This is a genomic window from Nocardia sp. NPDC055050 (assembly GCF_053608345.1).
In genome coordinates, this window is the sequence record NZ_JBSGVG010000013.1 from 64504 (window position 1) to 120474 (window position 55971).

Genomic DNA, 55971 nt, shown 5'->3' on the forward strand with positions numbered 1-55971 from the left:
CCTCGGCGCTGTGGGCCTTCGCGCCGGGGGCCGAGGCGAAGCTCAACACCATCGCGCACCGCCCCGCCGACAATCAGGTCGACCAGCTGCTGGCCATGGGCTACCCGCCCGCGGTCGCCGAGATCACCATGCAGCAGACCATCGCCTGGCGTTCCATGCACAGTCAGGGCCGCGGCCTGTTCTCCCTGCTGTACAAGCACCTTCCCGACGTCGATCGCTGGACCGTGCGCGAAGCCGAGTTCGCCTGCAACTCGCTGATCGGCTTCAACTTCGGCGACGGCCACCTGCACAACCTCGACCTGATCGACGCGGTGCAGGCACGGGTCGGCTTCGCTCCGGGAGAATGGATCGTGGTGTGGGTGGAGTCGCAGCCGGTACACAAGAGCACGCAGCAATACATGGTGGTCGACGCGGCGCTGGGCGTCATCGAACGCGGAACATGGGAGGTGGCCGACGCGGTCGAGGCGTTGCCGTGGCTGCCGGACGGTCCCATCGCGCACACCGTGACCTGGCGGCGTGAAGACGTCACCGGCGCGGTCACCGCACCGCGGCAGGGCGTGGTGGCTCCGGCCGAATAGCCGAGCACCGGACGACATCTCGAACAACAGAAAGGCACGTCGATGACAACGGCGACAGTGGTCGGCAGCGGCCCCAACGGGCTGGCCGCGGCCATCACCCTGGCCCGCGCGGGCGTGGAGGTGACGGTTCTCGAAGCGGCCGACACGATCGGCGGCGGCACCCGCTCGAGCGAGGCGATCCTGCCCGGTCTGCTGCACGACCACTGCTCGGCCATCCACCCGATGGCCGTGGGCTCGCCGTTCCTGCGGCGCATCGACCTGGAACGGTACGGATTGCGGTGGGCGTGGTCGGAACTCGACTGCGTCCACCCCCTCGACGACGGCACCGCCGGTGTGCTGCACCGCTCGGTCACCGAGACCGCCACGGGCCTCGGCGCCGATGAACGGCTGTGGCGCACGCTGTTCGAACGCCCGGTCGACGGCTACGACGTGTTCGACGCAGACATCATGCGCCCGCTGCTGCGCGTTCCTCGACATCCGATCCGCCTGGCACGCTTCGGTATTCCCGCGACCGCGCCCGCCACGCTGCTCGCACGAGCCTTCCGCACCGAAGCGGGACGGGCACTGTTCGGCGGCGTCGCCGCACACGCCTTCCAGCCCCTCGAACGCCCGTTGAGCGCCAGCGTCGGGCTCGGCATCCTGACGGCGGGACACCGGTACGGCTGGGCGGTCGCTGTCGGCGGATCCCAGCAGATCGCCGACAGCATGGTCGCGGTACTGGCCGACCACGGCGGAAAGGTCGAGACCGGCGTCCGCGTGCGCTCGGTCGCCGACCTACCGCCGTCCGACATCACCATCTGGGACCTCGCCCCGACATCGGTCGCGGAGATCCTCGGTGACCGACTCCCCACTCGAATCGCGCGCGCCTACCACCGATTCCGCTACGGCCCCGGCGCTTTCAAGGTCGACTTCGCCGTCGACGGCGGTATCCCATGGACCGCCGAGGCCGCCCACCGCGCGGGCACAGTGCACCTGGGCGGCTCCTTCGCCGAGATCGCCGCGGGCGAACGTGACATCCACGCCGGCCGAATGCCTCAGCGCCCCTTCGTCCTGGTCGGCCAGCAATACCTCGCCGACCCTCAGCGATCGGCAGGATCGGTTCACCCCGTCTGGACCTACGCCCACGTCCCCAACGGCTACACCGGCGACGCCACCGCAGCGATCATCGCCCAGATCGAACGCTTCGCACCAGGTTTCCGAGACCGCGTAGTCGGCCTGACCACCCGCACCACCGCAGAATTCGCCGACTACAACCCCAACTACGTCGGCGGCAACATCATGACCGGCGCCAAGAACATCCCGCAGCTGGTCTTCGGCCCCCGAAAAACCCTGCAGCCCTACGACACCGGCCTCCCAGGCCACTACCTGTGCTCGGCGGCGACCCCGCCCGGCCCCGGCGCGCACGGCATGTGCGGTGCCAACGCCGCCGAACGAGCACTGCGACGGCTGAGGTAACCAATATTCGAGGACCGACAATGGTGGCTGACCCATCACATATGCCACCACCAGCGGTGCCCGAACGTCCGCTCATGGCGATGAGCGCGAGGTTTGCAGGGGTGCTCGGAGAGTATGCCTGAGCAGCAACCGGTTAGCCGCCCAGAAACTCGAGACGGTTGCCCACCGGGTCGGTTGTGTGGAATCGGCGGCGGCCGGGAATCTCGGCGGGATCAGCCCAGTGGACTTCGTGTCCAGCCGCCGTGACCGCGGACGCGAGCGCGTCCACGTCAACGATGAAGGCGGGATGAGCTTTGCGGGCAGGATGGAAGGGTTCCTCGACGCCCACGTGCAATTCCCCATCCGGGCCGCCCACTCCCGGAACCGTGAACCAGCAGCCGCCTCGGGCAGCGAGCAACGGAGGTTTGGGGAGTTCGGCCCAGCCGAGGACACCGGTGTAGAACGACCGCATGCGACCTTCGGCGCCTGGCGGACAAGCGACTTGTACGTGGTGAATCACGGATCCCCTCCTGACATCTCTTGCAGGACAAGCGTACTGCTTGCCGTCATCCAGCGCCTGGAGGAACATCCGAACCGCCACGTCAGAACGCACTCAATGCCGATCATGTTGGGGGACGACCGACTGTGTACCCGTCGTGCTCGGCTTCCGGACGGCGTGCTCCTTGGAGCGAAAATGCTCCAGTGAGTCTTCAGTCTGTACGAACAGCTCCACCGGCCACTCACCGAAATGTATCGATGAACGGTAGGACGCCGACGAACCATGCATCAATACGGTGATATCCAGATCAGAAGTCGCCGTGGCCATTCCGAGAGCCACGCTGCCGCCTAGCCACGCTGCCCGAGCCTGCGGAAAGTCTCGCCGGACCAGCAGCTGTGCCACTTCAACCCCGTCGATCGCCACCGGGCAAGTCTGTCATCGTGTCGGCTCTGCGACGATTCCCCCGCGATCTCGTGGTCCAGCGTTTCGTCATTTCGTCAGTCCGAGCAGTGCGGCGGTGAGCCCGTAGTCGGGGCCGAAGTCGTGCATGTTTCCGGAGCGGCAGCCATCGGACTTCATCTGGATCCGCTCACAGAACACGCTGACGATCTCGCCGGAGAGGGCGGTGCCGATCAGGGCGTGTATGCGCACGAAGCCCTCCTGCTTGTTCATGGCGCCGTCGATGTTCTGCATGAGCAGCGGCACCACGTCGACGATCTCGACCATCGCGCCGGAGTTGGCACGCAGCTGGTTGGTGACGGTGGTCAGGCCGGTCAGCGAGGCGGCCAGTTCTTCCTGATGCCCGGCGAAGGTCGTCGAGGTGTTGTTCAGGAACTGGTTGAGCTGATCGAGGGTGGCCTGCAGACCGGGTGCCTGGTCGGCGAGCAGCCCCGACATGGCGGTCATCCGGTCGCTGAAGTCGCGCACGGACTGGTCGTTGTCGGCCAGCATCGTCGTGAGCTCGTTGAGCTTGATGATGATGTTGGCGATGGCGTCCTTGTTGTCGACACCGACCTTCAGCGCACCCGAGAGCGCGTCGAGGGTCTCGCGGATCTTCTGACCGTTGCCGTTGAGTACCGGGTAGAGCACCCGGCCCGACAGCGGGCCCAGACCCTCCTGGCCGGGTTCGGGCTTGAGCGAGGCGGCGAACTGGTCGATGGTCTTGATCATCGTGTCCAGCTCGACCGGGGTCCTGGTGCGTGCCTTGGGCAGGTGATCGCCGGACTTCAGTGTCTCACCGCCGGTGAACGGCGGGCTCACCTCGATGTGGCGATCGGTGACGATCGAGGGCGAAATGATCGCCGCGATCGCGTCTTTCGGGACCTTGACGCCGGCGTCGATGGTCATGTGGACCTCGACGTAGGTGCCCTTGGGCACGATCTTGTCGACCTTGCCCACCGCGAGACCGAGGACCATGATCTCGTTGCCCTCGTACATGCCGGCGATGTTCTCGAAGTCGGCGGTGATCTTGGTCGAGCGGCCGAGCGGGTCGTTCACCTGGCCGGGTATGGAACAACTGACGATCGCGATGGACGCCGCTGCCAGGCCCAGAGGGCGGAAGGATCTGTACACGGTGCTGCGCAGGTACCTCATTGGTTCCATCTATTTGTTGTCAGTGTCGGTGAGTGGTGGTCGCGGCCCCAAAGCTGTGGCGATGGACGGTCCGTCGAAACTGCTGGGCAGTCCGTGTCCTGGAACCAGGGTGTGGGCGTGCACCGTTGCGAGAGTCGTAGCGGTGTCGTAGGTGAGTGCTTCGTCGTGATTGAACACCGCCGGTAGCAACTGGGGGCCGACGTGAGGTAGCAGCGGATGCCCGGTGACGAGTGCGTCTCCGGAGAACAGCACGCCTTCGGCGGGAAGGAGGTAGGCGGTGTGGCCGCTGGTGTGCCCGGGGGTGGGTATCGCGACGAGTCCGCCGGGCAGTGCCGCCAGGGTGGCGGGCTCGACCGCCTCAGCTTGTGGGATGGCCGTGCCGATGTGGCCGTGGACCGCGCGCAGGGTGTGTGCGACCCAGCGGCGGCCGCGGCGGGTGGCGAGTTGTTCGAGCATTCCGATCGGCGTGATCTGTTGCAGGTATTCGCGTTTGGCGTGGCGCACTTCCTCGGCGCCGGTGTAGACCGGCATGCCGAACTGCTCGATGAGCGCCGGGATCGCACCGATGTGGTCGAGATGGGCATGGGTGATCAGCACGGCCCGAACATCGGCAAGCCGACCGCCGATCTGCCGGACAGAACCGAGCACGTCGGCGGCGTCAGCGGGGTATCCGGCGTCTATCACGGTGATCCCGGAATCGTCGCTGATCAGCGCCCAGTTGACGTTGGTGCCGGCTACGACATGGACGGAGTCGGAAACCTGATCGATTTTCATCGCGGGCCTACTTCTGGATGTCGTGTTCGATGATCCCGATGCCGTCGATTTCCAGGCGCAGATGGTCGCCGGGGGCGAGCCAGCGGCCCAGTTCCATCCCACTTCCACCGGGCAAGGTGCCGGTCGACAGCAGTTCGCCGGGGTAGAGCTGTTCGCTGCAGGACACGTGCGCGATGGCTTGGGCCATCGAGTACCGGGCATTGTGTGTTCCGGTGCGCGCCACGGTCTCTCCGTTGATCGTGACCGTGGCGGTCAATCGGTCGAGCCGATCGATGAGCGCGGGCCCGGCGGCCGCGGTCGCCGACATCGAGGTGAGGAAGTGTTTGGATCGTTGCGGTCCGAACCCCGAACGCATTTCGGCCAGTTGGACGTCGCGGGCGGAGAAGTCGTTGATCACCACCACTGCGGCGATCGCGGCGGCCGCCTGTTCGACGGTGGCGTCGCGCAGCGGAACACCGAGCACGACGCCGAGTTCGAGTTCGAAATCCAGTGCCCGCGTGTAGTTCGGGGCAGCAACCGGCAACCCGGAGGGGACGATGGTCAAGGCGTTGGACATGTAGTAGATCGGCTGCCGGTACCAGAGCGCGTGCGGCCGGAACGGCGGGAAAGTGCGCCGGGTCAGTGTCTCGTACGCGGTGGCGACGCGGGAGCCCGCAGGCAAGAATCGGCGGGCCAGACCGCGCGCGGCGTCGACGGCGTGCCTTTCGAAGATCATGAAATCGCGGAACGAGGCCGGGCACACCGGCAGGACGAGGGCCCCGTCGTCCAGTCCGAGGGCGTCGTAGCGCGCTAGCTCGAAATCGAGGGTAAAGGCGGGCTCGATTCTCGGGAATCCCTGGCTACCATCGGATTCGGACTCGGTGCGCCATCCCGTGCCGTATTCGATCTGGGTATCGATTCGGTGTGTGTTGCGATCGAGGATGCGCCGCATCCGAGGGATCGCCGCAGTGGCCCGATCGTGTGGGTGGGTCATGCGGTGACCTCGACGCCCACACGTAGGTGATCGCGAAGGAATTTCGTCGACAGTGCTGTCCACTGCTCGGCGTGGCCCATGGCACAGTGGTCGTCCTCGGCATAGAGCACCAATTGCGCGTCCGGTGCGGCGATGGCGATGTCGATCGAGTCCTGGGTGGAGGCAAGGGTGTCGCGGGCGCCGTTGATCACCAACAGTGGGATGTCGATCCGGCGATAGTGCTGGGCGAGTGAGAATGTCGCCAATTTGCTCGACAAGTCGGCAGGGCCTCGAGCACCAAGGGTCGAGACCAGCGCGGAGACCATGATCTCGGGCATGCCGATCGAGTTGAGCAGCCCGAAACTGCGGTCAGCGAGCGGGCCGTTGGACACTGCTACCGTCAGCCTCGGGTCGACGGCGGCCATCCGCGTCGACCAGTAGGCTCCGAAACTGAAGCCCAGCATGCCGATCCGTTGCGCATCCAGGCGCGGGTCAGCGCAGAGGTGATCGATGACGGTCGAGTAGATGGTCTCGGCGTCGATGCTCAGCGGCTCGGTATACGAGTAGGTGCCGGGCATCTCCATCACGAATACGCCCATACCGGCGTCACGCCGCGACAACAGCGGCAGTAGCGCTTCGGCGATGGTGCCTTCCAGCCCGTTGGTGACAAGGATCGTCGGTACCGACTCCACACCGGCTGGAAGCATCAGCATTCCACGCACAGTCTGAGCGCCGACCGGAATTCGCACCACTTCGATACGCACTCCCATCGCGGTGTCGAGCGAACCCAGCAGCACTTCGCACAGCCGGTGCGAGCGCTCGTAGGCGACGAGCCTGGCCGGGCTGAACCCCGGCCAGGCGGCGATGAACTCGTACACCAATGCCTTGATCAGCCCGTCGATCGCGATCGCGGCATCGGCGGCGTCGGGATGAGCCGCACAGAATCGGTCGACTGCCTCGGGATCGGCCACCGGCCCTCGGTCGGCCAGGATCGTTACCGCTGGTGAGAGCAACTCGCCCAGAGCATGCAGGTCCAATGGCGCGGCGGGGTCGAGCAGTTGGTCGGTCGACGGCCCGCCCAGGCGCAGCAACGCCGTGTCGGCCCGCGCGAAGTGTTGGCGGGCGAAGTCTTGCCAGTACCCGGTCCAGCGGGTGTCGTCGAAGGACCGGCAACCGTGCAGCTGACGCTGGAATTCCTCGGTGTCGATCCCACCGAGGTGGGTGAACCTCTCGGCGAACAACCGGGGCAGGAATCCCGCCACGCCGACCCGCCGGGCCGCACGCTCGGTGGTGTGAGTCATCGCGCGAGCGCTGATGAGCACTCGTTTGCCGATCTCCCGCACTGACGTCATCGTTGTGCCTCTCGATCTCTAATAGCAGATGTTTCTGCTTTTGTGAGCGTAGGCACAGCGATGGCCAAAAGCAAGAAGCTCTGCTTTAGCATGGGGCTATGTCGGAAGCCGAGAACATCGAGCCGCCGCGTCGACCCGGAGGACGGGCGGCGAAGGTCCGCGAAGCCGTGCATCGCGCCGTGCTCGACGCTGTCGAAGAACACGGCGTGGACAAGGTCGGCATCCCCGATATCAGCCGCCGCGCCGGTGTCCGCGACAGCTCCATCTACCGGCGATGGGGAACGCGGGAGAACCTGGTGCTCGATGTGATGCTCAGCGCGAGCGAGCGCACCCTGCCGTTACCGGACACCGGGTCGTTGCGCGGAGATCTTTCCTTCTTCGCCACCGCACTCATCGCCTACCTCGACAGCCCTCTGGGTACCGGTCTTGCGCGCGCTCTGGCGTTCATCAGCGACTCCGAAGACATCGCCCGAGCACGGAACACCTTCTGGGAAACCCGCTACGAAGCCAACCGGGCCATGGTTGCCCGGGCGGTCGAACGCGGCGAGCTACCCGCCGGCACCGACACCCGGACCGTCGTCGAAACCCTCATCGCGCCGATACACTTCCGCCACTTCCTCACCCGCGAATCGATGGACGAACGGTTCGTCGACCAGCACGTCATCCGGGTGATCCGCGCGTTGCAGTCCGATCCGGCCGAACGAGCGACCGCCCATGACGCCTCCGATACCCCTCGACGAACAGGTAATAAATGACTGATCCCGAACCCCGGCAGCCTTCGGCCTATACCAACGGCCTGCGCACCCGCGAAGAAGTCATGGGCGAGGAGTACGTTGCCCAGGCGCTGGCCCGCACCTCCGGCAGCGAATCGGCAGATCTTCAGCGCTTCGTCACCGAGCATGTCTGGGACGCGGTATGGAATCGGCCTGGTCTGGATCGCCGCGACCGCAGCCTGCTCAACCTGGGAATCCTCACAGCGTTACGAGCACACGACGAGCTCGCCGGCCACGTGCGAGGCGCGCTCAACAACGGGCTCACGCGCGCGCAGATCACCGAGTCGATCATCCACACCGCCGGATATTGCGGCGCACCCGCGGCACTGGCCGCCATGCGGATCGCCCAGCAGGAATTCGATCAACTCTGACCAACCCCGCAGCAGGTCGAACCTTTTGCCGCGCAGCGAACTCGCGCTCGCCTCTCCGAGGCGTACATTGATCAGTTTCGGCCTTCTGACGCCTATGGAAAATTCCGTACTCGACGAGACTGTCAGACATCCTGTACTGCCGAAGAGGGAGCATCCTGCGTTTGACGTTGACAACCTCCTTGACGCCAACGATCGACAATGTCACAGCAGCGCGTCTGGGGCCGACCATGATCCAGGTGACCTATCGGACACGGAGCTCGGAAAGAACGGCCGTGCGCAGCTCGATCTGGCTCCTGCGCGACGGCAGCTGGAACCTTTACTTCCACCAAGGAACGTCGCAACGTGGGACAGCGACACCGCATGACGGCTAGCCGACGACATGCACGCCAGGCGCTGCCACCTCGACAGAAGCAACATCTCGTGCCGATCATGGTGCCTGCCTCAGTCGGCCGGAACGTGCTCTGAATTCGACGCACCCGGAAGCTAAGAGGGCCAGACCCGGTAGGGACCTGGGATAGTTCGGCGAGTGAACGTGCTGGTGGCGGGATTCGTGGCGGGGTTGGTCGTCGCGATGCTCACCGCACCGGTCGGGGTGTCGGGCGCGGTGTTCCTGCTGCCGGTGCAGATCAGCGTGTTGGGAGTACCCAGTCCTGCGGTGACTCCGACGAATCTGTTTGTTCAACGTGGTGTCGATACCGGGGGCGTTGCGGCGCTACAGCCGCCGGGGCCCGCTACGCAGCCCGCTGACTCGAATCCTGCTGGTAGGCACCTTGCCCGCTGTCGTGGTCGGCGCGATGATCCGTGTCTTTTTGGTCCCGAGTGCGGGCGTGTTCAAGCTCATCGCGGCGGCACTGCTGATGCCTCTCGGGGTGTGGCTATGTTTGCTTACGGCCACTCGGGCCGGGCCGACAAGCCGCGGCCATCTATCCGATTCATCACCGGAACCGCGCTGGCGGTCGGTGTGGTCGGCGGGATCTATGGAATCGGTGGTGGATCGTTGCTGAGCCCGATCCTGGTCGGCCGGGGCGTTCCCTTAGCCGAAGTAGCACCGGCCGCGTTGGCCTCGACGTTCCTGACTTCGATCGCGGGCGCGGCGACCTACCTCGGCCTCGCCGTGGTGACCGGTGGCACCGACATCGCCCCGACCTGGGCGATCGGGCTGAGCTGCGGAATCGGCGGCCTGGTCGGCGGATATCTCGGCGCGCACCTGCAGCCTCGACTACCCGAATGAGGACTCCGCTTCGCTCTGGGCGGGGTGGCTATCGCGACGGCGGGCATCTATGCCGCACAAGCACTCTGAGGCATTTTCGCACGCACTGCAATGCTGATCGGGTATCCGGCGAAGTCCGCTCTGACGAATTGTGTTCGATGACACGGAGCGGCCACGAACTGATAATCCGTTGCCGCCGTGTACTGCGCCGGCCGAGTATTTGGCATGACTTCTGATCTCGCACAGCACTACTCCGGCGCCTCGGAGGACGATCGCCTGTCCAGGTCCCCTCACGGCCGTCTGGAGTTCCTTCGCACACAAGAACTGATCCGCCGTGTCCTCACGGCTTCGATGAGAGTGCTCGATGTCGGTGGGGGGACCGGGGTCCACGCCGAATGGTTGGCGAACGACGGTCACATCGTGCACCTCGTCGATCCAGTACCTGGACACGTCGAGACGGCTGCGACACTACCTGGGGTGACCGCCGAGCTGGGCGATGCGCGGCGACTACCTGTCCCCGACAACAGCTTCGACACCGTTCTGCTGCTCGGACCGCTGTACCACCTCACCGAATCCGTCGACCGGACAACAGCTTTGTCCGAGGCCGTACGCGTGCTTCGTCCCGGAGGCATCCTGATCGCGGCCGCGATCAGTCGCTACCTGTCGGCCCTGGAGACTGGCACAAACGGCACCCTCGACGACACACTGACAGCTGCGGTGGGCGAGGTGATCGCCACAGGTGACTACGACGGCCACGTCGGGTTCGTTCGGACTCATTGGCATACGGCAGACGAGCTCCGTACCGAGCTGGAAGCAGCCGGTCTCATTGATGTCGTGACCTACGGCGTCGAAGGCCCGGCCTGGCCCACACTCGATCACGCCGGACAAAACAGCTTTCGATCCCTCGTAACAGCAGCACTGCACTGTGCACGGCTACTGGAACAGGACCCGCTGCTGATCAACGCAAGCGCACACCTATTGGCAATCGCCAGGACCGAGCACTGACCTGGTCCGTGATATCAAACCCACGCCGCATGCCGCATGCCGCGCTGACCGAAGCGGCCAGCGCGGTGCGTAGGAAAATCAACTGACCGTACCGATCCGACGTCGGCGGAACGTCCGCTCGCTACTGCTCACTTCCTGCAGCCTGCACGCCCCCGGACCTCCGCTCAGCTACCGGTTAGCCATCGGCGTTCGATCGTGGAACGAGCCTTTGCCCAGGCTTCTCGGAACTGTTCAGCAGTAATCTCTTCGAGGGAAGAGGCCTCGACGTGCCAGTCATCGGCGCTGGACTCCGAGAGGACTCCATATTTGCTCTCGTATGCCTGAACTGCGCCGATTCCCCCGTGATCTCGGGCACGGATTATCTCTTCGAGCGCTGCGGCGGTGTCGGGCTCACTGTCTGAACCTCGCAGATTGACTTGCCGGTTCGGCCAACCGTCGTCATCGAGTTCGAGGAGAAGCCAGATGCCTTCGTCCTCGTAGTAGTCGCGAATCCACCGCATCCGGCCACAGTATCGTGGCTCGGTAGTCGCCGAGGCAACGTACTGACATGCTGCGGCTGCGATCCAGATAACCGCGGAACCAGCCGACGAACGCACTCAACTGCCGAGTTGAGTGCACAACTGGCGAGTGTGGCTGAAGACCGACGGTAGCCCTTCCTGATTCCAGCTGTTCGAAGGTCAGAGCTGGCCGGTGGTTTGTCGGGAGAGGAACAGCTGACGTTTTTCTCGGTCGACATGGGTGACAACGACCGTGACTCTGTCCCCGATCTGGACGACTTCGTCTGTCGGCTGGGTGAGGTCTCGGCGACGAATCAGCCCCTCGATCCCGTCCGCCACTTGGACAAAGACGCCGAAGGGCACCAGTTGGGTGACATGCCCGCGTAGTTCTCTACCGACGGTGATGCGCTCGGCAAAGGCATGGAAGGGGTCGGGCTGCAGTGCTCGCAGAGACAACCTGGCCTCGGCATTCCAGGTATCGAACTGCAGGAATTCACCCGAAACGCGCTGCCCGACCTGGACAATGTCGGAAGCCGCTTCGAAACGCCTCCAGGACAATTCCGGGATCGTGATGAACCCGACGCCCGGGTAGAGCGGATGCGCGGGGCCATCGTCGAGCGCCACGAACACGCCGAACAATTCAATCGCTGTGACGGTGCCGGAAAGGACCTCGCCGCACCGTAAGGATCCCAGGAACGTCCAGAGTTCGGGGCTCTCGGCCCGCCAATCCATCTGTCCAGCCTTTCATGACGCGCTCAGCCCCTCCAACGACCCTGTGGAACGTCGCGCCATGGCTGGATCGCAGAGTCGTTCCCAGACTTGCCTTTTCGTTTCGCCGCTGGTCAGCGAGCATACGACGTGGACCGGGGCTGCGAAATCCTCAGTTTGCTCGTGGAGCCTTGCAAGTCTTCGAGGAAGCTCTGCGTCGCTCCCTTGTACACGTGGTAGCCGCCGATCGCGATGATGATCAACCCGGCGGCGACGAGAACGATCGTGCCCATGCTCGATCGCATCATCGCAGCAGTGATCCCCGTACTCTGCTCGCTACTGGATTTGCCTGCGCCCCGGGCGAATCCGGATGCGGAGATGGCGAAACCGAGGTAGACCACCGCGAGGGAGAAGGCCTTGACGCGATTGACGGCCTCGGATTTCTTGCTGTCGGAGTCGGGTCTGGAGGAGCTGCCGAGCGCTGCTTCGGCGAGCCGCCACAACGCCATCAGCGAGAACGCGACGACACCGACCCAGAGCGCGAGGACCCCCCGACTTGGCGGCCAGTTCCGCCATGGCCCCTGATTGGTCGGCGGTTCCGCCGCCGCCACCGAGGGCGAGCCGGATGGCGATGTAGCCGATGAACAGGTGCACGATGCCGCTCATGACGAAGCCCGCGCGGGGTCTACTGCGAGGCCTCTCGTTCGGCGAAGCTAGTTCTTGAAGGCGTCTTTGATCTTGGCAGCGGACTGTTTCAGGTTGCCCTTGATTTGTTCGGCCCGACCTTCGGCCTCCAGGCTTCGGTTGCCAGTGGCTCGACCGAACACCTTCTTCACCCGGCCCTTGGTGGCCTCGACGGAATTCGCGATTTTCTTGCTCATACTCATGGCGGTTTCCTCGCTGTGTGCGATCAAGTCAACGCCGGAATCCCACGGCTGTCAACGATGTCGATCTTCGACACAAGGAGCAGAGAGCGATCGTGGTGAGCCTTCTGGCCTGCTGCCGCGACCTTGCCTTCTCTGCCACGCTGATCTGCGATTATCGGATGGATGCCGAACGAGGCCGGGTGGCAGGAGGGCGTAGTCGGGTGATGGCCCGGGTTGCGAGTCCTGCGCCGCGCATCAGCAATGTGAAGGCTGTGGTCGAAGGCCCGGGTACGATTCCGGCCAGTTGTACGCCGTCGAGCAGGTCGTAGAGCGTTTCGCCTTCGTACATCAGGTGTTCGGCGTTGAAGTGATATCGGTCCACCGCGGTGCACTGGATGAACGCGCCGTTGCCCGGGATCGCGGGGGCGTCCGCTCCGTATGGGTGAAGCTTCAGCGGCCCGACGATGTGACCACTTCCGTAGTAGCGCACGACCATCCGAACCTCACCGGTCGGTGACAGGTCGACGTAGCACTGTCCGGGTATCGGATCATAGCGCCAGTCGGGGATGGCATCGAAGAACGCGAAGTTGTAGGCCACGAATTCGTCGAGGCCGACCATTGTCGCGCCGAGGGTCGTCACATCCTTGTACCTGAGATCGCCGGTGTAGAGCTCGTGGTTATGGCTCATATCCCGGGTCTGCCAGCTCCACCAGTACTTCTTCGCCCAGTCGAGAGTCCAGGCGATATCGAGGCCGTGGTCGGCATAGAACGAGATCTTCTTCTCGTATTCGTCGAACCACGTCTGCGTCATGGCGGTCAGCGCGGCTTCATCGAGAACATCGACCGGCTCGGCGCGGTTCGTCAGCACTGCCGGAATCGGTTGTGCCAGGCGCGGCTGTCTCAGTGACAGTTGGAACTGCTCGTCGGTGAACATGACCCTCTCCATCCGGAAGCACATGCTTCCTGATTAATGATGGTTGTTGTAAAGTGGTGCCGTGTCAAGGAGCTACGGCGGACAGACGGCGCAGAGCCGCGCCGCCGACCGGCGGGCGCGGCTGATCGATGTGGGTGTCGAAATAGTTGGCACGCAAGGTGTTTCCGCCCTGGGAATGCGGCCGGTCTGCCGTGCGGCGGGGCTGAGTCAGCGATTCTTCTACGAGAGCTTCGCCGACACAGACGTGCTGCTGCACGCGGTGTACCGGGCGACGCTGTCTCGCTTGGAACAAGCCGTCGCGCCTGCGGTGGCATCCGGCGATCTGCATGCGGTGTTCGAGGCCGCCGCCCGCCTGATGGAGGCCGATCCTCGTGTCTGCCGCATCTTGCTGGTCGAGCCGGTGGCGGATGTGCGACTGCGGGGCTATGTGCGAGAAACTGTTCCGGCTCTCGCAACAGCCGCACTGGGCGATCGCATCGCGGGTTCCCCGGGCGATCCTATTGTCCGCATGCATTTTTCGGCACTCTTCGGCGCCTTGATTTCACTGTTCGTCGAGTGGACGGAAGGTAATCTCGGCACCGACCGGAACGCCTTCGCCGGCCACGTGACTACCGTCGCGAAACAACTTATGAGCGAGATCAGCTCGGCCGAAACAAGGCGCCGATGATGAGGCGAGCGCTGCAGACATTGACGCCGTGATTCTTTCGACTGGGCAGGGCGTCGTGCGCCTCGGTCGGTGAGCCCCCGCAGGGCCCAGGCCGATCAATCGCTGTTCAGAGCAGGGCGCGACACCTCGTGTGCCGGTTCTACGAGGACGCCGGGCATATAGTCGTCAGTGGCGACGCTCGACGAGGTGCACCGAATTTCCACCCCGTATGTCCGCACCTCCCCGCTCCGCATGAGCTGTCTCGGATGGGTGCGACTAACGGGTGAGGACCGATGGAACGCGACAAAAACAAGCTCTTACACGGGCCTTTGTTCGCCCGGAACATTCCGCTCGACCGTCGGAACGCGGCTCGCCGGATCAGCGCGTACATCTACGGGAACGTCCTGATCCTCTCCGCGCTGATCCCGGTCGCGCCATCCCTCGAGGATGTCGGTATCGCGGTCGTTCTCGGGGCCGCCCTGTCGACGTTCATCGCCCATGTCTTCGCCGAGAGCGTCGGGCAATCGGTACGCCAGAGCGGCGTGCCCTCCCCGCCCCAGCCATGGCTCGACCTGCGTGATTCGCTGCCGATCCTCAGTTCGGCGGTGCTGCCCTGCGCGATCCTCGCGGCGGCGGCGGTCGGATGGCTCGAACCACGGACCGCTCAGGTGCTCGCCGAGGTCGCCATGCTGGTGCGGATCGGCGGAATCACGTTCGTCATCCGCAGGCTCGAGGGTGCGCGGCCGGATCGGTCGACTCTGCTCGGGGCGATTCTGCTCGGCTGCGCGGCCACCGCTGTCGTAGCGGCGAAGGTCATCCTCACGCACTGATCCGAGGCAGAGCGGTCGGGGAACGCCCCGACTGCCTTCGGGAATATGGATCACCGGGGCTGGGGGCGCGCTTTCCCTGCGCTGAATCTAGAACACGTTCTACACTCCGGTCATGGACCTGGTTGCTATCGAGGAGATCAAGCGTCTCAAGCACCGCTACTTCCGCACGCTCGACCTGAAACTGTGGGACGAGTTCGCGGACTGCCTCGCCGAGGACGTCTCCGCGCGCTATGGCACCCAGGCCATGGGCGAGCCACTGCATTACGACAATCGCGCCGACGTCGTGGCCTTCATGCGCAAGAACCTCGGACCCGGGATCGTCACGGTCCACATCGCCAACCACCCCGAGATCGAGACCGATGGTGACATCGCGAAGGGTTCGTGGGCATTCGAGGACACCGTCCTGGTGCCGGGCGCGAAGATCCAGATCCGCGGCGGCGGATACTATTGCGACACTTATCGTCGCGACCCGGACGGGGAGTGGCGGATCGCCTCGACGCGATACGAGCGCATCTACGAGGCATTGACCTCGCTGGAAGACCTCCCGAGCTTCACGCTGCTGGCCAACCGCTGGGATCCATCGCTGGAGCACTGACCGGTGATTGCCTGCGCGAGCATCCAGCGGGCGGCATCATCGCACGCCCGCTGGACACCATCCTTCTGCCACACCTCGACAGCGGCCTCATCTATAGGATCGGGCACGCGAAACGCGGAATCAGGGGGCGCCGGGTATGGATCAGCAGGCATCGCAACAGTTTCCGTCCCGGACGGGCGGGAGTATCGAATCGCGCGGTGACACAGCACCTTCGCAGATGCCGGGGAGGGTCCGGGCGGCGCGGGTCATCATTTTCGTGATGTCGGCGATCGGACTGGCCGGCACCGTCGCGCTGATAGGAATGGGTCATCCCCATGCGGCGGGCGGGAACACGCAGGGATACCTGTTCTTCTGGGCGATGGCCGTCACCGCCTTGTTCTTCGCGCGGCGCCGGGGCTGGGTCCGGATCACCGTGACCGTCTTCGCCGTGATCGAAGGGCTCGTCGCTTTCGGTTCCATGGCCTTCAGCGGCGGGAACGTGGACACCGATGCCGGTTTCGCCTTCGTCCGGATGTCACCCGGGCCTTTCGGGCTGGTCGCGGTGATCGCCATTATCGCCCTGCTGTTCGGTGGATCGGCCGACCGATGGTTCGGTCGTCCCGCCGGGGCGGCACCGGGCAGCCCGCGACCGATGCGGGATCCGGGCGAGCTGCTGCTGCGCCGCCGCCCTTACGTGGTCGGTGTGCTGATCACGATCGTGGTCGTCATCGGCATCGTGACGGCGGTGGTCATCGGCAACACCAGCAACACCACCGGGCCCGGCGCGCTGTCGGCCGGCGACTGCGTCGCGACCCAGGACGACCTGAGTATCGGTTTCTCCGATGCCGAGTTGGTGAAGGTCGGCTGTTCGGACGTAAGAGCCCAGGCGAAGGTCATCGCCCGAATAGCGGGCACCGACAAGACCACCGAGTGCCAGAAGTACGAGGACTCCGTCAAGCTCGCGGGGTACATCGGCTCCGACGGCGGTGCGTCTTTCGTGCTCTGCCTGCGTTCGTTCAGCTGAATTCGGCGACCCAGCGGCAGCAACGTCGGAGGAGACATCACAAGGTCCTGACGAGCCTGAGTCGGTCGAGCCCGATGGGCGCGTAGATTCGACCTTGCTGTGATCGTGAGCGTTCCTCGACGAAGGGATCTCTGTCATGAGCAAGTCGCCCAGGCATCGCGGATGCCGCAGAGCATGTGCGGTGCTCGCGGTCGTGCTCGCCATCGCCACGGGCGGCTGCGGTGCGGAGGACATGTCCGGCGGCTCCGCGTCTTCGGCGGTCGAGAGTGCCGAAGCGGCGAAGATCGCCGACATCGTTCGTGCCAAGATGACCGAACTCGATCTCAGCTCCGCGGTCTACGGCGCATGGCGGGGCAGTGAGCAGATCGCCTTGGGCGCGCTGGGCGGATCACCGCTCGGTGTGCCCGCGACCGCGGAGATGCGCTTGCGCGTCGGCCAGCCGATGGAACCCATGCTGTCCACGGTCCTGTGGCGACTCGACGGCCAGGGCGTGCTGAAACTCGACGAACCCATCGCCCGCTGGCTGCCCGATTTCCCGCGCGCGGACAAGATCACTGCGCGGATGCTCGCCGACAGCACCTCCGGGATCTCCGACTATGTGACCGAACCGGAGTTCCTGAAGATCTTCGGCGAGAATCCGATCCGCGAATGGACCGCGCCGCAACTGCTCGAACGCGCCAATGCCCGCCCGCCGCTGTTCGAGCCGGGCACCAGTTTCGCCTACGCCCACAGCGATCTGGTCGTGCTCGGCGAGGTCCTGCAGAAGGCAGCGGGCAAGCCTCTCGGCGAGCTGATCGCCGAGCACATCACCGTCCCACTGGGCATGCACGACAGCAACGTAGTACTCACCCCGCAGGTCGACGAACCGATCCTGCACGGCTACACCAACGAACGAAACTTCTTCGAAGACTCCACCTTCTGGAACCCCACCGCCTTCCTGCACAGCGGCAACATGAACTCCACCGTCGGCGACGTCGGCCGCTGGGTCCGCGCCCTCGGCACCGGCGAACGACTCACCCCCGACCAGTTCCAGCAGATGATGGGCCCGTCGACCGCGGGCCTCGGCCCGTTCACCACCGAAAAATACTTCGCCTTCGGTGTGGTCCACCTCGCCGACTGGCTGTATATGAACCCGTCCTACGGCGGGTACGACGGCGTCGCCTTCTACGACACGAAAACCGAGACCACCGTCGTCGTCTACGACACCCTCGGCCCCACCTCCGACTCCGATCAGAACAACGCCGTCGGCATCGGCACGGAGATCGCCACGCTCCTGGTCCCCGAACGCCCGCCGGCGGTCCCCTGAGTAGCGGGAACCGCCCTTCTGCCGGGTGCGGTCGGCAAGCAACGCCGGCCCGCGATCACCGGTCGCGCAGGACTTCGAGGCGGCCGTTGACCGACGCCAGACGACGTCCGGTTGTGCCGGTGGTCAGCAGCATGTTGGCGACTTGGAGCAACAGGACTAGGGATGGTTTGCCGGAGGTGGACCGGCGGGGCCATTCGTGCCAATAGTGCGGTGGGTCGAGGTCGGCGTCGGGGCCGGTGGGTAGCCGCAGTCGATCACCGGGTGCGAGGACGGTGATGTGGAGATCGGTGAGTGCCCCGATGGCATCGTCGGACAGGGGAGAGGTTCGGGTGAGCATCGCCCAGCGGTGCAGCGGAACGCAGGCAGGCGCCGTGGCGAGGGTCGGTACCGCCAGCGCGTTGCGGTCGTAGGTGGCGGCGGCCAGCCCGGCGGGAACGAGCAGCGCGGTGACCGTGTCGTCGCACACCAGCTGCACGCCTGTTCCGTCGGCGGTGACCTCGGTCGGTAGTCCTCGATGCTGGTAGGCATCCAGCCAGTCCAGGGGGGTGCGCAGTTGGAGTGTTTCCGGCCAGGGCAGACCCCTGGATCCGTTCAGGACCGCCCACGCGGCGGCGCCGAGCTCGCACTCGTGGTGGCGATGGTCGGACCAGTACCGGCGGGCGTCGGTGGGGGAGAGCGCCAATGGTGGATTGGCACAGTCGAACTCCTCGTTCTCGAGTCCCATCGGTGTTCCTCCGGTGTCGGATGGCGGCCGATGACATCGGCCGCGGGCACCGACGATCGTGCCACACGCTTCCATACTTTCAGGTATGGATAAGTGTGCTTCATAGTATGGTCGGTGGACGTGACGCCCAGCGGGGTCGTTCAGCGAATTTCACGTCAGGAGGCCGACATTGGCCGAGTTCGTCGAGGATCATCTCCAGCGGGTCGCGACCCGGGCCGCGAGCAGCGTGGACACCGTGCGAGCGCCGTCGAGATGTCCCACCGCCTTTCGCTACTGGGAGGCCCGTGGCACGCCGGCAGTGCGACGGATCGAACGCGCTTTCGCGGCCGTGACCCGGCAACCGCTGTTCCCCAGCGACGAGCAGGCTGCGGCCATGTGCGAAGACCTGTTCGCCGGTGACCCGGTGGCCGAGCGATTCGTCGCCGAGGTGATGCACGGCGAGATCGGATCGAAAGCCGGGCGGGCGATGCTGGAGACAGCGCTGGCCGAGGGCATCGACGCCGTCGCGGACGCACCGGAATCCATGCACGCGTTGTTCGCCGAGTTCGAAACAGTGCCCGACTGGGTGGTCCCCGAACTGGTGGAACAGGGTGCGGCGATCTGGCGGCGCTGGGGCACCATGCTGTTCAGCTTCGCCGGGGCCGAAACCCTCGAGATGTACACCGAAGCCGCGGTCGCGACCCCGTTGTCACTGGCAGGCGGCTACGCCGGAGACAGCGCGCTGCGGCGGTTCCTGGAGACCACCCGCTTCTGGATGGACGTCTCGGCCCCCGATGCGCTGCTCACCCCGGGATCGGCGGGCCGGGCCACCGCGCTGAAGGTCCGCGTCATGCACGTTTCGGTGCGGGCGAAGGTCGCCGACCATCCCGAATGGGACCTGCGTCGGTGGGGCTTGCCGATCAGCCAGACCTACCAGATGCTGACCCTGCTGGCAGGCAGTGTGACCCCCGGACTGGGCTTGTGGGCGCTGGGCTACCAGACGACGCCCTCGGAAATCCGCGCGCTGCTGCACTTCCAGAAGTACATGGGCCACCTGCTCGGTGTGCGGTTGCGCTGGTACCCCGAGACCGTGCGCGACGCGCTGCGGGTGCTGGCCATGACGATGGTCTCGCGTTCCTACGACGCGGGTCAGCACGGTACGGAATTGATCGAGTCGTATCCGGCGGCGTTCGCGCCCCGCGACGGGCACCGTGGCCTGACCCGGTTGCGCGAAATGTACAACTACCGGATCAATTCCGTGTACTCCGCGATGTACATGGCGCCGGGAACCCGTCGGCGCTACACCATGCCGCCCGCGTTGCCGTGGATCATCGTTCCGATCGCGCGATTCCCGCTGATCACCGTGATGGAGATCGTGCGCCGGGTCTGTCCGCCGTTCGCGCGGGCGCACGAGAAACTGATGCTCGCGCATCGCGAGAACTGGTATCGAGCCCAGATGCAGGGCCGCACCGCCGCATTCGACGCCAGCGGCGCACTGCGCCGATGAACCCACCGAAGGTAGCCATGAGCACTGCCCCCATCGTCGAAGTGTGGAACGGGCCGGGACGTCGCGACGGCGTGCTGACCCCGGTCGAGCCTCGGCACAACGCGTTACATCCGTCGTCGAGCACACTGGCCTTCGAACACTGGTACTTCGACGCGCACCTCGACACCGGGCACGTGGTGATCGGGTTCCTGATCAAACGCAGGCCCGAGGATCTGCCCCTGGCCAGGCCCTGGGTGGAGATGATGGTCTATTCGCCCGACGGCACCCTGCGTCAGGTATCGCAGCGCTACCCGCGTTCGGCCACCTCGTTCTCGGCCGAGGGGTGCGACGTGCGCATCGGTCACAACACCGCACGCACCGTGTCCGACGCCGACGGGCAGGTGAGCCATCACCTGCGGATGGCCGAGGGCGGCATCGAGTTCGATCTGCGATTCCACAACGAGGTACCCGGTTGGATGCCGGGCAAAGGTGAAACCCGCTTCGGTACCAAGGATTCCTTCGGCTGGATGGTCGCCGCTCCCCGCGCGCGGGTGACCGGCGCGATCGAGCTCGACGGCGTGCGGCACGAGGTCACCGGGCGTGGCTATCACGACCACAACTGGGGTGTCGGCGACATGAAGAAGATCATCGAGCGCTGGCATTGGGGGCGGCTCTATGTCGAGGACTACTCGCTGCTGTTCGCCTCGGTGCTGACCCAGCAGCGCAGAGGCGGGCACGAGATCAGCCCGCTGATGCTGGCCCACCACGACGAGATCGTGCTGTCCACCGGCGAGACCAGGCTCATCGAGGGCCCGGAACGCTTCGATGTGACCGCAGGACGCACCTATCCCGAATGGGTCGAACTGCATGTACCGGATCAGCTCGACCTCCGGTTGGACGTGGTGCGCGTCATCCACGCCCACGACCTGCTCGACGATCTTCCGGTGGTGCGGTCGCGGGTGATCAAGCCACTGATGCACCGATTGGTCGGGCACCCCGGCTACTTTCGGTTCGAATCCACCTTCGACCTCAGCGTGCGCACCGCCGCGGGAACGCAGCGACGAACCGGCTCGACCCTGCACGAACTGGTCGCGCTGACCTGACCGGCACCGCGCGCCCCGGACGGTCAGCCCGGTGTCTCCCCGCTGGTGATGAATCGGAAGAACTCGCGGCGTTGCTCCTCGGTCGGTACGGGCAGGTTCTGGTTGCCGTGCACGAAGCCGATTCCGGCGAAGCACATCAGTCCCGCCCGCATCTGTGCCTGCTCGGTCGAGAACCCCATGTCGACGAGGGTGTCGGACAGTGTGTGAAATATCCGCTGATCCAGGGCTTTCACGGCCTCGGCCACCTTGGCGTTCGTTCGTGCCCAGTCCCGGACCGCGAGTTCGACCTGCCAGACTCGTTCTCCGGTGAGCAACTCGCCCATGCGGGCCAACCGCTGCTGCGGTGGCAGCTCGTCGAGGTCGTGGAAGCCGCGCGCCGCGTCGTTGTGGTCGGCGCACCAGAACTGCGCGGTGGTCTCCAGGAGTTGATCGATGCCGTCGAAATGCCAGTAGAAGCTGCCCTTGGTCACGCCGAGTTCGTCGCACAGGGTGGAAATGGTGATGGCGGCGACGCCCTTTAGCAGCAGGAGGCCGAGTGCGGCGGCCGTCCAGTCCTCGACCCCGAGCCTGCGTGCCCCGCGACGGGCCGCCGCCGCCTTGCGCTTGGACACCGGCTCGGCCGGTCGCGAAGCCCTGGTCCCTCCGGTCATGGCCGCCTTCCGTGTGCGCGTCGAGGTCAGCTTATCGCGCGGCGTCCGGCGTGTCGGCCGACCACTGGATACACACTGACTGGTCGGTAACGGCGCGCGCGGCGAGAGGCAGCGCCCCCAGGGCGAATTCTGCGGCGATTCGCACTCGGCGCGGGCACGTACTCTGTTGAGTGCCTGCACATTTGGTGACCGTAGACCGTAGGATGGAGCCTGATGGACCACACGGACCCTTTCCCCCGCCCTATTCCCGTCACGGTACCGAAGCTGCTAGTGGGCTTAGGGTCAGCGTTGGTCGTCGCCGCGGCAATCGCATCCTTCACCTTCACCTCCACCCTCGCGCGGGTAGCCGGAGTTCCCGAGCACCTGACCTGGCTGTGGCCGGTGGTGGTCGGTCTCACCGTGGCGCTGGTCGCCTGCACGTTCATCACGCTGGTGGGTATCCGCGATGAGAAGGCCACGTCGCTGGTGCGGGTCTACGAGTTGCTGCTTGTCGGCGCCGTGCTGTCGAGCATCTGCGGAAACCTGCTCTCCATCTCCCGCGATCCGATCGAGATGGGAACCCTCGGCACCGCGATCGTGGTGTCCGTTCCCCCGATCTGCCTGATGATCTGCGTGGGCAACTATCTGTTGCTCACGGCAGTCATTCCCGTTCGTATCGTGGCAGCGATCCGTGAGGACGACTGGCGGCTGAGAGTCCTCGGCATACCCGGTGCGCCGTCGTCGTCCAAAGGTTCGCCCCCCGCCCAGCACGACAGCGACTCCTGGTGGGACCAGCACCGCAGCGAGGCAAGGACCCCGCCGACGACGCCGAGAACCCGGACGTAGAACCCACTCCCCAGTACATCGGGGCGTGCGCGCCACGATCTGCCTCTACCGATACCCGGGCTATTCGCCGAGCTGTTCTCGGACGAACGCCGCAGCTTGGTCGCGGGTGTCATTGAGGAAGTACATGAAGTGGCCGTAGCTCAGCGCATTTCCGAACCCGGCGGCCGGGTCGCCACCCTGGCAGACGCGGTCGCCGGTATTGCAGTAGTCGCGTAGGCGGTCGGCGAATTCCGTGAGCGCGCCCAGGCGCAGGGACCCGGTGCCGGACAGCGCGGGATCGAAGCTGCCGCGGTTGTAGGGTTCGGCGCCGTTGAACAGCGGGCTGCCGAACAGGGCGATGGCACGGACTCGCGTGGCCGCCTGTTCGGTCAACGTGGTTCGCGCGGAAAGGGCGTTGCCGATCACGCGTGCGCCTTGCGAGTAGCCGAGTAGAACGAGCTGCTGGTCAGGGCACGCGGCGGCGGTCGCGTTCAGGAGCGCGGTGAGATTCGCGATTCCTTGGACGGAGCTGTCCGGGCTCATCGAGGCCGGATACTCGAGTTCACCCACCGTGGTGCGGCGGCCGGATTCCTGGGCGATCCGCTCGCCCAGCGGAGTGAGCAGCCGGCTGCCGGACTGCGGTTCGAGGGTGCCACGGACGGTGACGACTCGGATCTCCGCGCAGCCGCCGGGCTGGGGTATCGGGTCGGCGGCCGCAGTAGAGAGAACCGGCAGCGACAGCGCTGCCGCGGCGCTAGAGAACGCCAGGATTCGAAAACGTCCACGCATGCGGCCACTGTATTGCTTCCGCAGACCGAATTCGACCGACATCGACGACCCGTTCAGAGCGGGGCGTTGCGCCACCATCGGTCGTAGAGGTCCTGGCCCGAGGTGCCGCCCGAGACTGCGAGGGCACACCGGGATCGGGTGCCGTTCTCGAACTCGACCAGCATCTCGCCCGTCGGTCCCGCCACGCCCTGTGCGTCGTTCCAGCGGGCGTGTCCGCGGCCGCTGGGCCGTTGCCAGCCCTCCTCGCCGACGAAAACCGCGGTGGCGGAGGAGACGTAGCGTTCCACCGGTTCGTCGGTTCCGCAGGTGAGCAACAAGCGGAACACCGGGTTCTGGTCACCGTTGCAGGCGAGTGCGTTCAGCGAATCGCGGGTCTGACGCGCGTCGATGGGACGTTGGTTGCCGTCGACGGCGCTGCACCGCAGGCCTTGGTAGCCGCTGTCTGCCTGAGATTTCGGCAGCAGCTCGGGGAAAGCGTCGACGACCCACTGGTGGGCCGCCCAGGAATTCGGGTCGATCGGAGCCGTCGAGGTCGCCGCAGCTGTGTTCTCCTCGGGCGAATCACGATTCAGCACAACCACACTCGTGACGACTGCCGCGATCGCCGCCGTCAGCGCGCCGACCACGATGCCGAGGCGACGGCGACGCGTCGGTCGAGGCCCCACCACCGCTACCGCGTCGGTGGCGACGCCGAGGGCGGCGGCGGCATCGGCGGCCAGCGCGCCGCAGCTCGGATAGCGCCGCTGCGGATTCTTGGCCAGCGCGCGGGCGATCACGTCGTCGATCCGGCGCGGCAGCTCCCCGGCCACCGCGCTCGGGCGGGGTGGCGGGTCGTGCAGGTGTGCCGCGATCACCGCGTCGACGCTCGGTCGCGGGAACGGTTTGGCGCCGGTCAGCAATTCGTAGAGGGTGCAGCCGAGCGCGTAGACATCGGCACGGTGATCGATCGCCGTGCCGGTGAGCTGCTCGGGGGCCGCGTAGGCGACGGTCGCCAGAATGGTTCCGGCCTGGGTCAGCGTCGTCGCGGCCGCGGCCTTGGCGATGCCGAAATCGGTGACCGCGACCCGATCCGGTTGTCCCGGAATGGATTCGACCAGCATATTGGCCGGTTTGACATCGCGGTGCAGCATCCCGGCCCGGTGCGCGTGATCGAGTCCACGAGCCACCCCGGTGACCAGATGCGCGACACGGTGCGGGGTGAGCGCGCGGTCGCGCAGCAGGGTGGCGGCGTCGGGGCCGTCGATGAAGCGCATCGCGATCCACAGTTGACCGTGTTCGATGCCACGGTCGTAGACGCCGATGATGTTCGGATGGTCCAGCCGCGCGGCGAGTTCGGCTTCGCGACCGAAGCGCGCCCGGAACTCGGGGTCGGCGCCGAATTCCGCCGACAGCACCTTCACCGCGTCGCGGCGCGGGAGCCGGGGGTGGGCGGCGACGTAGACGGTGCCCATGCCACCGACGCCGAGTACCCGCTCGATCCGGTACCCGGCGAAGACCGTGCCCGGCGGCAGCGGGCGGCTATTCACTGCGCACCAGCAGCGCGTACTGGGCCGCGCTCTGCTGTGCGGCGTGCGCCGGGCTGCGGCCGATGATCGAGGCGGTGTATCTGCCGTAGAGCACATGGCAGTAGACCTGGGCGGGTGACGCCGGGTGCTGATCGAGCTTGTTGCAGTAGACATCCGGCACGCCGACCGGTGTGTCGATCATCGTCGCGGGATTGGCCGCCTGCCGCTCCTTGGTGAAGACCCGGCGCGCGCTGACCGCGTCGGGAAACCGTTCGACCACATTGTTGCCGTTCACGGCGACGACTTCGATCGGATCCTGGAAACCGAAGTGCTTCATCAGCCGGGTGGCTCGTGGACCGAGCACGACGCCGCCGATCTCGATCGAGGCCGACCAGCCGGCATTGGCGTCGGTATCGGCGGTGATCACCGTCGGCGGGGGCCAGTGCCCGGCGCCGAAGGGAAGTACGCGCGCGACCATGCCGTCGCGATCGAGCGGCAGGTCGGCGAACCGGTCCGGCGCGGTCGGCTGGAAATCCTGCAGCCGGGGGAGCTGGACGTCGAAGGTCTTGCGCACCATGGCCAGCAGCGCGGCCTGGTCCGGGCTGGTGTGCGCGGCCAGCACACTGACGACGAACGACCCGTGCGCGAGGGTGGCCGCCATGGTCGGCACGGTCGGGCGCCAATGCGCGAACGCCCCCGGGTACTCCGCGATCCGTACCGCGACGTTGTCGGCAGTGACCGCGGCGTCGGTGGCGTTCATCTGCCTGGCTGCCAGCCGCGCCTTCGTGTCGTCGGGGAAGCGCAGCAGCAATACGGTGAGCAGACGGGCGGAGCCGATGTCCGGTGCTTTGCCACGAAAGTTGGCGTCGCTGCCGCTGACCACGAATCCGGCCAGCATGTCCTGGGATTCGAGCACTTCGCGGACCGGCTCGGCCAGAATTCCGGCTGCTTTCAACGGTGTGGGCAGCGGTGCGGTCCGGTTGGAGATGCCGTTGGTCAGGGTCGGATCGACCTCGACCGGATCGAGCACCGCCTCACCCATCCGCACCGATTCCAGCACCCTGCCGTACTTCTCGGTGCTCGAGGCCGGCGGCGTCATCGGGTCGACACTGTTCGAACCCACATCAAGGGTGGCCAGGTCGACTCGCTGCGGGACCGCTTCGCCGGGACGCACGCACCCGCACAGCACCGTCAACGCCGCGGCCAGGACGGCCACGGTTCGGATTCGCTCACCCCGCGAGAACATCGACTACCCCTGTCCCAGTGGCGCATCCGGCCACCAGCGTTGCCACAGCACCGAACCCGAGGTGCCGCCGGAGATACGCAGCTTGCAGAACTGGCGGTCGGGCCCATCGAACATCACGTCGAGCCGACCGATGAGCGCGCCCTCGTCGCCGGTGATGGTTCCCCATCGCACCTTTCCGCTCGCACCGTCGCGGGTCCACAGTTCCTCGCCCTCTACAGCCAGATTCGCTGTCCACGCCGGAATCTGGGTGCGATCGGACCGGCAGACGACCGAGAGCGTTTCGACGGGGTTCCGGTCACCGAGGCAGAGCACCCCGCCGATCTCGACCTGCTGATCGAGCGCGAGCGCAGTGCCGTCCTGGTCGACGTGTATGCAGCTGTTGACGTCCTGGTATCCGACGGCCAGCGGTGCGACCGGCAGCAGGTTCGGCAAGGTCTCGGCGGCCAGCGCGGCCGCGCCCCATGCGTCGGAGTTGGTGGCGACCCGGGCAGGGGCAGCCGAATCGGGATCGTCACCGGCGAACCCGATGACAAGCGAAATCGCCACCGCCACGGCCACTACGGCTGCGATCGCCACGCCGGTCAGCAGTCGGCGCGGCTCGGCAGCGGCTTCGGGTACGCAGGCCGCCCGCGCGGCAGCAGCCAGTTCACCGCAGCTCTGATAGCGCTGCGCGGGGTCCTTGGCCAGCGCCGTGGCGATCACCGCGTCCAATTCGGCCGGTACCCGGCCATTTTCGCGTGACGGTCGAGGTGGTTCGTCGGACAGGTGCGCGTACATCACCGCCGCGGGACTGCTGCGCGAGTACGGGACCGTCCCGGTGAGCAGCTGGTAGAGCGTGCAGCCCAGCGAGTACACATCGGCGCGATGGTCCACCGGGTCGCCGTTGATCAGCTCGGGCGCGGCGTAGGCCAGTGTCGCGGTGAATCCGGCACCCTCGGCGAGAGTCCCGTCTGTCTCGGCGGTGCGGGCGATCCCGAAGTCGGTGACCAGCACCCGATCCGGTTGGCCCGGTTCCGCGGTGAGCAGCAGGTTCGCGGGCTTCACGTCGCGATGCTGCAGGCCGACCCGGTGGATCTCGTCGAGACCGTTCGCCGACTCGGTCACGATACGCAGCGCCCGCTCGACCGGAACGGCGGTCTCCTGCCGGATCAGCTCGGCGACATCGCCACCGTCGACGAACTGCATCGCGATCCACAGGCGGCCGTCCTGCTCGCCACGATCGCGGACCGCGACGACATTGGGATGTTGTAGCCGCACAGCGACTTCCGCTTCGCGCAAGAACCGCGCGCGGAATTCCTCGTCGTCGGTGTATCGGTCGGACAGGATCTTCAGCGCGTCGTGTCGGGGGAGCCGGGGGTGGTGCGCGAGATACACCTCGCCCATGCCGCCGGCGCCGAGCCGCCGTTCGATCCGGTATCCGGCGAACTCGTCGTCAGAACGGAGCATCTGGCCACCACCGGTCGTAGAGTTCCTGGCCTGTTGTCGCGCCGATCACGACGACCATGCAGAAGTTTCGGGATGGCTCGTCGAATCCGACCCCGACCAAGCCGAGATCGCCGGTGGACACGGTCATGGTCGACCAGGTCACCCGGCCACGCCCGGTAGCGCGTTCCCACTTCTGGTCGCCGAGAACCACGGCACCCGGTTCGTTCACGAGGATGAAGGGGTGCCGGTTCGTCGAACAACGCACGTCGACATCGCGGATGGGGTTGTTGTTGCCGGTGCAGGTGATGCGGGCGACTTCGTCGGGCATCAGATTCAGGTCGGCGGCCGCACCGGTGTTCAGGCCCATGGCGGCGCATCGAATGCCCTGATGTCCGGTTCGGGTCGGGGTAGCAGGCAGCAGCCCGGGCAGCGCATCGGCGATGAAGGCGTACCGCCCCCAGGTCACCCCGGCACTGCTGGTCGGCGTGGCGGGGCTCGCGGTCGAATCGTCGGGGTCGCGGACGAGCGCCACGGCGACGGCGAGTGCCAGCACCAGCATGATGACGGCCCCGGCCATGGCGGCATACCGCAGCCGTGGAGTCTGTTGCTGCGGAGGCTGTTTCGGGGCGGGCACGACGGGGCGATCGGTGCTGGGCGGGGGCGGCGCGGGCGGTGCGCCCGCGACCACGGTGTGATCCGCCGCCACACCGAAGGCGCCGGCGGCCGCCGCGGCCAGTGCGCCGCACGACGAATAGCGCTCGTCGGGGTTCTTCGCCAGCGCGCGGGCCAGCACCGCGTCGATCGCGGGCGGCAGTTCCGGCCGAAGGGCCGTAGCCCGCGGCGGCACCGCCATCAGATGCGCCTGCATCACCGCCACCACCGAATCGCGGGGGAACGGCTTCGTACCGGTGAGCAGTTCGAACAGCGTGCAGCCCAGAGCGTAGACATCGGCGCGATGATCCACGCGCTGTTCGGTCAGCAGTTCCGGCGCCGCGTAGGCCAGCGTTGCCACCACCGTTCCGACCGCGGTGAGCGCGGTGCCGTCACCGGCGGCCCTGGCGATGCCGAAATCGGCGACCAACACTCGATCCGGTGCGTCCTCGACCGGCTCGAGCAGGATATTGGCCGGTTTCACATCGCGATGCAGGAGGCCGTGGCGGTGCGCCTCGTCCAGCCCGCGCGCGGCCTCGGTGACGATGTGCACGGCCCCCGGCGGCGGTATCGGTGACTCGTGGCGCAACAACGCGGCCACGTCGGTCCCCGCCACGAACTCCATCGCGATCCACAACTGGCCGTCGTGCTCCCCGCGGTCGTGCACCGCGACGATGTTCGGGTGATCCAGCCGGGCGGTCAGTTCGGCCTCGCGCAGGAAGCGCGCCCGGAATTCCTCGCCCGCACCGGCGTTCTCGGGCAACACCTTGATCGCATCACGGCGGGGCAGCCGCGGATGCGCGGCCACATACACCGTGCCCATGCCGCCGGTGCCGAGCACCCGCTCGATCCGGTAGCCGGCGAAAACAGTTCCCGGGGGAAGGGTTTCGGTCATCGCCTCTACTCGCTGTTCACCAGCAGCGCGTACTGCGCCGCCGCTCGTTGCTGGACATCCTGGTAGTCCCGGCTGAAAACCAGCGCGACGTAGCGGCCGTACTTCAGGCGGCAACTGAACTTGGTGATCGGCGAGTCTCTCGTCGACTCCGCGCAGTTGATGTCGACCATGCCCTTCGGTGGCGGAACCGCGAGCTGGTCGTTGTTGTTCGGCAGGTCGGCGAAGAACGCGGCCGCTGTCGCCGCGTCGGCGAAGCGCATCAGGCGGTCGTACCGGTTCAGGCTGACCAATTCGGCGACCTCGCGGCTGGGTTGGTAGAAGTGGCCCGCACGCGGACCGAGAACGATGCCGCGCGCCTGCAGCAGGCTTTCCCACCCGGCGACCTCGCTGAAGTCGCCGAGAATCACCACCGGAAACGGCCACCGCCCCGGTGCTTCGGGCACCATCCGTCCCAGCATGCCGTCACGGTCGAGGGGCAGGTCGGCGAACTGCTCGGGCGGTGTGAGCGCGACATCGCGCAGCATCGGGCGCTGTTCCTCGAAAGCCCTGCCCGCCAGCGTTGTCAGGGCGGCGAGGTCGGGCGAGGTGTGTCCGGCCATGACCGTGACGACGAACGAGTCCACGGCCATCGTCGCCGCCAGCGTCGGAACCGTCGGACGCCAGTGCGCGCGAGCCGCCGGGTGCCCGGGGATCGTGACAGCCACATTGTCCGGGCTCACCGCCGCGTCGGCGGAGTCGATCTCCTGCGCGGCCAGTCCCGCGGCTGCCGCATCGGGAAATCGCAGCAGCGTGAGCTGCAGAATCCGGCTGCTGCCGATCGAGAATTGGGTGGAAGCATCGGTGGCGCCGACGGTGTAGCCGGCCAGCATGCCGTGACGCTCCAGGACCGCGCGCACCGGATTGGCCAGCAGCGCCGCCGCTTTCGCGGCGGTCGGCAGGGGGTCCGAACCCGATCGTGAGCGGGGCACGGTCAGTGCCGGGTCGACCCTGGCCGGATTGGCGATGGCCTCGCCGAGCCGAACCGATTCGACCACGCGCCCGTGATACTCGCTGCCGCGTTCGGGCGCGCGCAGCGGGAAGCGGCTGTAGGGGCCGACATCGAGGGTGGCGGGATCCGGCACGGGCATTGGATCACCGGTCATCGCGCAGCCCGAGACCGCGGCGAGGATCACAGCGAGCGCGAGAGCCAGGGGTGCGAGTCTCACAGCGGTGCCTCCGTCCACCAGGCGGCCCGCAGCTCGGTGCCGTCCCGCGCGCCGGTGACGACGATGTAGCAGAAGCTGCGGTCGGGATCGTCGAAGTACAGCCGCAGGTAACCCGTCAGCTGCGGGGCCTTGTAGAGGTCGAGATAGGTTCCCCAGTGCAGGTTTCCGTGACTCGACGGCCTGGTCCACTGTTCGTCGCCCTCGGCGCGATCGTAGGTGGGCGGCGGGGCGATCGGGGTGCGGTCGGCGTTGCACACGAGTTCGATCGTCTGCACCGGTTCACGATTGCCGAAACACATGATCCGGCCGGTCGGGACGAAGACGTCGACGGGCAGGTCCCGCAGCTGTGCGTCGGAGGGCCTGCACCCCCACATCTCCTGATACCCGGTCCCGAACTGTGAGGCAGGCAGCAACTCCGGAAATGCCTGCGCGACATAGGTGTACGCACCCCAGGACACCGGGTCGACCGCGGTTTGCGGTCCGAGCGCGATCGCGGTCGGCGCGTGTTCGGTGGAACCGGTTCGGCTGACACCGAGTACCGCGGCCGTCAACGCGATCAGGACAGCGGCGGCCAGCGCGCCGTAGACGAGCGGGCGCCGCCGGACGGGAGCCCGGACCGCTGCCAGCCGGACCGTCCCCTGCGCGGCGGCCGACGCGGCAGCGGCCAAGGCGCCACAGGTCGGATACCGGTCGCCGGGGTTCTTCGCGAGCGCGGTCGCGATCACCTGGTCGAATCCGGGTGGGAGCCCGGGCTTGTCGAGGGCCGGCGGGGCTTCGTTCAGGTGGGCGTGCATGACCGCGGCCGGGGTGTCGCGGGGGAACGGCACCGACCCCGTCAGTAGTTCGTAGAGCACGCAGCCCAGCGCGTACACGTCGGATCGGTGATCGATCGCCCCGCCGTTGATCTGCTCGGGTGCGGCATAGGCCAGGGTCGCGCTGAGCCCGGCGCCGGTCGAATCCGTGGGCGCGTCGGCGGGTCTGGCGATGCCGAAGTCGGTGATCAGCACCCGGTCGGGGCGGCCGTCCTGTTCGGCGACAAGGATATTGGCCGGTTTCACGTCGCGGTGCAGCACACCTTTGCGATGCAGCAGGTCGAGTCCCTTGGCGGCCTCGGCGACGATCCTGACCGTCCGCTCCAGCGGCAGCGCGCCCGGTCCACGGCGGATCAGCTGGGCGAGGTCGACACCGTCGACATACTGCATCGCGATCCACAACCGGCCGCCGTGCTGACCGCGATCGCGCACCGCGACCAGGTTGGGGTGGTTGAGCCGGGCCGCGATCGTGGCCTCACGCAGGAAGCGCTCGCGGAACACCGCATCGCCGGAGTGCCTGTCGGACAGCACTTTCAGCGCGTCCTTGCGCGGTAGCCGTGGATGCTGGGCCAGGTAGACCGTGCCCATACCGCCCATGCCGAGGCGCCGCTCGAGGCGGTACCCGGCGAAATCCATGCCTTCAGAAACAGTCAACCGTCGTGCTTCCCGAACCTATCGGCGCCGGGACCCTTCCGGCGCAAGTCGACCGACCCGTGGCCGACCGGCCGACTATAACCCGACTGGCGGTTGGGTTACCGGGGGACAGTCGAGCTACCGGTCCACCCGGTAGTCGACAAGCAGGACAGCGGTTTACGACGCGGCACAGGACCTCGTGTCCTGCCCGCTGACGTTCGATCACGATCATCGGAAGCCCTCCTCGCCACGCCGACGCGAAGCGCCTGCTGCATGGTTAGACGAGACGACCGAAGCGAATTCATCGCCGGCCCGATCCGACCGGTCGCAGCCCGACCTCGGCACTCGGGCTGCGCGGCAAAGGTATCGCGCCAGTGTGGATTCGGCGCGAACGAGAACGAGTACAGGTTGCTCTGTACGTCGACCGCCGCGCCGGGGTAGTCGTTGTCACGCCACGCACCGCCCACCTCACCGGCGCGTTCGAGCAGGACGACATCGGCGAATCCCGCCTGCCGCAGCCGCACGGCGGCGGCGATCCCGCCGAAGCCGGTGCCGACGATCGCGACATGATTGTGGGGGATGGGAGCACCGTGGGGGTCAGCGTGCTCACGGGTGGTGGTCGATGACATCACTTGGCGGCCAACCACTTCGAGTAGCTGCGCAGTGCGCGGGTTTGCACGCGCTGGTCGGCCAGCATGGCCAGCGCAGGGCTGACATCGATCGCGGGATCGGCGCCGGTGGCCATGCGCCGCATCTGGTAGCGGACCATCGCCATCTCGGTCGCCGAAGCCAGCGCCTTGTCCGTCCAGGTCACCGCTTTCATGGTCCTGGGGGCTTCGCGTCCCTCGCGCCAGCGGTGAGGCAGATCGGGCGTAACCGCGAGTGCTGTCGCCATGCCGATCAGCGCGACCTTGTTGTCCAGCACTCGTTCGGCGGTGTCCCGGCGCGAGATGCCGCCGGTCAGCATGAGCGGCAGGGCGCTGGTCGCGGCCAGTTCCGCGGCCAGTTCGAGGAAGTACGCTTCGCGTGCGGCGGTGCGTCCGTCGGCGGGTCGGCCCGACATCGCGGGGCTCTCGTAGCTGCCACCCGATACCTCGACCAGGTCGACACCGAGCGAAGCCAGCATGCCGATCACCGCGTGCGCGTCGTCGGCGTCGAAACCGCCGCGCTGGAAATCCGCCGAATTCAGTTTCACCGCCACGGCGAACGTCGGCGATACCTCGGCGCGAATGCCGCGCACGATCTCGGTCAGCAGCCGGGCACGGTTCTCGAGTGAGCCGCCCCATTCGTCGGTGCGATCGTTGACCAGCGGCGAGAGGAACTGCGACAGCAGATACCCGTGTGCGGCGTGAACTTCCACGCCGTCGAAGCCGGCTTGTTCGGCGCGGCGGGCGGTGGTGACGAAACGCCCGATGGTCTCGTGGATCTGCCGGGCAGTCATCGCCACCGGCTGTCCGAAACGCTTGGAGTGACGCCCCAATTCGACCGCGATGTTCGACGGACCCCAGACCACGCCGGGCATGCGAGCCTGCACCTGACGGCCGGGGTGGCTGATCTGCATCCACATGGCCGCGCCTGCCGCCTTGCCTGCCTGCGCCCATGCCGTGAACGGCGCCAGCGGCGCCTGCGCGTCGAGCACGATGCCGCCCGGCCCGGTCAACGCCTCGGCGTGCACCATCACGTTTCCGGTGATCAGGAGCCCGGCGCCGCCAGCGCCCCACCGCCGATACAGCGCGATGAGGCGCTCGTCGGGAAGTTGGGACTTGCCCGCCATTCCCTCCTCCATCGCAGCCTTGGCGATCCTGTTCTGCAGGACCTGGCCGGATCGCAACCGCAGAGGCGAGAACACCTCGCCCGAGTCCGCACCGCTCGCCATTGTTCGCTCCTTTCGGCACGCATATTGACACTGCTTACATTCGCGTGCGGAGCCCAACGGTAGAGGTAAATGTAAGCAGTGTCAACACTTGCTAGATTTGTTTCCATGGCAATGTCGAACACGTCGTATCACCACGGCGATCTACCCAGCGCGCTCGTGCGCGCTGCCGTGGAGCTCCTCGAGGAGGATGGCGCGGCAGACCTCTCGCTCCGGGCGGCCGCCCGCCGTGCCGGGGTGTCCACGGCCGCGCCGTACCGTCATTTCGCCGATCGCGACGCACTGCTGTCGGCCGTCGCCGCGGTGGGCTTTCGTGAGCTGGCCGAACAGCTGGTCGCCGCGAGCGCGGAGCCGAGCACGCCCGAGGATCTCGCGACCATCGCTGTGGCCTATGTTCGATTCGCCTTGGCGCGGCCCGCGTTGTTCCGGGTCATGTTCTCGGACCCGTGCGATCCGACCAGTCCCGAACGCGTGGCCGCGACCACGGCGATCCACGACTACGTCCAGGCGATCGTGCGGAGGATCTATCCCACCGCCGACGAGGAATCGCTGACCAACGCGATGTGGGCTCTGGTGCACGGTCTCGCGTTCCTCTATCTGCAGGGCAAGTTCGATGCCGCCGCCGACGCGGAACTCGAAAGTCGTATCCGCGGTACGGTGTTCGCGGTCGTCGAACTCCCGACGCTGCCGTCCGCGCACGGCTGAGCGCCGCCGCCGAGCGCTCAGCGCGGATGCGGACAGCCGTGTTGCGGTGAGGAACCAAGCGCTGTGCGACGGTGAATCTGCGCCGCGCCCCGGTGTTCACCCGATCTCAGCGGGCACCCACCTTCTTCATGCCCGCGAGCACGGTGGTCAGAGTGGTCGCCCACGCGCTCCGTGACAGACCTGCCGGTGCGTCGAAGCCGAGGAGGCGCTGGTGTGCGATCGTCTGCGGCTCCGTGTATTTCAGCATGCCGTCGGCGCCGTGCCTGCGGCCGAGCCCGGAATCGCCCATGCCGCCCATCGGCGAATCGACGCTGCCCCACGCCGCGGCGTAGGCATCGTTGACGTTGACCGTACCCGCGCGCACCCGGGCCGCAACGGCCCGGCCGCGGGCGCCGTCGCGGGTCCAGACGCTGGCATTGAGACCGTAGGCGGTGGCGTTGGCCCGCTCGACGGCCTCGTCGATATCGGCGAAGGGGTAGATCGACACCACCGGCCCGAACGTTTCGTGGTCGTAGAGCGTCATTTCCGGGGTGACATCGGCGAGGATGGTCGGTTCGTAGAACAGCGGCCCGAGATCGGGTCGCGCCCGGCCACCGGCCAGCACAGTGGCGCCCTTGGCGACCGCGTCCTCGACGTGCGCGGTGACGGTATCGAGCTGGGACCGGTTGGTCAGGCAGCCGACGTCGGTGCTGTAGTCGTAGGCGGCACCGATGTTCATCGCCTTCGTCCGCTCGACGAACGCGGCCACGAACTCGTCGCGGATCGCCTCGGCCACATACATCCGTTCGATCGACACGCACAGCTGCCCGGTCGAGGAGAAGCACGCGGACACCGCACCGTCGGCGGCACGATCGATATCGGCGTCGTCGAGGACGATCATCGGGTTCTTGCCGCCGAGTTCGAGAGAAGCGCCGATGAGACGTTCGCCCGCGTCGCGGGCGATCCGGCGACCGCTGGCGGTGGACCCGGTGAACATCAGGTAGTCGGCGTTGTCCATCAGCGACGTGCCGATCGAGCTGCCACGGCCGACCACCATCTGCCACACCCCGCTCGGCAAACCCGCCTCGTGCATCAGATCCAGGGCCCACAGCGCGGTGAGCGCGGTCTGGGTGTCGGGCTTCTGTACCACCGCGTTGCCGGCCAACAGCGCCGCAATCGCGTCTCCGGCCCCCATACTCAGCGGATAGTTCCACGGCGAGATCACAGCGACGACACCCTTCGGATGGTGCAGCTCGGTGGTGTGGGTCAGGATCGGTATGGCGCCCCGGCGACGCTTGGGAGCGAGCAGCCGTGCGGCGCTACGGGCGTAGTACCTGGTGGCGATCGCGATGTCGGTGACTTCCAGGAACGCGTCGCTACGAGTCTTACCGTTCTCGGCCTGGATGAGGTCGAGAACCTCGGCCTGACGTTGCAGTAGCAGGTCGTGGAACCGCAGCAGGATCGCCTTGCGCCTGGCCACCGGCATTGCGGCCCACGAGGTTTGGGCCGTGCGGGCACGCGCGAACGCCGCCTCGACGTCCTCGGGAGTCGAGACGGGCAGCGTGGCCAGCGGGTTGCCGGTATAGGGGACCGTGGTCGTCACCTGTGTGGCGTCCGGACCTGCCGCGATCCGTGCGGTCAACCGGTTGATCTGGGCCGGGGACAGGGAAGGCGGCAGGCCCTCGGTTCGGGTGGCGTGGTCGACAGACATGAAAGCTCCATGGTTTCGGATTCAGTGCAGTGCCGCGCGCAGGGTGTCCTGCGCCAGCTTGATGGCGGCGTCGGCCGCGTGCGTCGAGCGCATCGAATTGATCATCACGAAGTCGTGGATGATGCCGCCGAAGCGCACCTGGGTGACCGGCACCCCGGCCGCCCTGAGCTTGGCCGCGTAGGCCTCGCCCTCGTCACGCAGGACGTCGGCTTCCCCGGTGATCACCAGCGCGGGTGGCAGGCCCGCGAGCTGATCGACCGAAGCGCGCAGCGGTGACGCGTAGATCTCGGCACGCTGGGCGTCGTTGTCGGTGTACTGGTCCCAGAACCAGCGCATGCCGTCGCGGGCGAGAAAGTAGTGCTCGGCGAACTGGTGGTAGGACGCGGTGTCGAAATCGGCGTTGGTGACCGGATAGAACAGCACCTGCTGCGAGATCCGCACATCGCCACGGTCCTTGGCCATCAAGGTGAGTACAGCGGCCATATTGCCGCCCACCGAATCGCCCACGGCCGCGAAACGCGTAGCGTCGAGACCCTTTTCAGCACCGTGTGCGAACACCCATTGTGCGGCGGCGTAGTTCTGTTCGATCGCCGTCGGATATTTCGCTTCCGGCGACAGGTCGTACTCCGGGAACACCACGGCGGCATCGGCGCCGACCGCGAGTTCGCGGACCAGCCGATCGTGGGTGTGCGCGTTGCCGAATACCCAGCCCGCACCGTGGATGTAGAAGATCACCGGAAGCGTGCCGGTGGCGCCCGCCGGTTTGACGATGCGGACTTTCACCGAGCCGGTCGGCCCGCCCTCGACGGTGATCCATTCCTCGTCGATGGCGGGCTTGTCGATGTCACCGGATTGGACCTCGTCGACCGCTTTGCGACCCTGCTCCGGTGGCAACTGGAAAAGGAACGGCGGGGTATCGGTGGCTGTGGCGAACTCCGCTGCCTCAGGCTCGAGAACCGGCTTGATTTCGGTCATCACGATCTCCTTCTGGTCGGGTGTTCATTGAGGCGATGTGCTGTCCTATGCCCTTGTCGGGACCGAAGTCGGAACCGGCATGTGCAAAGCGTTCTGGCCTTCGCTCATCACGTCCAGGCGCAGAGTCTTGATCGGCGCGAGTGATCGAAGATCTCGCGACAGGCGGCCGTGCCCCATCGTCAGCGTGACGTCACGGGGCATCGTCGTGCTGCCGGCCGACAGGACGTTGGTCTGGCTCAGTGTCGAGTGCCAGCCGCCCTTGATCGAGGTGTAGGAGGTGAGCGTCGACACCCGCTCACCGCTGGGATATGCGGTCTGGGCAGGTGTGGCCACCGACAAGGTCAGATCTGTTGCGCCGCTGTCGTCGAGGACCCGGCCGGTGGTCCGGGTGCCATCGACCTCGAAGTCGATCTCGGTGACCCATTTGGGGAAGCCGTAGCCGTCGTGCCCACGGACCTGGGCGATCTCGGTGCTCACCGGCAGCGACAGTACATAGGAATCCAGGCGGTCGCTGTCGAGGCCGGTGAGCAGGTCGGCAAGACCGAGCTTGCCGTGTCTGGCCGGTCGGACCGCGATGCCCACGGCGGCCTCGGTATAGAAGTCGATATCGCAGACGTCGTAACGGAAGAACATGACCGAGACCACGCCGAATCCGGGGAACACTTCCAGCGGCGCCAGCTCAGCGGGCAGCCGGGAACGGATCGCGCGCGAACGGGCCAGCATCGTGAGCCTGGCACTGGACATCCGGTAGTAGAAATTCGGCGTGTAGGTTTCGCCGATCAGTGAGTCGACCTTGGTTTTAGGGAGTTCCCGGAAAAAGTCGACACCGCTGACCCGGGAATCGCGCGCTATCTCGTCCAGATCGGGATTCATGCGATATCTGTCGTAGAGACCGTCTTCCGGCACGGTGACCGTACGACCACCGAGATCTACCTGGACCGTGCTCTGTTGAGTCGTTGACATCGGCGCAGCTCCCTTTGTTTGCTTTTCGAGGCGATCCCGACGCTAACCGTCAATGTAAGCACTGTCAACACTAGCGTGGCGTGACCGTCACGCGGTCAGGTCAACGACCATGCGGCGCCGACGTCGGTGATGAGTCGGTCGGCGAGCTCTTCGGAGGATTGCGGGTTCTGTCCGGTGTAGAGGTTTCCGTCGACCACGATGTGTGGCCGTAAGGGGATGAGCGCCTTCGAATAGTCGACGCCCAGTTCTTTGAGCTTGTCCTCGAGCAGCCACGGTGCCTTCCAGGCGAACCGGTTGAGCAGCTCCTCCCGATTGGACAGCCCGGTCATCCGGCGACCGGCGAACGGATTCTTTCCGTCGGGTCCGGTCGCCGCCGTGATCGCCGCGGGAGCGTGGCAGAGCAGGGCCAAGGGCTTGCCAGAGGCCAACCGGGCGGCGAGCAGCGCGCCGGAGGTCTCGTCGTAGGCCAGGTCTTCCATCGGGCCGTGACCGCCCGGGTAGAAGACGACGTCGAAAGAATCAGAGTCGACAGTGTCGAGCGGGACCGGTGTGGCGAGCGCATCCTGAATGCTGTCGAGGTAGTGCTCGATGTCGCGGCGCTTGCCCGGCATTCCGCCGGAGATGCCGAGGCTGAGCCGGTCGAGCGTGGGTTTCTTGCCGCCCGGGGTCGCGATGGTGATGTCCCATCCGGCTTCGGTAAAAGCGCGGTGCGGAAAAGCGACCTCTTCGGCCCAATAGCCGGACGGGTGCACTGTGCCGTCTTTCAATGTCCAGCGATCCGCGGCCGTGATGACCATCAGCACTTTCGTCACAACATGTTCCTCCTGGGTGCGGTCGTACTCTCGACAGAGGGGATGCCAGGCGGCCGGAACGGCAGAAGAGTCCGTAGACCCGCAGCCAATGTTTTCGCTGCTAACATTAGCCTCGGGGTTGCCCGCCGTCAACGACCCGATGGGCGTATCGGACGAACGAAGGAGTGCATCAGTGAGCAGGTCGAGTAGTCGGCATTCGGGTGGTATCGGGCCGAAGGCGATATCGCCGATCGTCTTGATCGCGCCGGCCATGGCCATCGGTTCGCGCTTCTACGCCCCGCTCGTCGCAGCATTCGCCGACCTCGGCTGGAGCGCGCGGGCGCTGCCCCGGCGGGGCTTCGAACAGGGCACGCCGCAGGCATCGCGGCACAACAACTGGTCCTACCGGGACGAGATCGACACCATCGCGTACGCGGTGGCCGAGGCCCGCAGGGAAGACCCCGCCCGGCCGGTCGTCGTCCTCGGACACAGCCTCGGCGCCCAACTCGCCGCGGGCCACGAGCTCAACCACCCCGGCGCCGATGGCATGGTGACCGTCGGTGGCAGCCTGCCATACCACCGGCATTTTCCGAATTTCGGCCTGCCCGTGGCGATCATGGCTTCGCTCGTGCCGGTCATCACGGCGGTCTACGGTTATCTGCCCAAGCCCGCCTTCGGCGCACCTGGAGCACGCACGCAAATGCGCGAGTGGGCCGCCATGGTCCTGACCGGGCGGCCTCCCTTCCCTGCGCTGGACACAATCAATACACCGACGCTGGTGATCGCCCTCGAAGACGACGCACTGGCACCGCGACGCGGTATCGAGGCTTTCGCCCGCCGGCTGTTCACCCCGGGCAGGGTCACTCGATGGGACTACCGCACCGCGGACGTACCGGCTGGTGCGTCCAACGACCACATCAAGTGGGTGCGGACACCAGGGCCGGTGGTCGACCGGATCGCCACGTGGTGGCACCAGGTGTCGACGACAGCGAGTCATTCGAGCGTGGCCGGCGTGACGGAGTGATCCGGGGCGCATGAGCATTCGCGAAGGCCGTTGTCCGAGTGGGTGACTCGCACGGGATCAGATGATGCGGCCCGGTGTGATTCTCGGTGCGCGCCCCAGCAATTCGGGGCGTGCGCGCCGCGAGGGCACACGGCACGGTGGAGCTATGAACAAGCTCGCGGCGTCGTCCGCACTCGCTCTCTTCCTGCTCGCGTCCGCCGTCGGCGCGGGTTCCGCGCACGCCCAGCAGCCGGTGGCGGACACCGGCTCGTCGAGTCTGGACGTGCTCTGCAGCCCGGTCGGGGGCCTGCTGGTCATGGTGGGCAGCGCCGAGAATCGGTACGGCCCGCTGCTCGGGATGGTCTGCCTCAACCGATGATCAGGGCGGCGTGAGCTCGGTGACCGTTCCGAGGAAACTGGTGACGTACAGGGCGTTCGGATCCCAGCCGGGTCCGAACCCGAACCGTGCCGACGACGACAACGGCAGACCGTCGGCGATCGCGCAGGTCCGGCCGGTGTCCACATCGACCTGCTGAACTGCGCCGGCCACGTTGAGGGTCACGTACGCCTTGCCGTCCGGGCCGACAGTCAGATCGTCGGCCGAGTTCAGTGGCCCGACACCGGGAATCACGGCCTGGCGTGGTGGGCTGTCGGGATCGGCGTAGTCGACGGCGGCGATGACCGATGTGGGGTTGAACGTCGTCGAGACGATGAGCCGATTGCGGTGCGGGTCGAACGCGAGGCCGTTGGTGGAGCTCAGTGACGGCGCGTAGGGTGTCGCGATGTTGTCAGAGGTGACCCGAGTCAAGGTGCCCGCGCCGATGTCTCTGCTCACGACGAAGTCGCCGTTCGGCAACTGCGCCAACCCGTTCGGCATCGTCAGACCGGTGGCCACCGTCTGCACGGTGCCGCTGTCGAGGTGCAGGGCCTGAATCGTCCCGTCGGCGCGGTCGGTGAGGGCGGCGGTGACGCTGTTGCCCGTCGTGAAATACGCGGTGTCGCCGGCGGTCAGGATCGACCCGGGACCCTCCACGTCGCTCACCGCGACAGATCGCGAGCCGTCGGCGCCGAGGCGTTGCAGGGTGCCGGACGATCCGGTGGCGGATTGCTCTGCCAGCAGCAGATTTCCGCGACCGTCGAACCCCAGGTTCTCGAGTATTCCGTACCCCGCCGCGACGGTGTGCCGAGTCCATTGCGCGCACGAAACCGGTTCGGCGGAAGCGGTCTGCGCGGCGGGAAGGGTGGAGGCTGTCGCGGTGATCGCTATCGCGGCGAGCGCGCGAGACATGATGGGGGAGAGGGGCATGGGGTTCCTCGGGTCCGGGCCGGCAGCTCTGCCGTTGTCGGAGGCGGTGTTGTCGACGAGATCGGGCCAAGCCTAGGGCGGCAGTCGTGGAACTCGCACCGAAACAACGGATCGGCCGTGGACGTCGGCGAAAGCCTCGGTGGGGTGATGAAGTCGGAGCTGTGGTCGGCGGGCCACGTCCGCAGCGTCAGAGGTCGCCCGCTTCGAGGATGGTCAGCAACTGGTCGGCCGCGTGGCGCGCTCGGTGGGTGATCTCGTCGGTGTCGGGCTGCGCTCCGCCGAGTAACACCTGGTCGAAGAGCCTGGCCTTCAGCAGTCCGCCGAACACCGCGGCCGCCTCGTACTTGTCGGCGATTCGCCAGCCCTGCCGCTCACGCCACCGGTCCAGATAGGACGCGAAGATCAGGCCGCCACGGCCGAGGACTTCCCGCCGGTAGATGCGCCCGAGTTCGGGAAAACGATCCGCGTCGTGAGCGACCACCCGGTAGAGCGCGAGCTGCTCGTCGGAGAGCGCATGGCGAAGGTACTCCTCGCCCGCGCGAACCAAGCCGACCTCGGGCGGATCGGTGTACCAGGCGGGGTCTCGGGTGGTGTCGCTGTCGGGTGCGCACAGTCCCGCGATGACGGCGGTGAAGAGCTCGTTTTTCGTCTCGAAGTGGCGGTAGAGGGTCTTGATCGAGACGCCGGCCTCGTCGGCGATCTTGTTGACCGAGCTCGCGGCGTATCCCTCGTCGAGGAAGGCCGTGCGCGCGGCCGCGACGATCTGGGCACGCTTGCGCGCCATGAGCCCGGCCTTGGGATCGTCTGTCGCCCACGTTCTGACCATGTGTCCGCCTTCCGTCTTGACCGACCTTACGACAGTAGTTACTGTCGTTTAAAACAACAGTAACTACTGTCGTGAGGGTGGGTCGTCCGAGTGGGCGATCGCGATCTCGAACGACCACACAGAGGCGGGGCTCGGAACATGAAACTGGTGGTCTTCGGTTCGACCGGTATGGGCGGCAGCGCTGTTGTCGCGAAAGCGCTCGAACGCGGGCACGACGTGACAGTCCTCGCGCGCTCCGCGACAAGCGCCGACAAAGCGCCCCACGGCGTTCGCGTCGTGCGCGGCGATGCGCTGGATCCGGCGGCGGTCGAGCGCGCGCTGGACGGCACCGACGCCGTGATCCAGTACCTGGGGGTCGGCGGGCTCGGCGACGGCAAACCCAATGACCTCGTCCCCGACGCCACACGCGTGATCATCGAGAAGATGCGCGCGCACGGCGTCGAACGACTCGTGTGCGCGAGCAACATGGGACTACCCGGTTCCGGTGCCTTCCTTTTCCGCCGCGTCCTGGTGCCGCTGTTCGCGCGCCGCCTGCCGCCCATTCTCGATGCCAAAGTGGCGATGGAAGCCCAGCTCGCAGCCAGTGCGCTGGCCTGGACAGCCGTTCGCCTCCCGGCTCTGAAGGCGGTGGCAGACAAGGGAACCGTCAAGGCCGACCCGAGCGGGCGAGCGACGGGCTACTCCATCACCTGCGGCGATGCCGCCGACTTCATGCTCGACATCATCGAGCAGCGCCAACACCTGCGCACAGCAGTCGGCGTCTCCAACTGACAGCTCACAATCCTGGCCGATCTCGAGTCTCGCGGCTGTTCCGTCCCTGGCCGTTGGAGATCCGGGGCCTGGTGCGCCGCTCGATCAGCGGCCCCGATGCGGTCCTCACCCTGGAGGGGAGGGTGAGGCCCGTGTCGGTCGACGCGGCACCCGCGCGCAGGCTTAGGTGCGCGGGCCGCCGGATCTCACACCACCCGCCGATTGCCCACGTACACCCGGCCGTCGAAACAGCGAAGAGGACTGCCGAAGTCGAGTGACCAGAGCGGATTCGAGTGCTCGCCGGCCGGAATCGCGGTCACCGTTCCCTGACCGCCTCGCGGAACGGCCACGACTCGGGTGCCGTCTGTCGCCCAGGGGATCTGCTCGCTCGGCAGGACGCCGCCGTCGGCGGTGTACGCGTCGAACCACGCATAGGCGACGGCGTTTGTCGCATCGGCGAATCGGGACTTTTCCGTCGTATCCCATCGAACGAGAATCTTGCTGCCGATGCCCGCCACGGTCAGGTGGTGACCGTAGCTCGCCTCTTTGGGGACCTCCCTCGACCAGAGGGCGGAACCGGTCGCCGGATCGAACGCGCCGACGACACCGGTCTGCTTGTTCATCAGCACCGGCACAGCTGCCGCGGTAGCGGGCTCCGCGTAGTGCTCGGCGCCGCCGTTGGGCGAGGGGTCGTCGCCCTGAGTGGAATAGACGGCGTTCGGGATGACGCGCCAGTCGGCACCCACGCTCGACCGTTTCGTGCCGTCGAGCGCGTACATGTCCCGGCCGACGGCGAAGCCGCCGGGAAATGCCGCCCAGTCCGGCGCCCAGACGGTCGCGGAATCGGCGTTCTTCGGCGTCATCTGATACACGATCTTGCCGCTCTCGACAGCTCGTAGCTCGAAGCTCGCTGTCGAGAACGGATCACCCGAGACCGGATCCTTCTCCAGCGACAGCACACTCGCTTCGCGCACCAGACCGGCGCGAACGCCGTCGGCCTGCCAGATCACGGTGCCCGCGCTGTTCGCGACGGTCACCGAACCGCTGGAACTGCCCTTGCGTTCGGGCTCGAAGATCGCGAATGTTTCTCCCGCCGCGACGATTTCGGTCGCGGCGCCGAGCCTGCCGGAGACCGCCCCGGCCTCGATGTCGATGATCGTCGTCGCGTACGAGTCCGAGTCGATGTCCGCGGTTCCCGCCGCCGACTCGGCGTGGCGCACCCGGCATCCCGCGTAGCGGCCCGAGGGCGTGAACACGCAGGCGCCGATGCTCCCACGGCCCACATCGACACTACGGAGCACCGTCCCGTTCTCCGCGTCGAGGATGTCCAGAGAGTTCGTCCGCCCGGTTCGGGCGTAGAGCACCACGTCGTCCGAGCCGCCGACCGGGTACTCGGAGCCCGGCACCGCCGGCTGCCGCCACCGCTCGGCGGTGGGCTGGACGGCAAGGTCGGGACTCTGCGCGGTCACCGAGACGCGGGGCATCGCGCGGGCGGCATCGGTCGGCCCCATCTCGTCGGAACCACTCGACCACGCGACGATCGTCGTCACGACCGCGACGACGATCGCGGCTGCGCCCGCCCCCACCCACCTGCCATGTCTCGGTCGAGCGGGTGCGTCGCTGTCGCGGATCACCGTCGCGATGGCGGCCTGTGGCCCGCCGGGAGGAGACGTCTCAGCGCCCCGCGACCCACTGCCGGACAACCCCAGCGCCGAACCCAGTGCGTTCGCGAAGTCCGACGATGATTCGAAGCGGTCGGCGGGCCGTTTCGCCATCGCCCGTGCGAGCACCCGATCCACCTCGGGACTCAGCTCCGGTCGCGCGGTCCGCACGCTCGGCGGCGCGGCCGTGGCGTGCCGGGTGACCACCACCGCGGGGTTCGCATCCGCGAACGGTGGCCCGCCGGTCAGCAGGTGAAAGACGCTGCAAGCCAGTGAGTATTGATCACTTCGCCCGTCCAGTGGCAATCCGGTCAGCTGCTCGGGCGAGGCGTAGTTCAGCGTCCCGATCATGACGCCCGTGCCGGTCAGATCCGAGGTGTCCGAGACTTGTCGCGCTATCCCGAAATCGGTCAGGAGGAGATCGCCGGTCCGGCTCAGCAGGATGTTCGCCGGTTTCACATCCCGATGCACCAAACCTTGCGCGCTCGCGCGATCCAATGCTCCGGCAACGGATTCCGCGATCCGGACCACCTCGTCGGTAGCGAACGGCCCGATCGTGGACAGCCGCTGGGCCAGGTCCACACCCTCGACCAGTTCCATCGCGATCCACAATCGGCCGTCGCACTCGCCACGGTCATAGACCTTCACGATCGCCGGATGCGACAAACCCGCCGCGAGATCGGCCTCCCGCTCGAACCGGACCCGGTACTGCGGATCCAGCGCGAACTCCGCCGCCAGCACCTTCACCGCGTCCGAGCGCGGCAACCGCGGATGCCTGGCCGCGTAGACCTCGCCCATCCCACCGGCACCGAGCAGCCGTTCGATCACATACCCGGCGAAAACCTCTCCTGGACGCAACATCAGTCCCTCCTCCGGCGACGAGGTTACCGACAGTTCCCCGCGGAGCCGGAGCAACCCGAGCCGGGGTCCGGCCAAGAAATGCGCAGCGCGGTCCAGCGTTGAGAGTCGGTCCATGACGCGTGTTCTCTGGTGCGGCCGCAGTCACAGCGCTGCCAGAACGATCAAACGATGCGCAAACGATGCATTTTTGCTCGATCGGTGTCACAATCGATGGGTGGATGCCGAACGAGTAGCAATCGCGCTTCGACCTTGTGAACCCGCAACCGGTGATGACGGAGCCGCGCGGTTCACCGACTGGCTCGCGCGCACACAGATCTCGGTCCGCGGTCATGTCGACGAGTTCGTCCGCGCGCGTTGCCGGGCAGAACTCGACCCGGCGGGATTCTCGTTCCCGGGCCGGTTGATGATCGATTTCGCGTCGGGCGGCAAGTGCGTACGGTCGGTGTTCGTCTATCTCGGCTGGCTGTGCGGCGGCGCAGGGGAATCCGAAGCCGCCCTGCGTGCGGCCGCCGGTGCGGAACTCCTGCACGCGTTCGCGCTGGTGCAAGACGACGTGATGGACGAGTCGACGGTCCGGCGCGGACAGCGGTCCGCTCACCTCCGGCTCGCCGCATGGCACCGCGATCAGGGATTGTCGGGCTCGCCGGCCCGATTCGGCGAGTCCGCGGCGATCCTCATGGCCGACCTGTTCCTGGTGTGGGCTGAGCGCATGGTGCGCGAGAGCGGCCTGCCTGCCGCCGCGCTGGATCGGGCATGGCCGCGCTACGACGCGATGCGCAGCGAACTGGCGGTAGGTCAGCTCGCGGATCTGACCAACGACGCGAACCGGCTCCCGAGCGTGGGCGAGGTGATGGATATCGCGCGGCGCAAGTCCGGCAACTACACAGTGCGGCGCCCACTCGAATTGGGTGCGGCGATGGCCGGCTGCGGCGAGACGGTGATGCGCGTTCTCGGCGAATACGGCGACGTGATCGGGGAAGCGTTCCAGCTCCGTGACGACCTTCTCGGCATTTTCGGCGACCCGTCGACTACCGGAAAACCCACCGGAGACGATGTCCGGGAACGCAAGGCGACCACCGTGATCGCGCTGGCCGATCAGCTCGCCGAGCCGTCGGATCGCGCCCGGCTACGAGATCTGTGGCGGGCCGAGTTCATCGACGAGCAGGCCGTAGCGCTCGCCCAGACCGTGATCATCGACAGCGGCGCACGCCGGCGTGCCGAGCAGATGATCGGCGAGCGCGTCGAGCACGCACGCCGGCTCCTCCAGAGCGCCGACCTCGAACCATCGGTGGCCGACGCGCTGCAGCGCATGGCGCTGTTGTGCACGCACCGCTCGCACTGACCGGCGAACCCGCCGCCCCACCGAAAGGAAGCAATGCGCACGATATCGGGAACAACCGATGAGGTGGTCGTCGTCGGGGCCGGTCTGGCAGGACTGGCCGCCGCGTTGCACCTGGCAGGACGCGGACGCAGCGTCACGGTGGTGGAGCGCGATACGGTCCCCGGTGGCCGGGCCGGACGGCGCGACGTCGACGGCTATCTGCTCGACACCGGACCGTCAGTGCTCACCATGCCCGACATCGTCGCCGACACCCTCGCCGCGGTCGGTGACAGTCTCGAGTCCCGGTTGGAGCTGTTGCCCGTCGCCCCGGCCTATCGCGCGCACTTCGCCGACGGCACCGCGCTGGATGTCCACAGCGACGCCTCGGCCATGGAGGAATCGGTCCTGGCGTTCGCCGGACCGACAGAGGTCGAGGGATATCGCCGGCTGCGTTCGTGGTTGAGCGAGCTGTACCAGGTCGAATTCGAACGGTTCATCGCCGCGAATGTCGACTCTCCGCTCGGGCTGCTGACGCCGGCGTTCGCGCGGTTGATCGCGTTGGGCGGATTCCGGCGCCTCGACAGGGCCATCGGATCGTTCCTGACCGATGAGCGGCTGCGCCGCGTCTTCACCTTCCAATCGCTCTACGCGGGCGTTTCGCCACAACGCGCACTGGCGCTGTACGCGGTGATTTCCTACATGGACACCGTGGGCGGGGTCTCCTTTCCGCGCGGCGGCATGCGCGCACTACCCGACGCCTTGGCCGCCGCCGCTGTCGATGCCGGTGTGACGTTCTGTTACGGCGAGACAGTCAACGATCTGGAGCGGCGTGGATCCCGGATCACCGCGGTGCTCACCGAGCGTGGCCGCCGAATCCCTTGCGACGCTGTCGTTCTGGCGACCGAGCTTCCCACCGCCTACGAACTGCTCGACCGCGTCCCGCGTCGGCCGAGCAGTTGGCGCCCGGCGCCGTCCGCGGTCGTCATGCACGTCGGTGTCCCCGAATCGGTGCCGACCGCCCATCACAACCTCGTCTTCGGCGCCGCGTGGGAGCAGACCTTCGACGAACTGATCGGTGCCGGAAAAGTGATGACCGACCCGTCGTTGCTGGTGACCCGCCCGACCGCGACCGACCCCACCCTGGCCCCACCCGGCCGCGACCTGTTCACTGTTCTCGCCCCGGTGCCCAACCTCTACCGCAGCGGTGACCTCGACTGGGATCGCCGTGCCACCGCCTACGGCGAGGAGCTGGCCGCGATAGTCGAGAACCGGTTGGTTCCGGGCTTCGTCAGCGACGCCCGGGTCGTGCATCTGGACACGCCCGCCGACTGGCAGCGGCAGGGCCTGCTGGCCGGAACCCCGTTCTCGCTCGCGCACACCTTCGCTCAAACCGGTCCCTTCCGCCCCGCGAACCTGCCGCGCGGTGTGAGCAATGCGGTGCTGGCCGGCTGCGGCACCGTACCCGGCGTGGGCGTACCGACGGCACTGTTGTCGGGCCGCCTCGCCGCCGACCGCGTCACCGGCACGGTGTCCGCGTCGCGGGCTTCGACCTCGACCTCGATCGGAGGCGATCGACGATGATTCGCACGGAACTCGACGCGGCCGGTATCCGCGATGCTCGATTGCGCGAGGCGTACCAGCGCTGCCGGGAACTCAACGCGCGCCATGGCCGCACCTTCTTCCTCGCCACCCGGCTGCTCGCGCCCGCACAGCGCCCGGCGATCCACGCTCTCTACGGCTTCGCCCGGTGGGCCGACGACATCGTCGACGAACCGCTGACCGACGATGCAGCGGGCACTCCGGCGCAACGGCTGGACGCGGTGACGAGGGACCTGCACGACAGCCTTTCCGGTGCCCCGGTCGACGACCCGATTTTCGCCGCGCTGGCCGATACCGTCGCCAGATACGAGATCGACCACGTCCTGTTCGACGAATTCCTCGACTCGATGCGCATGGATCTGACTGTCACCGACTACCCCGACCGGGCCGCGCTCGACCGCTATGTGCGCGGTTCGGCCGATGTGATCGGTTTGCAGGTACTGCCGGTGCTCGGCACCGTCGGCGAACGAGCCGATGCTGCCCCCTACGCGGCTGCGCTGGGAAAAGCGTTTCAGCTCACCAACTTCCTGCGCGATATCGCCGAGGATCTCGACCGCGGCCGGGTGTACCTACCGGCCGACGAGCTGGCTGCCCATGATGTGGACCGCACCAGGTTGCAGTGGTGTCGTTCTCGCCGACGCACCGACGCGAAGGTCCGGTCAGCGCTGGCCGAGCAACACGCGATCGCGCGCGACTGGTATCGGTACGCCGACAGTGGAATAGCGCAACTACACCCGGTGTCGCGACCCTGTGTAGCCACCGCGGCGGTGCTGTACTCGGAAATTCTCGACCGCATCGAGGAGAGCGAGTTCGCGGTGTTCACTGCGCGCGCCACCGTGGGCAACGCGCGCCGCACCCGCGTTGCCGGTTCGGCGTTGGCTCGTGCGCTGTGGGCGCGGCGAGGCAGCCGCGCTCGCGCGCTGACGAACGCGGCAGGCTGATCGTCAGCTGGACGGCACCGCGCCGTCGGCGGGGTTGTGTTCGGCGGTGCCGGTGATGTTGCGGACCATGCCGCCGAACACGGCGTTGTGAAACGGCGTGATCGCTTTCCAGTAGAGGTGCCCGGCAAGACCGTGCGGCTGGAAGATGGCCCGCTGCCGATAGCGGGAGCCGCCGGTCGGGTCCGGTTCCACACCCAGTTCGAGCCACGCCAATCCCGGGAGCTGCATCTCGGCGCGCAGCCGCAGGAGATGGGGCCGGTCGATGTATTCGACGCGCCACCAGTCCAAGGCTTCGCCCGAGTGCAGGTGGCGGGGGTTCTTGCGGCCGCGGCGTAACCCGACACCGCCGGTGACACGGTCGATCCAGCCGCGCAGCGACCAGGCGAGAGGGAAGGAGTACCAGCCGTTCTCGCCGCCGATGGCTTCGATCACCGCCCACACGGTTTCGGGGTCGGCGTCGGTGTGCTGCTCACGAAGGTCCTCGTAGAGTGAGCCGCCCGACCACGCGGGGTCGGTGGGCAGCGGATCCGAGGGTGCGCCGAATGTGCTGGCATCGGACCAGCGGGTGGGTACGTCGGCATGGCGAATACGGGTCAGCGCCAGTTCCACGGCTCGCGCGTAGCGGGTGAGACCTTCGGCGGGATCCGGGATGTGGGTCGCGATATCGTGCTCGCCGCACACGACTTCGTGCACGAGCGACTCGATGAGCGGTACGGCCAGCGCTCGTGGCACAGGGGTCACGAGGTTGACCCACTGCGCCGACAGCCACGGCGTGAGCACCGGAACCGGCAGCACCACACGACGAGTGAGCCCGGCTACCACAGCGTATTCGCGCATCATGGTCAAGTAGGTCATGACGTCGGGCCCGCCGATATCGAACGAGCGATTGACGTCGGCGGGCAACTCCGCGGCCTGCACCAGGTAGTAGAGGACGTCCCGAACGGCGATGGGCTGGATCCGGTTGTGCACCCATCGCGGGGTGATCATCGCGGGCAGGCGTTCGGACAGGTATCGCAGCATCTCGAAACTGGCCGAACCGGATCCGATGATCACCGCGGCGCGCAGTTCCGCTGTGGGAACGCCGGATTCGCGCAGAATTTCGCCGACCTCGGCGCGGGAGGCGAGATGGCGTGACAGCGTCGCGTGCTCGGGGATGATGCCGCCGAGATAGACGATGCGGCGGACACCGGCCGAGTTCGACGCGGCCGCGACGAGCCGCGCAGCCTCGCGATCGATGTCGGAGAAGTCGACCCGGGCCAACGAGTGCACCAGGTAGTAGACGACCTCCTGGTCGGCGACGGCGGCGCGCACCTCGTCATCGTCGGTGACATCGCCACGGACGATCTCGACCTGATCCCGCCACGGAACCTCGGCCAACTTCTCCGGGGTGCGGGCCACCACTCGCACCTGATGGCCGGCCTGGATCAGCTCTGGGACCAGACGTCCACCGATGTAGCCGGTCGCGCCGAACACCACACACCGCATGCTCATCACCCGTTCCCTGTGCTCGTCATCGGCATTGTTCGATGCATAAATGATTCATCATATCGGGATGGTGATCGTTGTGCGAGCTGTTGCCGTGCGCTGACCCGCGCGGACTATCCCCAGTCGCGTCGTGTCGCGGGCATCTCGGCCTTGCCTGTCGCTTCGGGCACCACGCCGAGGACCTGGTGAATCCCGAGTCCGCCGTCCTCGAAGCCCAGCGCGGAGGCGGCCATGTACAGCCGCCAGATTCGGGCTCGCCCATCGCCGACGAGCGAAACCGCCTGTTCCCACTCGTTTTCCAGATTCGCGACCCATTGGCGGAGGGTACGTTCGTAGTGCTCGCGCAGGGCTTCGACGTCACGGACCTCGAATCCGGCGCGTTGCATGGCGAGCACGACCTCGCCCACATCGACGAGTTCGCCGTCCGGGAAGACGTAGCGCCCGATGAAGGAACGATTGCGCATGACGGATCCGCCCGGCGAGGAGATGGCGTGGTTGAGCAGCCGTCCGCGCGGGTGCAGCAGTGCGCGCAGAGTGTCGAAGTATTCGGCGGCGCGCCCGGAGCCGACGTGTTCGAACATGCCGATCGAGGAGATGGCGTCGAACTGCTCGCCGCGCAGGTCCCGATAGTCGGCAAGCCTGATCTCGACACTGTCCGACAACCCCGCCTCGGCGACGCGTTTGCGGGCGAGCTCGACCTGGGCGCTGCTGATGGTGACGCCGACGACCTGCGCGCCGTAGGTCGACGCCGCGTGGATCGCCATGGACCCCCAGCCGCATCCCACGTCGAGCAGGCGCATACCCGACTGCTCGGCCAGGCCCAATTTGCGGCAGATCAAGTCGTGCTTGGCTCGCTGGGCGGCCTCGAGCGAGCCGTCGTCGTCCGGCACGAACCGCGCGCAGGAGTAGGTCATGCTCGGTCCGAGCACCAGCCGGTAGAAGTCGTTGCTGACGTCGTAGTGATGACTGATCGCCGCCGCATCGCGCCGCTTGGTGTGCAGGGGTCCGCGCTGCGGACGGGCTTCCTCCGGCGGCGGTTCCAGGCGGCGACCGAGCGCCCCGAGCTGGCGCGCCGCGCCGATGGCCTGCCATGTCGCCCCGAGACCGAGGCGGGCATCGTTCGGCGCGGTCGACTGGAGTGCTCGCAGCATCGTGAAGATATCGCCGTCGAGATCCACCGCGCCGGAGACGAAAGCACGCGCCAAGCCGAGCTCACCCGGCGCCCAGACCAGGTGACGTAGCGCGTCCTCGGAGCGCACGCGCATCGTGCCGGGACTTTCCCCGTCGGGATGGATCGTGCTGCCGTCCCAGAACTCGAACCCCACCGCGGGGCGGGGGCCCAGCGTGGCTCGCAGCAGGGGTTGGAACGCGGTAGCGATCGTGGACTGGTTACCCATCCGACCACTATGGCCCGCCTGCCGCTGCCACTGCGGCAACGACGCGGCTGTCTGTGCCAGAGGCGGCGGGACTGCGGAGTCGGTCGGTTCGGGGATGCGGTGATCGGCTCGTTCCGGGCGAGCCGGGAGCGGGCGTAGCGTCTAGCGATATGGCCGCGAGATCCAAGCACACCCTTCCCTCGGTGGGTACGAGGGAGCTGGTGGCCGCGTGCCGAACCGAGATTCCCGCGCTGACCAGGCAGTTGATCGCCGCGATCTTCACCGATATCCCGGAGTGGACCGACTACTCGCCGGTGAGCCGGGAGGACCTGCACCATGCGTGCTGCCGCTATCTGACCAGGGTGCTCGATCTGGTCGCCGGTGACGTGACGGGCCCGGATCGCGACGATGTCGCCGCCGCCATCGGCCGCAATCGGGCCGCGCAGGGCGTGCCCCTGGAGGTCATGTTGCGGACGTTCCGGCTCGGCGGTCAGATCGTGTGGGAGGCGCTGCTCGACAAGGCCGGCGAACTCCCGCCCGGTGAGGTCCGCAAGATCGGAGTGGCGACCTGGTCGGCCATCGACGGCATGTCGTCGTCGCTGGTCACCTCCTATCGCAGCACCGAACTGGAGCAGGTTCGTCGCGACGAGCGGCGACGGCACGGCGTGATCGAGGACCTGCTGGCGGGCAGCGCACGCGACGCGACTTTCGCCGCGCGGGCGGCGCGCGAGCTGAACTTGCCCGCCCACGGTGGGTATCTGGTGGTCGCGGTGCGCGGTGATCGTCCGCACGTGGAGTTCGGCACCGAGACCGCGTTGGCGGCCATGGGCATTCGGTCGGTCTGGCACGACCGCGTCGAGACCATGGTGGGGCTGGTCTCGCTCGAGCAGCGAGACGGTTCCGCTGTGCTGGACCAGGTGGGAAGCCGGATCCGGGGCAGGGCAGCGGCGTCACCGGTGGTGCAGGGATTGGCGCAGATCGAGACGGGCCACGCGCTGGCGATGCTCGGCTTGGAGACCCTGCCCGCGACAGCACGGGGTCTGGTGTCGTTGGAGCAGCGCTACCCCGAAGCGTTGTTGCTGCGCTCTCCCGACCTGACCGCGCTCATGGTCGCGCGCACCCTCGGCCCGGTGCTGGAACTGCCGGCCAAAGAGCGCGAGATCCTGTTGCGCACCCTGGCGATCTGGCTCGAAGAGAACTGCTCGGCGGCGAATGCCGCGCCGCGACTGCACTGCCATCGCAACACCGTGATCAACCGGCTCCAGCGAATCTCCGCCCTGCTGGGTCGGCGACTGGAAGGACAGCGGTCCTACCTGGAACTCTCCCTCGCCTTGGCCGCGCTGGAGATGGGCGTGAACCCACCCGGCTGAGCCATCCCGCAACCGTGACCGATTGGGCGCAGCGCCCATTTTTGGGGCCCGAATTCTGGGCTGTCGGTTGGTTGTTTGTGCATTTGTGGACCGTGAGACTCGACGGATGATCCAAGCCACGACCGTGGATGGGTTGATCGTTCGAGCTGAGGAGCACCACGAGTGCTGGAATTCGATCTATTGGTGATCGGTGGTGGGCCGGGCGGATACGTGGCCGCCATCCGTGCCGCGCAACGCGGCCTGAAGGTCTGCGTGGTGGAGAAGGAACGCCCCGGCGGCGTGTGCCTGAACTGGGGTTGCATTCCCACCAAGGCGATGCTCCGCTCGGCGGAGGTCTTCCAGACTCTCACCACCGCAGCGGAATTCGGCGTTCTCGCCGACAATGTGCGCTACGACTTCGGCGCGGTGCGCCAGCGCAAGGACTCCATCGTCAAAGAACTGACCGACGGTGTAGCCGGCTTGCTGAAGGCCAACGGTGTCACGGTCATCGAGGGTCATGCCCGGTTCGTCGAACCGACTGTCGTGGAGGTCCACGAAGTCGGCGCCTCACCGATCTTCGACGGCGGCCCCCGCTACGCCGCGCCCGCCGGAACGGCGATTCGCCGGGTGAACGCGCGCGATGTGATCGTCGCGACCGGTTCGGTGCCCGCGCGGCTACCGATCCCGGGCGCGGGATTGCCCGGCGTCGTCACCTCCGACGGCGCGTTCGGGCTGACCGAGGTACCGCGACGGTTGGTGGTCATCGGCGGCAGCGCGGTCGGCGCGGAATGGGCCAGTCTGTTCGCCACGTTCGGCAGCCAGGTCACGGTCGTGGAGATGCAGGACCGCCTGGTTCCGTTGGAGGACAAGGAGATCGGCGACGCACTCGGCCGCTCGTTCCGTAAGCGTGGCATCACCGTTCTCACCGGCGCCACCGTCACGGCGATCACCGAGGGCGACGCGCTGCGGGTATCGGTCGGCGGCCCAGCGGCACAGGAACTCGACGCCGATGTCGTCCTCGTCGGCGTCGGGCGACGCCCCAACACCGCCGAACTCGGTCTCGATGTGGCCGGAATCGCCACGGACGCGCGCGGTTTCATCGAGGTCGACGACCGGCTTCGAACCGGGGTAGAGCACGTCTACGCCATCGGCGACGTGACCGGCCGGGCCCTGCTCGCCCATGTCGCCTCCCACCAGGGCATCACCGCGGCCGAGGTGATCGCCGGGCACGACACCCACATCGACTACACGGTCATCCCGGCAGCGACGTTCACCCACCCGGAGATCGCGAGCGTCGGTCTCACAGAGGAGGCCGCTCGCGCGGCGGGCCACGAAGTGATCACCGCCAAATTCCCGTTCGCGGCACTGGGCCGGGCCAAGACCTTCGGCGAGACCGAGGGGTTCATCAAAATCGTGGCGGGGCAAGCGCATCAGGAAGTGCTCGGCGTGCACATCATCGGCCCGTCCGCCAGCGACCTGATCGCCGAGGGCGCGCTGGCGATCTCGCTGGAAGCCACGCTCGACGAGTTGGCCGACACCATCCACGCCCACCCCACACTCGGCGAAATCGGCATGGAGGCGGCCATGGCCGGACTCGGACTGCCGGTACACATCGCGCCACGCAAGCGTTGAGGAGCTCGACATGACCACGACCACCGCGCGGAGCAAGCCCGCCCGCAAGCCGGCCGAAACCACCGCGCCCGCTTCGGATGTCGACTCCGCTGTCGCGGCCGAGAATCCCGAGACCCTGCGTGGTCTCTACCGCGACATGCTGTTCATCCGGCGCTTCGAGGAGCGCACCGCGCAGAGCTACCAGCAGGCCAAGATCGGCGGCTACTGCCATCTCAACCTCGGCGAGGAAGCCACGGTCGTCGGCCTGGGCGCGGCGATGCGCCCCACCGACTACCTGTTCACCAACTATCGCGAACACGGATACGCACTGGCCAAGGGCATCGAACCGGGTCGCGTGATGGCCGAGCTCTACGGCCGCTCCACCGGCACCTCCAAGGGGTGGGGTGGCTCGATGCACATGTACGACACCGCGACCCGGCTGCTGGGCGGCTATGCCATCGTGGGCGGGCAGGTTCCCCTGGCAATCGGCGCGGCGCTGGCTATCGACTACAACGACGGAGACGACGTCGTGGTGTGCCAGATGGGGGAGGGCACCACCAATATCGGCGCCTTCCACGAGTCGCTCAATATCGCGGCGCTGTGGCGGCTGCCGGTGGTGTTCCTGGTGATCAACAACCAGACCGGCATGGGTACCACGGTCGAGAAGTCCTCGGCCGAACCGGATCTGTGGAAGCGCGCCGCCGCCTATCGCATGCGCGGCGAACGAGTGGACGGCACCGATGTGCTGGCCGTGCGCGACCTGGCGAGCGAACTCATCGAAGGTGCCCGCCGGGAAGGCAAACCCGCGCTGCTCGAAGCGGTGAGCTACCGGCTCAAGGGTCACTCGGTGGTCGACCCGGCCAAGTACCGCAGCACCGAAACCGTTGCCACGGTGCGTGAACACGATCCGATCGTGTTGTGGCAGCGGCGTTTGCTCGCCGCCGGTGTGCTCACCGAAGCGTCGCTGGCCGATCTCGACCGCGAGGTGGCCGACGGTGTCGCCGCCGCCGTCGAATTCGCCGACGCGAGCCCGCATCCGGAGCCGTCGAGCC

The 55971-nt window shown here is 67.0% G+C and carries 56 protein-coding genes (2 of these 56 cut by a window edge); 24 read left to right on the top strand and 32 right to left on the bottom strand.

The annotated features are described in order from the left end of the window. Together ACWGCN_RS16000 and ACWGCN_RS16005 are read left to right on the top strand one after the other, a co-directional pair. On the top strand, positions 1-578 hold the 3' end of the coding sequence (locus ACWGCN_RS16000; protein ID WP_452457384.1) for a DUF3556 domain-containing protein. The gene continues 1234 nt to the left of window position 1, outside the view; 578 of the gene's 1812 nt are visible here — the last part of the coding sequence; its start codon lies beyond the left edge, outside the window; the stop codon is at positions 576-578. A 42-nt stretch (positions 579-620) separates the two neighbouring features. Then, the gene (locus tag ACWGCN_RS16005) at positions 621-2033 is read left to right on the top strand and encodes a phytoene desaturase family protein (protein ID WP_452457383.1); all 1413 of its coding nucleotides are present in this window, start codon (positions 621-623) and stop codon (positions 2031-2033) included. Between the two features lie 133 nt (positions 2034-2166). On the opposite strand, the gene ACWGCN_RS16010 is transcribed toward ACWGCN_RS16005, so the two are convergent. From ACWGCN_RS16010 to ACWGCN_RS16035, 6 genes are all read right to left on the bottom strand, one after another. After that, a complete protein-coding gene (locus ACWGCN_RS16010; RefSeq protein WP_387446846.1) occupies positions 2167-2484 on the bottom strand; it encodes a VOC family protein in 318 nt (105 codons plus the stop codon). A gap of 141 nt (positions 2485-2625) precedes the next feature. Then, positions 2626-2934: a nucleotidyltransferase domain-containing protein gene (locus ACWGCN_RS16015; protein ID WP_452457382.1), complete on the bottom strand. Its 309-nt coding sequence runs from the start codon at positions 2932-2934 to the stop codon at positions 2626-2628. A gap of 66 nt (positions 2935-3000) precedes the next feature. Further along, positions 3001-4104 (bottom strand): MCE family protein, encoded by a 1104-nt coding sequence (locus tag ACWGCN_RS16020; RefSeq protein WP_452457394.1) that lies wholly within the window; start codon positions 4102-4104, stop codon positions 3001-3003. Between the two features lie 9 nt (positions 4105-4113). Then, entirely contained in the window at positions 4114-4878 is a 765-nt protein-coding gene (locus tag ACWGCN_RS16025) for an MBL fold metallo-hydrolase (protein ID WP_387446847.1), read from the bottom strand. 7 nt (positions 4879-4885) lie between these two features. Then, positions 4886-5851, bottom strand: coding sequence for a fumarylacetoacetate hydrolase family protein (locus tag ACWGCN_RS16030; RefSeq protein WP_387446849.1), 966 nt, complete (start codon positions 5849-5851; stop codon positions 4886-4888). Beyond that, on the bottom strand, positions 5848-7182 hold the full coding sequence (locus ACWGCN_RS16035) for an alpha/beta hydrolase family protein (protein ID WP_379316505.1): 1335 nt from the start codon (positions 7180-7182) through the stop codon (positions 5848-5850). The genes ACWGCN_RS16030 and ACWGCN_RS16035 overlap by 4 nt, the downstream gene beginning before the upstream one ends. A 98-nt stretch (positions 7183-7280) precedes the next feature. Between ACWGCN_RS16035 and ACWGCN_RS16040 the strand changes: the two genes are divergently transcribed. The 4 genes from ACWGCN_RS16040 to ACWGCN_RS16055 all read left to right on the top strand — a co-directional run bounded on the left by ACWGCN_RS16040 (position 7281) and on the right by ACWGCN_RS16055 (position 10541). Next, positions 7281-7937, top strand: coding sequence for a TetR/AcrR family transcriptional regulator (locus ACWGCN_RS16040; RefSeq protein ID WP_452457381.1), 657 nt, complete (start codon positions 7281-7283; stop codon positions 7935-7937). Then, positions 7934-8326, top strand: a complete 393-nt coding sequence (locus ACWGCN_RS16045; RefSeq protein ID WP_387446853.1) for a carboxymuconolactone decarboxylase family protein — start codon at positions 7934-7936, stop codon at positions 8324-8326. The genes ACWGCN_RS16040 and ACWGCN_RS16045 overlap by 4 nt, the downstream gene beginning before the upstream one ends. 877 nt (positions 8327-9203) lie before the next feature. Next, complete coding sequence (locus ACWGCN_RS16050) at positions 9204-9557, top strand: TSUP family transporter (protein WP_452457380.1); 354 nt, start codon at positions 9204-9206, stop codon at positions 9555-9557. Between the two features lie 204 nt (positions 9558-9761). Continuing rightward, the gene (locus ACWGCN_RS16055; RefSeq protein ID WP_452457379.1) at positions 9762-10541 is read left to right on the top strand and encodes a class I SAM-dependent methyltransferase; all 780 of its coding nucleotides are present in this window, start codon (positions 9762-9764) and stop codon (positions 10539-10541) included. Positions 10542-10705: 164 nt separating this feature from the next. On the opposite strand, the gene ACWGCN_RS16060 is transcribed toward ACWGCN_RS16055, so the two are convergent. The 6 genes from ACWGCN_RS16060 to ACWGCN_RS16085 all read right to left on the bottom strand — a co-directional run bounded on the left by ACWGCN_RS16060 (position 10706) and on the right by ACWGCN_RS16085 (position 13546). Next, positions 10706-11041, bottom strand: coding sequence for a hypothetical protein (locus ACWGCN_RS16060; RefSeq protein WP_387446860.1), 336 nt, complete (start codon positions 11039-11041; stop codon positions 10706-10708). A gap of 177 nt (positions 11042-11218) precedes the next feature. Then, complete coding sequence (locus ACWGCN_RS16065) at positions 11219-11770, bottom strand: S1 RNA-binding domain-containing protein (RefSeq protein ID WP_452457378.1); 552 nt, start codon at positions 11768-11770, stop codon at positions 11219-11221. A gap of 110 nt (positions 11771-11880) precedes the next feature. Then, positions 11881-12054, bottom strand: coding sequence for a hypothetical protein (locus ACWGCN_RS16070; RefSeq protein WP_452529043.1), 174 nt, complete (start codon positions 12052-12054; stop codon positions 11881-11883). A 28-nt stretch (positions 12055-12082) separates the two neighbouring features. Beyond that, positions 12083-12412 (bottom strand): DUF1206 domain-containing protein, encoded by a 330-nt coding sequence (locus ACWGCN_RS16075; protein ID WP_452457376.1) that lies wholly within the window; start codon positions 12410-12412, stop codon positions 12083-12085. A 47-nt stretch (positions 12413-12459) separates the two neighbouring features. Beyond that, positions 12460-12627 (bottom strand): CsbD family protein, encoded by a 168-nt coding sequence (locus tag ACWGCN_RS16080; RefSeq protein ID WP_378990006.1) that lies wholly within the window; start codon positions 12625-12627, stop codon positions 12460-12462. Between the two features lie 157 nt (positions 12628-12784). Further along, a complete protein-coding gene (locus ACWGCN_RS16085; protein ID WP_452457375.1) occupies positions 12785-13546 on the bottom strand; it encodes a nuclear transport factor 2 family protein in 762 nt (253 codons plus the stop codon). Positions 13547-13607: 61 nt separating this feature from the next. Here ACWGCN_RS16085 and ACWGCN_RS16090 point away from each other — a divergent pair, with 61 nt between their 5' ends. The 5 genes from ACWGCN_RS16090 to ACWGCN_RS16110 all read left to right on the top strand — a co-directional run bounded on the left by ACWGCN_RS16090 (position 13608) and on the right by ACWGCN_RS16110 (position 17926). Next, complete coding sequence (locus ACWGCN_RS16090) at positions 13608-14213, top strand: TetR/AcrR family transcriptional regulator (RefSeq protein WP_378989666.1); 606 nt, start codon at positions 13608-13610, stop codon at positions 14211-14213. Between the two features lie 272 nt (positions 14214-14485). Continuing rightward, positions 14486-15022 carry a hypothetical protein gene (locus ACWGCN_RS16095; RefSeq protein ID WP_452457374.1) on the top strand — a complete coding sequence of 179 codons (537 nt, stop codon included), beginning with the start codon at positions 14486-14488 and terminating at the stop codon, positions 15020-15022. Positions 15023-15134: 112 nt separating this feature from the next. After that, the gene (locus ACWGCN_RS16100; RefSeq protein ID WP_379312449.1) at positions 15135-15617 is read left to right on the top strand and encodes a nuclear transport factor 2 family protein; all 483 of its coding nucleotides are present in this window, start codon (positions 15135-15137) and stop codon (positions 15615-15617) included. A 259-nt stretch (positions 15618-15876) separates the two neighbouring features. Beyond that, positions 15877-16620, top strand: coding sequence for an LppU/SCO3897 family protein (locus ACWGCN_RS16105; protein WP_387446869.1), 744 nt, complete (start codon positions 15877-15879; stop codon positions 16618-16620). Positions 16621-16756: 136 nt separating this feature from the next. Further along, positions 16757-17926: a serine hydrolase domain-containing protein gene (locus ACWGCN_RS16110; protein ID WP_452457373.1), complete on the top strand. Its 1170-nt coding sequence runs from the start codon at positions 16757-16759 to the stop codon at positions 17924-17926. A gap of 55 nt (positions 17927-17981) precedes the next feature. On the opposite strand, the gene ACWGCN_RS16115 is transcribed toward ACWGCN_RS16110, so the two are convergent. Beyond that, complete coding sequence (locus ACWGCN_RS16115) at positions 17982-18650, bottom strand: hypothetical protein (RefSeq protein WP_452457372.1); 669 nt, start codon at positions 18648-18650, stop codon at positions 17982-17984. A gap of 226 nt (positions 18651-18876) precedes the next feature. On the opposite strand from ACWGCN_RS16115, the gene ACWGCN_RS16120 reads away from it, so the two are divergent. Beyond that, positions 18877-20136: an oxygenase MpaB family protein gene (locus tag ACWGCN_RS16120; RefSeq protein WP_452457393.1), complete on the top strand. Its 1260-nt coding sequence runs from the start codon at positions 18877-18879 to the stop codon at positions 20134-20136. Positions 20137-20153: 17 nt separating this feature from the next. Beyond that, positions 20154-21218, top strand: coding sequence for a lipocalin-like domain-containing protein (locus ACWGCN_RS16125; protein WP_378989672.1), 1065 nt, complete (start codon positions 20154-20156; stop codon positions 21216-21218). A 23-nt stretch (positions 21219-21241) separates the two neighbouring features. On the opposite strand, the gene ACWGCN_RS16130 is transcribed toward ACWGCN_RS16125, so the two are convergent. Next, positions 21242-21868, bottom strand: a complete 627-nt coding sequence (locus ACWGCN_RS16130) for a TetR/AcrR family transcriptional regulator (RefSeq protein ID WP_452457371.1) — start codon at positions 21866-21868, stop codon at positions 21242-21244. Positions 21869-22138: 270 nt separating this feature from the next. Between ACWGCN_RS16130 and ACWGCN_RS16135 the strand changes: the two genes are divergently transcribed. Next, positions 22139-22693, top strand: coding sequence for a hypothetical protein (locus ACWGCN_RS16135; protein WP_378989675.1), 555 nt, complete (start codon positions 22139-22141; stop codon positions 22691-22693). Positions 22694-22753: 60 nt separating this feature from the next. Here the strand turns inward: ACWGCN_RS16135 and ACWGCN_RS16140 are convergent, their stop codons facing one another. The 9 genes from ACWGCN_RS16140 to ACWGCN_RS16180 all read right to left on the bottom strand — a co-directional run bounded on the left by ACWGCN_RS16140 (position 22754) and on the right by ACWGCN_RS16180 (position 33709). After that, a complete protein-coding gene (locus tag ACWGCN_RS16140) occupies positions 22754-23461 on the bottom strand; it encodes a cutinase family protein (RefSeq protein WP_452457370.1) in 708 nt (235 codons plus the stop codon). A gap of 53 nt (positions 23462-23514) precedes the next feature. Continuing rightward, positions 23515-24987 carry a serine/threonine-protein kinase gene (locus ACWGCN_RS16145; RefSeq protein ID WP_452457369.1) on the bottom strand — a complete coding sequence of 491 codons (1473 nt, stop codon included), beginning with the start codon at positions 24985-24987 and terminating at the stop codon, positions 23515-23517. Next, positions 24980-26212 carry a DUF7373 family lipoprotein gene (locus ACWGCN_RS16150; RefSeq protein ID WP_452457368.1) on the bottom strand — a complete coding sequence of 411 codons (1233 nt, stop codon included), beginning with the start codon at positions 26210-26212 and terminating at the stop codon, positions 24980-24982. Before ACWGCN_RS16150 ends, ACWGCN_RS16145 begins: the two co-directional genes overlap by 8 nt. Before the next feature lie 3 nt (positions 26213-26215). Beyond that, positions 26216-27658: a serine/threonine-protein kinase gene (locus ACWGCN_RS16155; protein ID WP_387446878.1), complete on the bottom strand. Its 1443-nt coding sequence runs from the start codon at positions 27656-27658 to the stop codon at positions 26216-26218. Further along, positions 27645-29183, bottom strand: coding sequence for a serine/threonine-protein kinase (locus ACWGCN_RS16160; protein WP_452457367.1), 1539 nt, complete (start codon positions 29181-29183; stop codon positions 27645-27647). The genes ACWGCN_RS16155 and ACWGCN_RS16160 overlap by 14 nt, the downstream gene beginning before the upstream one ends. Positions 29184-29188: 5 nt before the next feature. Continuing rightward, positions 29189-30388 (bottom strand): DUF7373 family lipoprotein, encoded by a 1200-nt coding sequence (locus ACWGCN_RS16165; RefSeq protein WP_378989682.1) that lies wholly within the window; start codon positions 30386-30388, stop codon positions 29189-29191. Next, a complete protein-coding gene (locus ACWGCN_RS16170) occupies positions 30385-31854 on the bottom strand; it encodes a serine/threonine-protein kinase (RefSeq protein ID WP_452457366.1) in 1470 nt (489 codons plus the stop codon). The genes ACWGCN_RS16165 and ACWGCN_RS16170 overlap by 4 nt, the downstream gene beginning before the upstream one ends. Positions 31855-31952: 98 nt before the next feature. Continuing rightward, entirely contained in the window at positions 31953-32462 is a 510-nt protein-coding gene (locus ACWGCN_RS16175) for an NAD(P)-binding protein (protein ID WP_452457365.1), read from the bottom strand. Continuing rightward, positions 32462-33709, bottom strand: a complete 1248-nt coding sequence (locus ACWGCN_RS16180; RefSeq protein ID WP_378989689.1) for an NADH:flavin oxidoreductase/NADH oxidase family protein — start codon at positions 33707-33709, stop codon at positions 32462-32464. Before ACWGCN_RS16180 ends, ACWGCN_RS16175 begins: the two co-directional genes overlap by 1 nt. Positions 33710-33814: 105 nt before the next feature. Between ACWGCN_RS16180 and ACWGCN_RS16185 the strand changes: the two genes are divergently transcribed. After that, positions 33815-34411: a TetR/AcrR family transcriptional regulator gene (locus ACWGCN_RS16185; protein ID WP_449960764.1), complete on the top strand. Its 597-nt coding sequence runs from the start codon at positions 33815-33817 to the stop codon at positions 34409-34411. Positions 34412-34517: 106 nt separating this feature from the next. Here the strand turns inward: ACWGCN_RS16185 and ACWGCN_RS16190 are convergent, their stop codons facing one another. The 4 genes from ACWGCN_RS16190 to ACWGCN_RS16205 form a co-directional block, all read right to left on the bottom strand. Beyond that, entirely contained in the window at positions 34518-36101 is a 1584-nt protein-coding gene (locus ACWGCN_RS16190; protein ID WP_452457364.1) for a succinic semialdehyde dehydrogenase, read from the bottom strand. Positions 36102-36122: 21 nt separating this feature from the next. Further along, complete coding sequence (locus ACWGCN_RS16195; RefSeq protein WP_378989695.1) at positions 36123-37076, bottom strand: alpha/beta hydrolase; 954 nt, start codon at positions 37074-37076, stop codon at positions 36123-36125. Between the two features lie 45 nt (positions 37077-37121). Further along, positions 37122-38039: an acetoacetate decarboxylase family protein gene (locus ACWGCN_RS16200; protein ID WP_387446891.1), complete on the bottom strand. Its 918-nt coding sequence runs from the start codon at positions 38037-38039 to the stop codon at positions 37122-37124. A 95-nt stretch (positions 38040-38134) separates the two neighbouring features. After that, entirely contained in the window at positions 38135-38851 is a 717-nt protein-coding gene (locus tag ACWGCN_RS16205; protein WP_452457392.1) for a type 1 glutamine amidotransferase domain-containing protein, read from the bottom strand. Between the two features lie 250 nt (positions 38852-39101). Here ACWGCN_RS16205 and ACWGCN_RS16210 point away from each other — a divergent pair, with 250 nt between their 5' ends. Both ACWGCN_RS16210 and ACWGCN_RS16215 read left to right on the top strand, forming a co-directional pair. Further along, the gene (locus ACWGCN_RS16210; protein WP_452457363.1) at positions 39102-39854 is read left to right on the top strand and encodes a serine aminopeptidase domain-containing protein; all 753 of its coding nucleotides are present in this window, start codon (positions 39102-39104) and stop codon (positions 39852-39854) included. Between the two features lie 145 nt (positions 39855-39999). Next, positions 40000-40212: a hypothetical protein gene (locus ACWGCN_RS16215; protein ID WP_378989698.1), complete on the top strand. Its 213-nt coding sequence runs from the start codon at positions 40000-40002 to the stop codon at positions 40210-40212. On the opposite strand, the gene ACWGCN_RS16220 is transcribed toward ACWGCN_RS16215, so the two are convergent. Next, entirely contained in the window at positions 40213-41139 is a 927-nt protein-coding gene (locus ACWGCN_RS16220; protein WP_452457362.1) for an SMP-30/gluconolactonase/LRE family protein, read from the bottom strand. A 187-nt stretch (positions 41140-41326) separates the two neighbouring features. Continuing rightward, positions 41327-41965, bottom strand: coding sequence for a TetR/AcrR family transcriptional regulator (locus ACWGCN_RS16225; protein ID WP_452457361.1), 639 nt, complete (start codon positions 41963-41965; stop codon positions 41327-41329). A 138-nt stretch (positions 41966-42103) separates the two neighbouring features. On the opposite strand from ACWGCN_RS16225, the gene ACWGCN_RS16230 reads away from it, so the two are divergent. Beyond that, a complete protein-coding gene (locus ACWGCN_RS16230) occupies positions 42104-42736 on the top strand; it encodes an NAD(P)-dependent oxidoreductase (protein ID WP_387446897.1) in 633 nt (210 codons plus the stop codon). A 185-nt stretch (positions 42737-42921) separates the two neighbouring features. Here ACWGCN_RS16230 and ACWGCN_RS16235 read toward each other — a convergent pair whose 3' ends face one another. Beyond that, positions 42922-45237: a protein kinase domain-containing protein gene (locus tag ACWGCN_RS16235; protein WP_452457360.1), complete on the bottom strand. Its 2316-nt coding sequence runs from the start codon at positions 45235-45237 to the stop codon at positions 42922-42924. Between the two features lie 214 nt (positions 45238-45451). Here ACWGCN_RS16235 and ACWGCN_RS16240 point away from each other — a divergent pair, with 214 nt between their 5' ends. The 3 genes from ACWGCN_RS16240 to ACWGCN_RS16250 are packed head-to-tail and all read left to right on the top strand — an operon-like array spanning position 45452 to position 49098. Beyond that, positions 45452-46579, top strand: a complete 1128-nt coding sequence (locus ACWGCN_RS16240) for a polyprenyl synthetase family protein (protein WP_452457359.1) — start codon at positions 45452-45454, stop codon at positions 46577-46579. Between the two features lie 33 nt (positions 46580-46612). Then, on the top strand, positions 46613-48139 hold the full coding sequence (gene crtI / locus ACWGCN_RS16245) for a phytoene desaturase family protein (RefSeq protein WP_378989705.1): 1527 nt from the start codon (positions 46613-46615) through the stop codon (positions 48137-48139). Further along, positions 48136-49098: a phytoene/squalene synthase family protein gene (locus ACWGCN_RS16250; protein WP_387446902.1), complete on the top strand. Its 963-nt coding sequence runs from the start codon at positions 48136-48138 to the stop codon at positions 49096-49098. The genes crtI and ACWGCN_RS16250 overlap by 4 nt, the downstream gene beginning before the upstream one ends. Before the next feature lie 3 nt (positions 49099-49101). On the opposite strand, the gene ACWGCN_RS16255 is transcribed toward ACWGCN_RS16250, so the two are convergent. After that, entirely contained in the window at positions 49102-50589 is a 1488-nt protein-coding gene (locus ACWGCN_RS16255) for an SDR family oxidoreductase (RefSeq protein ID WP_452457358.1), read from the bottom strand. 107 nt (positions 50590-50696) lie between these two features. Then, the gene (locus tag ACWGCN_RS16260) at positions 50697-51980 is read right to left on the bottom strand and encodes a class I SAM-dependent methyltransferase (protein WP_378989708.1); all 1284 of its coding nucleotides are present in this window, start codon (positions 51978-51980) and stop codon (positions 50697-50699) included. Positions 51981-52129: 149 nt separating this feature from the next. Between ACWGCN_RS16260 and ACWGCN_RS16265 the strand changes: the two genes are divergently transcribed. The 3 genes from ACWGCN_RS16265 to pdhA all read left to right on the top strand — a co-directional run. After that, the gene (locus tag ACWGCN_RS16265) at positions 52130-53329 is read left to right on the top strand and encodes a PucR family transcriptional regulator (protein ID WP_378989709.1); all 1200 of its coding nucleotides are present in this window, start codon (positions 52130-52132) and stop codon (positions 53327-53329) included. A 162-nt stretch (positions 53330-53491) separates the two neighbouring features. Next, positions 53492-54940, top strand: a complete 1449-nt coding sequence (gene lpdA / locus ACWGCN_RS16270; protein WP_452457357.1) for a dihydrolipoyl dehydrogenase — start codon at positions 53492-53494, stop codon at positions 54938-54940. A gap of 10 nt (positions 54941-54950) precedes the next feature. Then, positions 54951-55971, top strand: the 5' portion of a protein-coding gene (gene pdhA / locus ACWGCN_RS16275) for a pyruvate dehydrogenase (acetyl-transferring) E1 component subunit alpha (RefSeq protein ID WP_452457356.1). It continues 77 nt past the right edge of the window; the window shows 1021 of its 1098 coding nt (coding positions 1-1021); its start codon is at positions 54951-54953; the stop codon falls past the right edge of the window.

Bases quoted from the DNA above. Each gene is read 5' to 3' on its own strand.
- ACWGCN_RS16100 (WP_379312449.1), top strand. From the start codon at position 15,135: ATGGACCTGGTTGCTATCGAGGAGATCAAGCGTCTCAAGCACCGCTAC.
- ACWGCN_RS16055 (WP_452457379.1), top strand. From the start codon at position 9,762: ATGACTTCTGATCTCGCACAGCACTACTCCGGCGCCTCGGAGGACGAT.
- ACWGCN_RS16235 (WP_452457360.1), bottom strand. From the start codon at position 45,237: ATGTTGCGTCCAGGAGAGGTTTTCGCCGGGTATGTGATCGAACGGCTG.
- ACWGCN_RS16155 (WP_387446878.1), bottom strand. From the start codon at position 27,658: ATGCTCCGTTCTGACGACGAGTTCGCCGGATACCGGATCGAACGGCGG.
- ACWGCN_RS16225 (WP_452457361.1), bottom strand. From the start codon at position 41,965: ATGGTCAGAACGTGGGCGACAGACGATCCCAAGGCCGGGCTCATGGCG.
- ACWGCN_RS16115 (WP_452457372.1), bottom strand. From the start codon at position 18,650: ATGGGACTCGAGAACGAGGAGTTCGACTGTGCCAATCCACCATTGGCG.
- ACWGCN_RS16150 (WP_452457368.1), bottom strand. From the start codon at position 26,212: ATGTTCTCGCGGGGTGAGCGAATCCGAACCGTGGCCGTCCTGGCCGCG.
- crtI (WP_378989705.1), top strand. From the start codon at position 46,613: ATGCGCACGATATCGGGAACAACCGATGAGGTGGTCGTCGTCGGGGCC.
- ACWGCN_RS16175 (WP_452457365.1), bottom strand. From the start codon at position 32,462: ATGTCATCGACCACCACCCGTGAGCACGCTGACCCCCACGGTGCTCCC.
- ACWGCN_RS16020 (WP_452457394.1), bottom strand. From the start codon at position 4,104: ATGAGGTACCTGCGCAGCACCGTGTACAGATCCTTCCGCCCTCTGGGC.
- ACWGCN_RS16040 (WP_452457381.1), top strand. From the start codon at position 7,281: ATGTCGGAAGCCGAGAACATCGAGCCGCCGCGTCGACCCGGAGGACGG.
- ACWGCN_RS16260 (WP_378989708.1), bottom strand. From the start codon at position 51,980: ATGGGTAACCAGTCCACGATCGCTACCGCGTTCCAACCCCTGCTGCGA.
- ACWGCN_RS16180 (WP_378989689.1), bottom strand. From the start codon at position 33,709: ATGGCGAGCGGTGCGGACTCGGGCGAGGTGTTCTCGCCTCTGCGGTTG.
- ACWGCN_RS16075 (WP_452457376.1), bottom strand. From the start codon at position 12,412: ATGAGCGGCATCGTGCACCTGTTCATCGGCTACATCGCCATCCGGCTC.
- ACWGCN_RS16190 (WP_452457364.1), bottom strand. From the start codon at position 36,101: ATGTCTGTCGACCACGCCACCCGAACCGAGGGCCTGCCGCCTTCCCTG.
- ACWGCN_RS16160 (WP_452457367.1), bottom strand. From the start codon at position 29,183: ATGACCGAAACCCTTCCCCCGGGAACTGTTTTCGCCGGCTACCGGATC.
- ACWGCN_RS16080 (WP_378990006.1), bottom strand. From the start codon at position 12,627: ATGAGCAAGAAAATCGCGAATTCCGTCGAGGCCACCAAGGGCCGGGTG.
- ACWGCN_RS16110 (WP_452457373.1), top strand. From the start codon at position 16,757: ATGAGCAAGTCGCCCAGGCATCGCGGATGCCGCAGAGCATGTGCGGTG.
- ACWGCN_RS16025 (WP_387446847.1), bottom strand. From the start codon at position 4,878: ATGAAAATCGATCAGGTTTCCGACTCCGTCCATGTCGTAGCCGGCACC.
- ACWGCN_RS16130 (WP_452457371.1), bottom strand. From the start codon at position 21,868: ATGACCGGAGGGACCAGGGCTTCGCGACCGGCCGAGCCGGTGTCCAAG.
- ACWGCN_RS16265 (WP_378989709.1), top strand. From the start codon at position 52,130: ATGGCCGCGAGATCCAAGCACACCCTTCCCTCGGTGGGTACGAGGGAG.
- ACWGCN_RS16060 (WP_387446860.1), bottom strand. From the start codon at position 11,041: ATGCGGTGGATTCGCGACTACTACGAGGACGAAGGCATCTGGCTTCTC.
- ACWGCN_RS16030 (WP_387446849.1), bottom strand. From the start codon at position 5,851: ATGACCCACCCACACGATCGGGCCACTGCGGCGATCCCTCGGATGCGG.
- ACWGCN_RS16210 (WP_452457363.1), top strand. From the start codon at position 39,102: ATGGCCATCGGTTCGCGCTTCTACGCCCCGCTCGTCGCAGCATTCGCC.
- ACWGCN_RS16185 (WP_449960764.1), top strand. From the start codon at position 33,815: ATGGCAATGTCGAACACGTCGTATCACCACGGCGATCTACCCAGCGCG.
- ACWGCN_RS16045 (WP_387446853.1), top strand. From the start codon at position 7,934: ATGACTGATCCCGAACCCCGGCAGCCTTCGGCCTATACCAACGGCCTG.
- ACWGCN_RS16085 (WP_452457375.1), bottom strand. From the start codon at position 13,546: ATGTTCACCGACGAGCAGTTCCAACTGTCACTGAGACAGCCGCGCCTG.
- ACWGCN_RS16200 (WP_387446891.1), bottom strand. From the start codon at position 38,039: ATGTCAACGACTCAACAGAGCACGGTCCAGGTAGATCTCGGTGGTCGT.
- ACWGCN_RS16070 (WP_452529043.1), bottom strand. From the start codon at position 12,054: ATGATGCGATCGAGCATGGGCACGATCGTTCTCGTCGCCGCCGGGTTG.
- ACWGCN_RS16250 (WP_387446902.1), top strand. From the start codon at position 48,136: ATGATTCGCACGGAACTCGACGCGGCCGGTATCCGCGATGCTCGATTG.
- ACWGCN_RS16035 (WP_379316505.1), bottom strand. From the start codon at position 7,182: ATGACGTCAGTGCGGGAGATCGGCAAACGAGTGCTCATCAGCGCTCGC.
- ACWGCN_RS16220 (WP_452457362.1), bottom strand. From the start codon at position 41,139: ATGCCCCTCTCCCCCATCATGTCTCGCGCGCTCGCCGCGATAGCGATC.
- ACWGCN_RS16005 (WP_452457383.1), top strand. From the start codon at position 621: ATGACAACGGCGACAGTGGTCGGCAGCGGCCCCAACGGGCTGGCCGCG.
- ACWGCN_RS16010 (WP_387446846.1), bottom strand. From the start codon at position 2,484: ATGCGGTCGTTCTACACCGGTGTCCTCGGCTGGGCCGAACTCCCCAAA.
- ACWGCN_RS16140 (WP_452457370.1), bottom strand. From the start codon at position 23,461: ATGCGTGGACGTTTTCGAATCCTGGCGTTCTCTAGCGCCGCGGCAGCG.
- ACWGCN_RS16195 (WP_378989695.1), bottom strand. From the start codon at position 37,076: ATGACCGAAATCAAGCCGGTTCTCGAGCCTGAGGCAGCGGAGTTCGCC.
- ACWGCN_RS16255 (WP_452457358.1), bottom strand. From the start codon at position 50,589: ATGAGCATGCGGTGTGTGGTGTTCGGCGCGACCGGCTACATCGGTGGA.
- ACWGCN_RS16230 (WP_387446897.1), top strand. From the start codon at position 42,104: ATGAAACTGGTGGTCTTCGGTTCGACCGGTATGGGCGGCAGCGCTGTT.
- ACWGCN_RS16125 (WP_378989672.1), top strand. From the start codon at position 20,154: ATGAGCACTGCCCCCATCGTCGAAGTGTGGAACGGGCCGGGACGTCGC.
- ACWGCN_RS16065 (WP_452457378.1), bottom strand. From the start codon at position 11,770: ATGGATTGGCGGGCCGAGAGCCCCGAACTCTGGACGTTCCTGGGATCC.
- ACWGCN_RS16215 (WP_378989698.1), top strand. From the start codon at position 40,000: ATGAACAAGCTCGCGGCGTCGTCCGCACTCGCTCTCTTCCTGCTCGCG.
- ACWGCN_RS16095 (WP_452457374.1), top strand. From the start codon at position 14,486: ATGGAACGCGACAAAAACAAGCTCTTACACGGGCCTTTGTTCGCCCGG.
- ACWGCN_RS16050 (WP_452457380.1), top strand. From the start codon at position 9,204: ATGTTTGCTTACGGCCACTCGGGCCGGGCCGACAAGCCGCGGCCATCT.
- ACWGCN_RS16105 (WP_387446869.1), top strand. From the start codon at position 15,877: ATGTCGGCGATCGGACTGGCCGGCACCGTCGCGCTGATAGGAATGGGT.